We start from the raw sequence: 46,208 nt of genomic DNA, 5'->3' as shown, positions 1-46,208 counted from the left end.
CCTCGACCGGCTGGCTGCGCAAGTACCGCGTCCGCATCAAGGGCAACCCGGCCGAGCCGGATCTGGAGCCGCTGCGCAAGGGCATCACCGTCGATGGCGAGAAGTTCCAGCCGATGAGCGTCAGCCTCGACCGGATTCAGGGCGCCAATGCCTGGCTCACCGTCGCCCTGCGCGAGGGCCGCAACCGCGAGATCCGCCGCGCGGTTGGCGCCATCGGCCTGACGGTGAACCGGCTGATCCGGATCAGCTACGGCCCGTTCCGTCTGGGCGAGCTGCAGCCCGGCGAGGTCGAGGAGGTGAAGGGCCGCGTCCTGCGCGACCAGCTCGGCATGGACCCGAAATCCGAGGAGGCCTCGGGCCGCAAGCCCGCGCCGAAGCCCATTCCCAAAGCCGAGCCGGTGCGCCCCGGCGCCCCCGGCAAGGCGCCGCGCGCCGGCTGGGCCGCGGCCAAGCCCGAGGCGAGGACCGGCCGCACCGGCGCCCCCGCCGCGGCGAAGCCCGCCACAAAGACCACGGTAAAGACCTTCTCGCGCCGCCCGCCCCGGCCGCAGACCGCCGAGACGCTGGCAGCCGAGGCGATCGACGCGCCGAAGCCCTGGCGCAAGCCCGCCGAGCCGAAATCCAGGACCGGCGCCCGCGGCATGGCCCCGAAGCCCGGCCCCGCCAAACCCGGCGCGAAGCCGGGCCCGCGCCCCAAGCCGCGCGGTTGATCCACCGCCCGCGCGGCGTAAGCCGATGCGGCAAGGAAGAACGGGCAAGTCTTCTGCGAAGACTTGCCGCCCACGATCTTTCTGCGAAAGATCGCCCCGGTGTTTTCGCAGAAAACACGCCTCTGCGGATTTTCGCAGAAAATCCGGCCCCCCGACCCGACACCGGGCCAAACCCCCTGCCGATTGCATTTCCCCCTCCGCAGAGTGCCACCCGCAACCCGGCGCTTAGGCCCGATTTCCGCGGCGCGGCACTGGCAGGGGCCGGCCGGCTTTCCTATATCCTTGGCTGACCCGTCACGGAGGAAGCCGCACATGTCTTCAAAAGGGCTCCAGACCCTGGCCTTCCTCATGCTCCTAGGGCTGACGATCTATGTCGCCACGCTGGGGGGCGCCTGATGGCACAGCGGTTCGGCGGCAGGCACAGTCCCGAGAACTCCCGACCCTCCCCCGCCGTGGCCCCGCCGCGCCGGCCCAACGCCTGGGACGGCAAGCGCCGCAGCCGGGTGGGCAGCCGCTCGGCGGCCCTGTTCTTCCTGCCCCTGATCTTCATCGTCAAGGCCTTCCGCGGCGATCCGTCCGAGCTGGTGCTCGGTCTCGGGGCCGCCGCCGCGCTGGCGCTCGCCGCTTGGCTGACCCGCGAGGGCATCCATGCCGAGGAGGCCTATGACGCCCGTCGCGTGGCCAAGCGCCCGGCGATCCCGCGCAAGATCTTCGGCTCGGTGCTCACCGGCGCCGGGCTTTTCGCCGGCAGCCTGATGGGCGACGCCGGGCTGGTCTACGGCGCCGTCATCGGCCTGATCGGGGCCGGGCTGCACAGCCTCGCTTTCGGGCTCGACCCCCTGACCGACAAGGCCGCCGAAGGGGTGGATTCCTTCCAGACCGACCGGGTCGCCCGCGCGGTGGACGAGGGCGAGAAGCATCTCCTCGCCATGCGCGAGGCCATCCTGCGGCTCGGCGACCGCGGGCTGGAAACGCGGGTGGAGCGTTTCGCCGCCACCGCCCGCACCCTGTTCCGCGGCGTCGAAAGCGACCCCGGCGACCTGACGGCGGCGCGCAAGTATCTCGGCGTCTACCTGATGGGCGCCCGCGACGCGACGGTGAAATTCGCCGACCTCTACGCCCGCAATCACGACGCCGGAGCGCGGGCCGATTACGAGGCGCTGCTCACCGATCTGGAGACCAATTTCGCCAGCCGCACCCAGCTTCTGCTGAGCAACGACCGCAGCGATCTGGACGTGGAAATCGGCGTGCTGCGCGAAAGGCTGCTGCGCGAGCACTAGCAAGAGCCGGAGAGGTCACGGAAATCCGCCGATGGGCGGAACGGGCCGCGGGTTCCGGCGTTGGCGCAGGCGCGGATGATTGAGAAGTCATTTCGCCTTGCGTATAGAAAGTCATGTAGGGCTTGCTGCCCGGCCCCGGGCGGCGGCAAAGGTTCAGAGCGAGGCATTTGATGACCGAGTCCGTCCGCAGCAAGGCCAACGAGGCCCTTGCCGAAGTTCAAGAAGTCACCGCCGCCACCCTGCCCGCCCCCGGCCAGCAGGTCACCCCCCTCGCCGAGGCGCCCGCTCCCCTTGCCGAGACCATCCGCCAACGCATGGCGGAGCTCGACATGACCAACACCCAGTCGATCATCTCCTTCGGCTCCGGCGCGCAGGCCGAGCTGCAGACCATCAGCCAGCAGATGCTGGGCGACGTGAAGAACAAGGACGTCGGTCCCGCCGGCGACTCGCTGCGCTCCATCGTCGCCACCATCCGCGGCTTCTCGGTCTCCGAACTCGACGTGCGCCGCAAGCCGAGCTGGTGGGAACGCCTTCTGGGCCGCGCCGCGCCCTTCGCCAAGTTCGTCGCGAAATACGAAGATGTGCAGGCCCAGATCGACCGGATCACCGAGAGCCTGCTGAACCACGAGCACAAGCTCTTGAAAGACATCAAGTCGCTCGACAACCTCTATGCCAAGACGCTGAACTTCTACGACGAGCTGGCGCTCTACATCGCCGCCGGCGAGGAGAAGCTGCGCCAGATCGACACCACCGACATCCCGGCCAAGGAGGCGAAACTCGCCGCCACCCCTGAGGCCGATCAGGTGATGGAGGCGCAGGAGCTGCGCGACATCCGCGCCGCCCGCGACGATCTGGAACGCCGGGTGCATGACCTGAAGCTGACGCGTCAGGTCACCATGCAGTCGCTGCCCTCGATCCGTCTGGTGCAGGAGAACGACAAGTCGCTGGTGATGAAGATCAACTCGACGCTGGTGAACACCGTGCCGCTGTGGGAGACCCAGCTGGCGCAGGCGGTCACCATCCAGCGCTCGCGCGAGGCGGCCGGCGCGGTGAAGGCCGCCAACGACCTGACCAACGAGCTCCTCACCGCCAATGCCGAGAACCTGCAGCAGGCCAACAAGGTGATCCGCACCGAGATGGAGCGCGGCGTCTTCGACATCGAGGCGGTGAAGAAGGCAAATGCCACACTCATCGCAACAATAAACGAGAGCCTTGCCATTGCCGATGAAGGCAAGGCAAAACGCGCAGCCGCCGAGGTCGATCTTCAGCGCATGGAGGCCGAGCTGCGCGACACGCTCGCCTCCGCCCGCGCGCGCAAGACCGGCTCCGGCGACACCACCGGCACCTCCCTCCGACCCTGAGGATACCCGCCATGCGCGCAGGTCTGCACCACCGTTCCGCCCTCTCGCCGGGCCTGCCCGTGCTGGCCCTGCTGGCGCTGACCGGCTGCGACCCCACGGTGACCGGCCCCACGGCGCCGCGCGTCGGGCCGCAGCCGCGGCCGGCGGATCTGGCGCAGCCGGCCCCCGAGTCGGAGCAGAGCAAGCGGATGCGCGCCTACTACGCCAAGGTGCAGGCCGACCTCTTGGCGCAGGGCCTCTTGCGCACCGACGGCGGCGGGCAGGACACGCCCTATACCGACCGGATGCTGGCCGACAATTTCCTCCGCATCGCGCTCTACGACGAATACCAGCGCGGCGCCGCGGGCTTTTCGCAGCGCGAGACCGAAAGCCACCTGCGCCGCTGGACGGCTCCGGTGCGCGTCGGGCTGCGCTTCGGCGACTCGGTGCCGCAGGAGCGCCGGGCCACCGACCGCGCCCGCATCGGCTCCTATCTGGCAAAGCTCGCCGGCGTGACCGGCCACCCGATCAGCCTGTCCGAGGCCTCGCCCAACTTCTTCCTGCACATCGTCAACGAGGACGAGCGCCGCGCCTTGGCGCCCGCGATCAACGCCTCGCTGCCCGGCCTCTCGCCGGTCGAGGTGGCGGGCATCACCGAGATGCCGCCGACCACCTATTGCCTCGTCTACGCCCTGTCGCAGGACCAGACCGGCACCTATACCCGCGCCTTCGCAGTAATCCGGGCCGAGCATCCCGACCTGCTGCGCCTCTCCTGCCTGCACGAGGAGATCGCCCAGGGCCTCGGCCTCGCCAATGACAGCCCGCGCGCGCGCCCGTCGATCTTCAACGACGACGAGGAATTCGCCTTGCTGACCACGCAGGACGAGCTGATGCTGAAGATCCTCTACGACCCGCGCCTGAAGCCCGGCATGACCGCGGCCGAGGCGCGCCCCATCGTCCAGACCATCGCCTACGAGCTGCTGGGCGGCGAAAGCTGACATCCAAAAGGACGACACATGGCCATCTTCGATTTCCTCAAAGGCGAATTCATCGACGTCATCCACTGGGTCGACGACACCCGCGACACGATGGTCTGGCGGTTCGAGCGGCACGGCCATGCGATCAAGATGGGCGCCAAGCTGACGGTGCGCGAAGGTCAGGCGGCGGTCTTCATCCACGAGGGACAACTGGCCGATGTCTTCGGCCCCGGGCTCTACCAGCTCGAGACCAACAACCTGCCGATCATGACGACGTTGCAGCACTGGGACCACGGCTTCCAGTCGCCGTTCAAGTCCGAGATCTATTTCGTCAACACCACCCGCTTCAACAACCTGAAATGGGGCACCAAGAACCCGATCATCTGCCGCGACCCCGAATTCGGGCCGATCCGGCTGCGGGCCTTCGGCACCTATTCGATGCGCGTCACCGATCCGGGCCATTTCATGACCGACATCGTCGGCACCGATGGCGAGTTCACCTCCGACGAGATCAGCTTCCAGATCCGCAACGTCATCCTGCAGGAGCTGTCGCGCGTGCTGGCGGCTTCCGGCATCCCGGTGCTCGACATGGCGGCCAACACCGCCGACCTGTCCAAGCTGGTGACGACCGCCATCGCGCCGACCATCGCCACCTACGGCCTCACCCTGCCGGAATTCTACATCGAGAACATCTCGCTGCCGGAAGAGGTGGAGAAGGTGCTCGACAAGCGCACCTCGGCGGGCATCGCCGGCGACCTGACCAAGTACATGCAGTTCAACGCCGCCGAGGCGATGGGCTCGCCGCAATCCGCCGCCGGCTCCGCCATGGCGACCGGCATGGGCGCGGCGATGGGGCTCGGCATGGCGCAGGGCATGGGCCAGCCCGGCCCCTGGGGCGCAGCGCCCGCCGCCGCCGCTCCCCCGCCGCCCCCGCCCCCGCCGGCCGAGCCGCAATGGCACATCGCCGCCAATGGCGCGACCGAGGGCCCCTTCGCCCAATCGGCCCTGCTCGCGCGCGGCCTGACTGCCGCCACCCTCGTCTGGACCCCCGGTCAGGACGGCTGGAAACCGGCGGGCGAGATCCCCGCGCTCTCCGCCCTGCTCGCCACGGTCCCGCCGCCCCCGCCGCCCGGAGCCTGACGTGACGGATGTGACCCACTGGCCCTGCGAAAGCTGCGGGGCCGACCTCCGCTTCGCCCCCGGCCAGACCGACCTGCGCTGCGACCATTGCGGCCACCTGCAACACATCCCCGAGCTGCCGAAAGCCCGCACCCTGGCGCTCGGCGAGCTTGACCTGCGCGACGCGCTCGCCAACCAGCTGCCCGCCAGCGAAAGCCAGGATGTCCGCACCACCCGCTGCCCCTCCTGCGGCGCGCTGGTCGAATTCCAGGGCGCGACCCACGCCACCCAGTGCCCGTTCTGCGCCACCCCCGTGGTCGCCGGCACCGGCGAGACGCGGCAGATCAAGCCGCAGGCGCTGATCCCCTTCGCCCTGACCGAACGCGAGGCCCGCGCCTCGATGACCAGATGGCTCGGCAGCCTCTGGTTCGCGCCGAACGGCCTCGTGCAATATGCCCGCAAGGGCCGGGCGCTCGACGGGCTCTACGTCCCCTACTGGACCTTCGACGCCGCCACCCGCAGCCGCTACCAGGGCCAGCGCGGCACCTATTACTACACCACCCGCACCGTCACCGTGCAGGTCGATGGCAAGCCGCAGCGCCGGACCGAACAGGTGCGCCACACCCGCTGGACCCCGGTCTCGGGCGGGGTGGCCCGGGCCTTCGACGACGTGCTGGTGCTGGCCTCCACCAGCCTGCCGCGCAGTTACACCGAGGCGCTGGAGCCCTGGGACCTGAACGCGCTCACCGCCTACAGCCCCGATTACCTCGCCGGCTTCACCGCCGAGGGCTACACGGTCGGCCTCGCCGAGGGCCAGACCCGCGCGCACGAGATCATGGCGGGCGTCATCCACCAGGACGTGCGCGCCGACATCGGCGGCGACGAGCAGCGGGTGACGCGGGTCGAGACCGAGCACTCGGCCGAGACCTTCAAGCACATCCTGCTGCCGATCTGGATGGCGGCCTACAAGTACAACGGCAAGACCTACCGCTTCGTGGTCAACGGCCAGTCCGGCAAGGTCCAGGGCGAGCGCCCATGGTCTGCCTGGAAGATCGCCTTCGCCGTGCTGCTCGCGCTGATCGTCGCCGGGATCGTCGCGGCGATCAGCCAGATGCGCTAGATGAACATCGCCGCAAGGCTGTGCAGCAGGTCGCGCAGCGGCCCGAACATCGAGGCGATCTGCCAGGTGGCGAAGAACACCAGCGGGTAGAACAGCGTCGCATGCGACTTGGCCAGCGTGGTCACGTCGAGCCGCAGGAAACCGCGGGTCAGCAGCGGCACCAGCAGCATGGCCATGCCGACGCCGATCGCGGCGCCGACCAGCACGTCCGACGTGTAGTGCAGCCCGAAATAGATCCGCGGCAGGCAGATGATGAGCGCGGCGTGCAGCAGCGCCGCGATACCCACCGCGCGATGCGCGAGGAAGAACCCGGTGGCGATGGCGAAATACAGCACCGCGTGATCGCTCGGCATCGAGCTCCAGCCGTCCAGCGTCTCGTTGCTGAGGCCCGGCAGCAGCCGGAACCCGAGCTCTGGATCATGGATCGGCCGCGGTCGGTAGGGCATCAGCGTCGCCAGCCCGCGTCCGGCAAAGACCGCCAGCACCGAGACCACCAGCACCGACAGCAGCCGCGCCTGGAACAGCCGCGACTCGCGGTTGGCCGAGAACCACAGCCCCCAGAACAGCATCATCACCACCAGCCCCTTGAACAGGCTGTTGCGCTCGAGGATGTGGACGAAGGCGTCAAAGCCGGGAGAGCTGCCGAGGAAGCTGTTGATGAAAAGAGAGATCCTCAGATCCGCGGTCTGCAATGCCTCCAGCACGAGCTCACCTTCATTCTAAAAAGTGTCATAAAATATTCACAATTAAGGGGCGGCAGAATCGGCATGGATGCAAGAGGCGCCGGCCGGCCCCGCACGGATAGGCCTCATGATGGGCGGGATGTCGCCCATGACGGCCATCCTGCACACTTCCGGGTTGAAAGATCTTGGCGCAGCGACCGTCAGGCCACCGCAGCGCGGTAGAGATGCCAGCTGGCATGACCCAGCAGCGGCATCACCAGCACCAGCCCCAAGAGCGCCGGCAAGGCCCCCAGCAGCAGCGCCGAAGCCACGATCAGCCCCCAGAGCGCCATGGTCTCCGGGTTGCGCCGCAGCACCCGGACCGAGGTCACCACCGCCTGCACCAGCCCCACGTCGCGATCGAGCAGCAGCGGGAAGGACACCGCGCTGATCGCCAGCACCGCCGTGGCGAAGACGAAGCCCACCGCCATGCCGAGCCCGATCATCGCCCAGCCCTCCGGCGTGCCGGTCACCGCCTGCGCGAAGCTCCCCAGCGTCCAGAGCGTCCCGGACCCCAGCGTCGCCTTGAAGATCAGGTTCGCCGCCATGACCCAGGCCATGAAGATCACCAGATGGAACAGCGCCAGCGCCAGAATGGCCCCGAAGCGCGGCGAGCGGACCACATCGGCCAGCGCCGACCAGTCGGTCTCCAGCCCCGCCTCGCGCCGCCGGCTCATCTCGTAAAGCCCGACCGCCGCCACCGGCCCGACCAGCGCGAAGCCCGACAGGATCGGGAACAGCAGATGCAGGCTGCCCTGCACCGCCGCCGTCGCCAGCAGAAGGCCGATCATCGGATAGACCAGACAGACGAAGATCACGTCCGAGCGGAAATACCCCATGTCCTCCAGCCTCTTGCGCAGCGCGTCGCGCAGGTCCTCGCTGTCGATCCGCTGCACGCGCGGCATGTCGACCGCATGATCGCGCCCGGTCGAGACCGTGGCCTGCGACAGATAGCCGACCGCCGAACCGACGGCATCGGCGGACCACGACAGGGGATTTCCGATTGTCTTGGGCATGGTTCAACTCCTCGCAAGCGCGCGGAGCCGGATCTCTCCGCCCGCGGCAGAGTGAATGGCAGGCCGGGTGACGCCCCGGTCCTGCGATCAGCCTAGCACGAAAGTATGATTCCGTTTTTCATAAATTCGTGGCCGGTGGTCAGCCTGCGGCCTCCGCCCGATACCGCTCGATCCAAGCGGCGCTCAGCCCATCCGCCAGCCGCGCCACCCCGGGGCGTATCGCCTCCGCCGCCGGGGGCGTCACGTCCAGCGCCGCGCAGATCAGGCGCAGCGCCGCCGCCGGATCGGCGGACAGCGCCTCATAACCGATGCGCAGCGGGGCGATGCCCTCGGCTTCGAACCACTCCTGCCATGCCGCCTCGGCCTGCACCAGCGCCGTCACCTCGCGCTGCAACCGGGCGAAATCGTAATGCGGCGGCTGCGGAGGGGCGAGCCGTTCGACTTCCGTGCCATCCGGCGCGACATGCCAGAGCCCGGTCTGCTCGGCCCGCACCCGCGACACCGCCTGCGCCACCTTGTCGGCCCGGCTCAGGTGGATGAACAGCAGCGGGCTAAAGGCCGTCTCCAGCCGCGCCCTGTCAGAGGCCGCTTCCGGATGCAGCCTGCCCAGCGCCCCGCAAAGATCGACCAGATTTTCCTGCATCAGCCGTAGCCCGAACAGCGGCGTCCCGGCCTTCCCCTCCCGGATTGCCGCGGCGAGATAGGCCGCGTCGATGCCCCGCGCGGCCTGCGTCGGGGCCTCCGGCAGCCCCCATTCCTGCGCCCACCACGTCAGGATCTGCCGCCGGAAGAACGAGTCCGGCGCGCCCATCCGCCCGGTCGCGGTCAGCAAGCCGCAGAGCAGAGTGCTGCCGCTGCGCGGCGTGCCGCAAAGTATATAGCCGCCCGGCATCTTCGCCTTCCCCACAAATCGTTAGCCAATCCTTACCATGATACGCAAACCCCAGCCCTTTCAAACCCTTACCCCGATTTTCACGCGTGAAAATCCGCCCTTCCCCGAAGCTGCCCCGTTGACACCGCCTGCCCCGCCCCCGATAGAACCTGCATCCAAGCGGAGGCCCTGATGACCGACCTGACCCGAGTCCTCGATCACGCCCATATCCCCGAGCTTCCGAATCCCTATTACGGCAAGGTCCGCGACTGCTACGACCTGCCCGCGGATGCGGAAAACCCGGCCCGGCGCATCCTGATCTCCTCCGACCGGATCTCCGCCTTCGACCGCATCCTCGCAGCGATCCCGTGGAAGGGGCAGGTCCTGACCCAGGTCGCCCGCTTCTGGTTCGACCGGACCGCCGACATCTGCCCCAACCACGTCCTCTCCTACCCCGACCCCAACGTGGTGATCGGCCGCCGCCTGACGATCCTGCCGGTGGAAATCGTGGTGCGCGGCTATCTTGCGGGCACAACCGGCACCTCGATCCTCACCCTCTACAAGAAGGGTGTGCGGGACATGTATGGCCACACCCTCCCCGACGGGCTGGCCGACAACGCCCCCCTCCCCGCCCCGATCATCACCCCCACCTCGAAAGCCTTCGACGGAGGCCATGACGAGCCGCTGACGGCGGAAGAGATCCTGGCCCAGGGCCTGCTCACCCCCGCCCAGTGGGAGGAGGTGTCGCAGAAATCCCTCGCCCTCTTCGCCCGGGGCCAGCAGATGGCCGCGGAGCGCGGGCTGATCCTCGTCGACACGAAATACGAGTTCGGCATCGACGAGGCAGGCACGATCCTGATCGCCGACGAGATCCACACCCCGGATTCCAGCCGCTACTGGCTCGCCTCGGGCTACGGGCAGGCCTTCCGCGACGGCGCCCGCCCGCCCTCCTTCGACAAGGACGTGATCCGCTCCTGGGTCGCCGCCCGCTGCGACCCCTACACCGACGACATCCCCGAGATCCCCGCCGAGATCATCGCCACCACCGCGAAAGCCTATATCGACGCCTATGAGGCGATCACCGGCGAGACCTTCGTGCCCGACGCCGGCGGGGCCACCCCGCTCGACCGGGTGCGCGGCAACCTCGCGCCCTATTTCCGCTGACCTTCCGCGCGCCAACCCTGACAGGAGCCCCCATGATCCTCTGCTGCGGCGAAGCCCTGATCGACATGCTGCCCCGCGAGACCAGCGCGGGCGAGCCCGCCTTCGCCCCCCACGCGGGCGGCGCGGTGTTCAACACCGCGATCGCCTTGGGCCGCCTCGGCGCGCCGACGGGGTTCTTCTCGGGCCTCTCGAACGACCTCTTCGGCGCCCAGCTGACCGAGACGCTGGCGGCCTCGAAGGTCGACACCTCGCTCTGCGCCCGCTCGAATCGGCCCACAACCCTGGCCTTCGTCCGGCTGGTGGAGGGGCAGGCGACCTATGCCTTCTATGACGAGAACACCGCCGGGCGGCTGCTTTCCCGCGACGAGCTGCCGGCGCTGCCCGAGACGGTGGAGACGCTGTTCTTCGGCGGCATCTCCCTGGTGAACGATCCCGCCGCCAGCACCTATGCCGCGATGATGGCGCGCGAGGCGGCGTCGCGGGTGACGATGATCGACCCCAACATCCGCCCCGGCTTCATCACTGACGCCACGGCCTACCGCGCCCGCATCGCCGAGATGATCGCCATGGCCGATATCGTGAAGCTGTCGGACGAGGACCTGAACTGGCTGGAAGGTCCGGGCGACCTGACGGGGCTGGCGCGTTGCATTCTCGCGCGCGGGCCGAAGCTGGTGCTGATCACCGAGGGCTCCAGGGGGGCGCGGGCGATCACCCTGACGCAGGACCGCTTCATCGCCGCCACCGCCGTGACCGTGGCCGATACGGTCGGCGCGGGCGACACGTTCAACGCGGGCGTGCTGGCCGCGCTGCATCGGGCGGGGGTCTTGAGCAAGGCGGCGCTGGCGGAGCTGTCCGACGAGACGCTGGACGCGGCGCTGAGCCTCGGCACCCGGGCGGCGGCGATCACCGTCTCGCGCGCCGGGGCCAACCCGCCCTGGGCCGACGAGCTCTGATGCGCGCCCTGATCCAGCGCGTGCGCCACGCCTCGGTAGTGGTGGAGGGTGAGACGATCGGCGAGATCGGCCCGGGCCTGTTGATCCTGATCTGCGCCATGCAGGGCGACACCGAGACGGAGGCCGACACGCTTGCCGCCAAGATCGCCAAGCTGCGCATCTTCAAGGACGAGGCGGGCAAGATGAACCGCTCGGTCAAGGACATTGGCGGGGCCGCCTTGATCGTCAGCCAGTTCACGCTGGCCGCCGACACCAGCCGCGGCAACCGCCCCGGCTTTTCCACCGCCGCCGCGCCCGACGAGGGCCGCAGGCTCTACGAGTATTTCACCGACCGGGTGAAGGCCGAGGGCATCGTCACCGCCAACGGCAGCTTCGGCGCCGACATGGCGGTGAGCCTGCTCAACGACGGGCCGGTGACGATCTGGATGGAAAGCTAGCGCTCCCCCCGCCCGCGCAGCCGCCGCTCCAGCCGGCGCAGCGCGAGCGACAGCGTGACGGTCATCGTGAGATAGATCAGAGCCACTATATTGTAGGTCTCGAAATAGCGGAAGTTGCCCGCCGCCGTCACCTTGCCGAGCTGGGTCACGTCGGTGACGCCGAGCACCGAGACGAGGCTCGAATCCTTCACCATCGCCACGAAGTCGTTGCCCAGAGGCGGCAGGATGGTGCGGAAGGCCTGCGGGAAGACGACGAGGCGGAAGCGCAGCCAGCCCGACATGCCGAGCGCCTCGGCAGCCTCGACCTGCCCCTCGTCCACCGCCAGAAGGCCGGCGCGGAACACCTCGGCCAGAAAGGCGGCGTAAGCCAGCGCCAGCGCCAGCACAGCCCGCCACAAAAGCGAGACGTCACGGGTGCGCAGCGGCTCCAGCCCCGCCCAGCCGGTGAGCCAATTCCACGCGGCGACCCCGGCAGGGGCCAGCACGAAGGCGACGTAGAGCAGCAGCACGATGATCGGCACGCCGCGCACCACCTCGACGTAGAAGCGCGCCAGCTGCCGCAGCACCACCCAGCGCGACAGCGCCGCCATGGCAAGGCCGAGCCCCAAGAGGCAGGCCAGCCCGAAGGCGGTCAGCGTGACGAAGACGGTGATGCCGATGCCCTTGGCCAGCGTCGCCAGCACCTGCGCATAGACCGGGGCGCTGGCCACCTCCCAGAACAGCCAGCCCGCGATCCCGGCAAGCGCCAGCAGCCACCACGGGAAATCCTCCTGCCCGGGACGACGCCTCACGCAGGCCTACTCGCCCATCTTGAAGTCGAGGAACCACTTTTCATCAAGCGCCGCGGTGGCGCCATCGGCCTTCATCGCGGCGATGGCCGCATTGACCGGGGCCACCAGATCGGAGCCCTTCGGGAAGATGAAGCCGAAATCCTCGGCCCCGAGCTTTTCGCCGACGATCTTCAGCCCGCCCTCCGAGGCCGCGACATAGCCGTTGCCCGCGGTGCCGTCGGTCAGCACCAGATCGACGTCGCCCGCCCGCAGCGCCTGCACCCCCGCGCCGAAGGTCTCGAACATCTTCATCCGCGGATTGGCCTCGTCGCCGTCGAGCACCTCGTAGATGCCCACGTAGAAGGGCGTCGTGCCGGGCTGGGCGGCGATCAGCAGGTCGGGATCGGCAGCGAAGCTCTTCGCGTCGGTGAAGCGATCCTCGTCGCCGCGCACCAGCATGACCATTTCGGAGCGCATGTAGGGGTCGGAGAAATCCACCTGCTCCTTGCGGTCGTCGCGGATGGTGATGCCGGTCATGCCGATATCGTATTCTCCGGCCGCGACCGCCGGGATCATCGCGTCCCAGCTGGAGTTCTGGTAGCTGACGGTCATGTTCAGCCGCTTGGCGATCTCGGCCATTGCGTCATATTCCCAGCCCACGGCCTTGCCCGAGGCATCGACGAATTGCAGCGGCGGATAGGCGTTCTCGGTCACCACCACCACTTCGCGGCCCTGCAGATCGGGCAGAGCCTGCGCCAGAGCGAGGCCGGGCAGCAGTGTGACGAGGGCGGCGGCGCGCAGAAGGGGGGCGATCATGGGCAAGCTCCGTTGCGGGGGACGCGGCGAGGTTACGCCGCAGGGCTTGGCGCTGTCCAGCGGTCAGCCGTGGCCGCCGCAGACCGGGCAGCCGGGGCGCGGCTTGGTCGCGATGCGCCGGGTCTCGCCCCAGAGCGCGTCATAGATCACCACCGCCCCGCGCAGGCTGGCCCCGGCCCCGGTCAGATGTTTCACTGCCTCCACGGCCATCATCGAGCCGACCACCCCCGGCAGCGGCGCCGCCACCCCCGCCTCGGCGCAGGAGGGCACGAGGCCCGGCGCGGGCCGCACCGGGAAGACGCATTCGAAACAGGGCCCGCCCCGCGCGGGATCGTAGAGGCTCACCTGCCCCTCCCATTGCGCGATGGCCCCGGCGATCAGCGGCTTGCCCGCCGCCACCGCGGCCCGGTTCACCAGATAGCGCGTGTCGAAATTGTCGGTGCCGTCGAGGATCAGGTCGTACTCGGCGAGGAGCCCCGCCGCCGTCTCCTCGGTCAGGTCGCGGTGATAGGGGCGCACCTCGATGAAGGGGTTCAGCGCCCGCATCTGCACCTCGGCGGAGGCCACCTTGGGCAGGCCGATCCGCGCATCGGTGTGGATCACCTGCCGCTGCAGGTTGGAATTCTCCACCCGGTCGCCGTCGATCACGCCGATGGTCCCCACGCCCGAGGCCGCAAGATAGAGCAGCGCCGGCGAGCCGAGCCCGCCTGCCCCCACCACCAGCACCTTCGCATCCTTCAGCCGCCGCTGCCCCGGCCCGCCGATCTCGCGCAGCATGATGTGACGGGCGTAACGCTCCAGCTCCGCCGGACGGAAGGCGCCGGGCTTGTCAGGCGTGGTCCGCGCCGCCACCCGCCGCTTCAGCCGGGTCAGCCCGGCGCGGTAGAGCGCCGCGACCAGCGCGACGACGCCCACCGCCAGCCAGACCTCCGCCCGCTCTCCGGTCGCCATGCGCAGGGGATGGCCTTCGGGCAGCAGCAGATGCCCCGCCACGACGCCGAGCCAGAGCGCGAGGATCATGCCCCAGCGCAGCCGCAAGGGCGTCTTCAGCGCCCAGCCGACCGCCCAGAGCGCCCCGGCCAGGACGAAGACCATCAGCACCGCTCAGCCCTTCCCGGTGGAGCCGAAGCCCCCCGCGCCGCGCGCGGTCTGGCCCAGATCCTCCACCGTCAGGAAGTCGGCCTGCACCACCGGCGCCACGACCATCTGCGCGATCCGGTCGCCATGGGCGACGCGATAGGGCTCGGTGCCGAGGTTGATCAGCAGCACCCCCAGCGGGCCGCGATAATCGCTGTCGATGGTGCCCGGCGTGTTCGGCACCGTCAGCCCGTGCTTCAGCGCCAGCCCCGAGCGCGGGCGGATCTGCGCCTCGAACCCCTCGGGGATCTCCAGCCGCAGCCCGGTCGGGACCACCATCCGCTGCATCGGCGCAAGCTCCAGCCCTGCCCCGCGCTGCGTCTCGGGCAGGTTGGCGCGCAGGTCGGCCCCGGCCGCGCCCGCCGTTTCGTAGCGCGGCAGACCCAGAGCCCGGTCGGCCCAATCTTCCCAGAGCACCCGCAGCACCGGCCTCATGCCCGCCCCTCCCGTTTCTTCCTGGAAAAAATACGCCCGCCGGAGGCGCAGGCCCGCCTCATGCGATCACCGTGGCGATCCGCGCCGCGAGCTTCTCTGCCACGGCCTGCTTGCTCATCCGCGGCCAATCCTCGGCGCCCTCTGCGGTGATCAGCGTCACCGCATTCTCGCGCCCGCCCATGATGCCGGTGGCGGGCGAGACGTCATTCGCCACGATCCAGTCACAGCCCTTGCGCAGCCGCTTGGCGGTGGCATGGGCCAGCACATCGTCGGTCTCGGCGGCAAAGCCCACCACCAGCGCCGGCCGCCCGGCGCCCATGGCCGAGACGGTGGCCAGAATGTCCGGGTTCTCGGCGAAGTCGAGCTGCAGCCCGCCCCCGCCCTTCTTCATCTTCGAGCTTCCGGCATTCGCCACCCGCCAGTCGGCCACCGCCGCGGCGAAGATGGCGGCATCGGCGGGCAGCGCCGCCTCGACCGCCGAAAGCATCTCGCGCGCGGTCTCGACCGGCACGACGGTCACCCCCGAAGGCGGCGGCACGGAAGCCGGGCCGGTGACGAAGGTCACCCGCGCGCCCAGATCGCGGAGCGCCGCAGCCAGCGCCGTGCCCTGCGCCCCGGAAGAGCGGTTGGCGATGTAGCGCACCGGGTCGATCGGCTCATGCGTGGGGCCCGAGGTGACGAGCACATGCCTGCCGGTCAGCGGCCCGGCGGTGAAATAGGCTTCCACCGCCGCGACGATCTCCAGGGGCTCGGCCATCCGGCCCGGGCCGTATTCGCCGCAGGCCATGTCGCCCTCGTTCGGCCCGACCTCGCGCAGCCCGTCGCCACGCAGCACCGCGAGATTGCGCTGCGTCGCCGGGTGCCGCCACATCCGCACGTTCATTGCCGGGGCAGCCAGAACCTCGGTGTCGGTCGCGAGCAGAAGGGTGGAGGCGAGATCGTCGGCCCGCCCCTGCGCCATCTTCGCCAGAAGATCCGCGGTCGCCGGGGCGATCACGATCAGATCGGCGGAGCGGCTGAGCTGGATATGCCCCATCTCGGCCTCGTCGGTCAGATCGAAGAGCTCGGTGAAGACCTTCTGCCCCGCCAGCGCCGAGACCGAGAGCGGCGTCACGAATTCGGCCGCCGCCCGGGTCAGCACCGGGGTCACCGCGGCGCCGCGCTCGCGCAGCCGCCGGATCAGGTCGAGCGACTTGTAGGCCGCGATGCCGCCGCCGATGATGAGAAGAATGCGTTTTCCCGCAAGCATCGCCGCCCTCCGAAGCCAGAGGCTCAGGTGTAGGAGCCCGCGGCGCAAGGTTCAATCCCTAGACCGGGCCCTCCACCGGGCCCTTAGCGGCCCAGCAGCGCCGCGCAGGGATCGTCGCGCTGCGCCGGGCTGGTGACCACCCAGAGGTCGAAGGGGGCGGAGGCGCCGGGATCCTCCTCCAGCTGGCCGACCGACAGCACCGAAAGCTCCGGCGCGGCGAGGGCCAGCGCGGCGGGCACGCCCCGGTCGCGGCGGGCATGGCCGCTGCCGGTGATCACCGCCACCGGGCCGCCGGTCGCCGCATGGGCCTCGATCACCGCCCGCGCCAGAGCCGCGTCGCGCAGGCGCTGCGCCTCGACCATGCCGGGCAGCAGCTCGGCTGGCAGGGCATCGCAATGCGCCACGCGCTGCTCCTCCTCCCGCGCCGCCTGCTCGGTGTCGGGCAGCGCCGCCGCCAGCCCGTAGCGCGCCGCGCCGTCGCCGAAGGCCGCGCCGGCACCGTCACTCACCGAAAGGCGCAGCCGGTCGCGCGGCACGTCGCCGCCGAAGACCTGCGCCGCCGGCGCGGCGAGGAGGATCGGGTGATACATCGAGAAGGCGGGCCAGCCGGATTCGTCCCAGTCCAGCGCCCGCGACAGCGCCTCGGCGTCGCCGCGCAGCGCAGGCGTCACCGCTTCGGCTTTTTCCGGGGTCAGCATCTCGAAGACCAGCGCGGAGGGTCGCAGCGCCGCAACGGCCAGCGCCTGGTGCTGGTGGTGCAGCGGATTGTCATGCACCTCGCCCAGGATCACCACATCGGCCGGCGGCAACCGCCGCAGGTCCGAGGCCGAGATCCGCTCGGCCGCGGCTGGCGAGGCGAAAGCCAGCGCGCCGAGGAAGGAGAGCCATTTCATAGCAGGAAGTGATGCACCTCGCGCGACTGCGCTTCAAGGCTTCGGCGCATCTTGCCGAAGGCCGCCGCCTCCAGCTGCCGCACGCGTTCCTTCGACAGCCCCAGCTCCTCGCCCAGCGCCTCGAGGGTGCGGGGCGCGTCGCGCAGCTTGCGCTCGGTCACGATGAAGCGTTCGCGGGGGTTCAGCTGGCCCATCGCCGTCACCAGCCAGTCGCGCAGCCGGGCCGCGTCATGCGTCCCCTCGACCACCTCGGCGGCCTGCGCCGAGTCATCCTCCAGCGCGTCGATCCATTCGCGCCCCTCGTCGTCAGAGGATTGCGTGGCGTTCAGCGAATAGTCCGACCCCGAAAGCCGGCCCTCCATCATCTCGACATCCGCCAGCGGCACGCCCACATCATGCGCGATCATCTCGCGCAACTGGTGGCCGTCGAGCGTCTCGCCGCGCTGGCTCGCCTCGCGCTCCAGCCTCGCCTGGACCCGGCGCATGTTGAAGAACAGCGCCTTCTGGCTGGAGGTGGAGCCGGTGCGCACCATCGACCAGTTGCGCATCACGTAATCCTGGATCGAGGCCTTGATCCACCAGACGGCATAGGTGGAAAAGCGCACCCCGCGGTCCGGGTCGAACTTGTCGGCGGCCTTCATCAGCCCCAGCGAGGCTTCCTGGATCAGGTCGTTCATCGGCGCGCCGTAGCGGCGGAATTTCGAGGCCATCGAGATCGCCAACCGCATATAGGCGGTGATCAGCCGATGCAGCGCCGCCTCGTCGCGCTGGTCGCGCCAGGCATAGGCTAGCCGCAGCTCGGTCTCTGCATCCAGAAGCTCCGCCTTCATTGCTTGGCGGGACATCTTTTGATCGGTATATCCGTCCAGTGCCATCACGACCCCCTGTCGACCCTATACGCGTCACGAACCATATTACGGGATAAACCTATGTCTGGATCACACGATTTGACCGGGGCGGCATTGCCGCCGCTCACAGTCGTGTTAGGTGGCGCAAGATCGGGCAAATCGCGCCTTGCCGAAGATCTGGTCACAGCCACGCAGCGCCCCCGCTTCTACCTTGCCACAGCAGAGGCATGGGACGACGAAATGCGTAAACGAATCGCCCAACACCGGCAGGATCGCGGTCCGGAATGGACGACGGTCGAAGCTCCGCTGGATCTCTGTTCGGCCCTGTCACGCATTCCCTCCGACGGTTGCGTCCTGCTGGATTGCGCGACGCTCTGGCTCACCAATCATCTGCTTGCCGAGCACGACCTGGAGGCCGAAGCTGCGGGTCTTCTGACAGCCCTGGCGCGCTGTCCGGCGCCTGTTGTCGTGGTGTCAAACGAGGTGGGCTGGTCCATAGTTCCCGAAAATGTTCTGGCAAGGCGGTTTCGCGACGAACAGGGCCGTCTGAACCAGAAACTCGCGGCCCAGGCCGATCTGGTGCTGGGGGTGATGGCGGGCCTGCCGATCGTGCTGAAGGGCGGGATGCCGGCGGGGGCGGCATGACCCGGCTGCATCTCGTACGCCACGCCCCGACCCATGCCCGCACCATGCTGGGCTGGACCGACCGCGCGGCCGATCTGGGCGACAGCGCGGCGCTGGCGCGGCTCTCGGCCACCCTGCCCCGCCCGGCGCTGCTGGTCTCCTCCGATCTCGGCCGCGCCGCGACCACCGCCGACCGGCTGGCCGAGGGCCGCAGCCGGCTGCCGCATGATCCGCGGCTGCGCGAGATCCATTTCGGAGCCTGGGAGGACCGCAGCTTCGCCGCGATCGAGGCCGGCACGCCGAACCGGATCCGCGACTTCTGGCAGAACGCCGGCCCCAGCCGCGCGCCGGGGGGCGAAAGCTGGGACGATCTGACGGCAAGGGTCACGGCCGCGCTGGACGGGCTGCTCATGGACCATCCCGGCGGCGAGATCGTCGTGGTGGCGCATTTCGGCCCGATCCTCGTCGCGCTGCAGCGGGCGCTGGGGCTGACGGTGCAGCAGGCCTTCGGCCACCGGATCGAGCCCCTGTCGCTGACCCGGATGAGCCATGACGCCGGCCAGTGGACGGTCGAGGCGATCAATCAGATCCTGTGATGTGACAGCGCAGGAATACGCGCTTTGCGCCGGCAGCAGCCGGGGCTAACCTGCGGGCAAAGCAGGAGCATCCCATGACCTACGACCTCGCCATCGGCGACCGCAGCTATTCCAGCTGGAGCCTGCGCGGCTGGCTGCTGTTCGACGCCTTCGGCATCCCGGTGCAGACCCATAGCGCCCGGCTCTACACCGAGGCGCTGCCGAAGCTGCTGGAAGGCTTCTTCCCGGCCCGCACCGTCCCGGCGCTGCGGCTGCCGGACGGCACGGCAATGGCCGAGAGCCTCGCCATCGCCGAGGAACTGGCCTCGCGCCACCCCGAGGCCGGGCTCTGGCCCGCCGATCCGGGGCTTCGCGCCATCGCCCGGGCGCTGGCGGCCGAGATGCACGCGGGCTTCGGCGCGCTGCGCAGCCATTGCCCGATGAACCTGCGGGTCAGCTACGAGGACTGCGCCCCGACCGAGGCGGTGCTCGCCGATCTGGCCCGGCTGGAGGTGCTCTGGGCCTGGGCGCGCGAGCGCAGCGGCGGCGACTGGCTCTGCGGCGCCTATTCCGCGGCGGATGCCTTCTTCGCCCCGGTCGCGGCGCGGATCGCCGGCTACAACCTGCCGGTCGGGCCGGAGGCCGCGGCCTATGTGGCGGCGCATCTGGCGCATCCCTCGTTCCGGCGCTGGCGGGCGATGGGCCTGGCCGAGGGCGCGCCGCAGGACTTCTACCGCCGCGACTACCCGACCTGGCCCTGGCCCGGGCCGCAACCGCTGGCGGCGACGGTCTCGGAGGGCCCGTCGGAGAACGCGACCTGCCCCTATTCCGGCAAGCCGGTCACCGATTTCCTGAGAATCGACGGGCGGCGCTTCGGCTTCTGCAACCCGTTCTGCCGCGACAAGACCCTGGCCGATCCGGAAGCCTGGCCGAAGTTCGTCGCCATTTACCACTCCTAAACCAATGCCCCCTACCGGTTAACCGTGGGAAACGGGGGAATGCATGGTCGCGCGCGCCTTTACCGTCGCCTTCGAGGGGGTGGAGGCCCGGATGGTGGAGGTGCAATGCTCGGTCACCGCCGGGCTGCCCGCCTTCAGCCTGGTCGGCCTGCCGGACAAGGCGGTGTCGGAGGCGCGCGAACGGGTGCGCGCCGCCCTCGCCGCCATGGCGATCGCCCTGCCGTCGAAACGGATCACCGTGAACCTCTCGCCCGCCGACCTGCCGAAGGAGGGGTCGCATTTCGACCTGCCGATCGCCCTGGCGCTGCTGGCGGCGCTGGAGATCATCCCGAAGGACGAGGTCGAGCAGACGGTGGCGCTGGGAGAGCTGTCGCTCGACGGCCGGCTGATCGCGGTGATCGGCGCGCTGCCCGCCGCCATGGCCGCCGCCGCCGAACACCGGGCGCTGCTCTGCCCCAAGGCCTGCGGCGCCGAAGCGGCCTGGGTCGGCGCGACCGAAGTACTGGCCGCGGCCTCGCTGGCCGAGGTGGTGCGGCATTACACCGGCCAGGCGCCGCTGACCCCGGCCGAAGCGGGCGAGGTGATCCTGCCGCCGCAGGGCCGCGACATGGCCGAGGTGAAGGGCCAGGAACGCGCCAAACGCGCGCTGGAGATCGCCGCGGCGGGGCGGCACCACGCGCTTCTGGTGGGCTCGCCCGGCTCCGGCAAATCGATGCTCGCCGCCCGGCTGCCCGGCATCCTGCCGCCGCTCTCGGCAGCGGAGGCGCTGGAGACCTCGATGATCCACTCGCTCGCGGGGCTCTTGACCGAGGGCGGCATCAGCCGGGCGCGGCCGTTCCGCGAGCCGCATCACACCGCCTCGATGGCCGCCATCGTCGGCGGCGGCCGCAGCGCCAAGCCGGGCGAGATCAGCCTGGCGCATAACGGCGTGCTGTTCATGGACGAATTCCCCGAATTCCCCCGCTCGGTGCTGGAAACCCTACGCCAGCCGCTGGAAACCGGCGAGATCATGGTCTCGCGCGCCAACGCCCATATTCGCTACCCTTGCCGCTTCCTGCTGATCGCCGCGGCCAATCCCTGCAAATGCGGCCACTTGGCCGAGCCGGAGCGCGCCTGCGCCCGGGCGCCGGCCTGCGGCGAGGAATATCTCGGGCGGATCTCCGGCCCGCTGATGGACCGCTTCGACCTGCGGGTCGAGGCGCCGCCGGTGGCCTATGCCGATCTCGATCTGCCGGGCGGCGGCGAGAGCTCGGCCACGGTGATGGCTCGGGTCGCCGCGGCCCGGGCGCTGCAGGCGGCGCGCTACGCCACGCGGCCGGGGGTGCGGGTGAATGCCGAGGCCGAGGGCGCGCTGCTGGAAGCGGTGGCGACGCCCGACGCCGAGGGCAGGACGCTGCTGGCGCGGGTGGCGGAACGCTTCGGCCTCTCGGCGCGCGGCTATCACCGGGTGCTGCGGGTGGCGCGCACCATCGCCGATCTCGACGGATCGCCGGGGGTGCGCCAGCCGCATGTGGCGGAAGCGGTGAGCTTCCGCATCGCTTTCACCAGGGGCTGAGCGGGCTCAGCCCGCCCGCTTCGCCTCGATCGCCTCCCAGATCCGCGCGGCGCCATTGGTGCCGTCGAAGCGCTCCAGTTCCTGCAGCCCCGTCGGCGAGGTCACGTTGATCTCGGTGAGATAATCACCGATCACGTCGATGCCGACGAAGATCTGCCCCTTCTCGCGCAGCACCGGGCCGATGGCGGCGCAGATCTCCAGATCGCGCGCGCTGAGCCCGACCTTCTCCGGCCGGCCGCCGACATGCATGTTCGACCGGGTCTCGCCCGCCTGCGGCACCCGGTTGATCGCGCCGATCGGCTCGCCATCGACGAGGATCACCCGCTTGTCGCCCTTGGCCACATCCGGCAGGAATTTCTGCACGATCAAAGGCTCGCGGCTCATCGAAGTGAAAAGCTCGTGCAGCGAGCCGAGGTTGCGGTCGTTCGGATCGAGCCGGAACACCCCCGCCCCGCCATTGCCGTAGAGCGGCTTGAGGATGATGTCGCCATGCCGGGCCTTGAAGGCGCGGATCGTCGCCAGATCGCGGGCGATGGCGGTGGGCGGGATCAGCTGCGGGAAGCGCAGCACCAGAAGCTTCTCGGGCGAGTTCCGCACCCAGAAGGGGTCGTTCACCACCAGCGTCTTCGGATGGATCATCTCCAGCAGATGCGTGGTGGTGATGTAGCCCATGTCGAAGGGCGGATCCTGCCGCAACCAGACCACGTCATACTCGCCCAGATCGACCTCGGTCTCGGGCCCGTAGCTCACGTGGTTGCCCTGCTCGCGCCGCAGCTCGATCGGCCAGCCCCGCGCCGTCACCCGGCCTTCGTCGAAGGCCAGCTTGTCGGGCGTGTAGAAGAACAGCTCGTGCCCCCGCGCCTGCGCCTCGAGCGCGATGCGGAACGTGCTGTCCGCGTCGATATTGACCGACCCGATCGGGTCCATCTGCAATGCAACTTTCAAGCCCATGGCTGTCTCCCGCCGGTAAGGCCCCTTGATGACGGAAGCCGCCCGCGGTTGCAATGCAGAGGGCTCAGGCGGCGAAGGCGTTCTCGATGATCTCCACCGCGCCCCGCGCATCGACCAGCGCCACGTCGAAACGCGCCTCCGTCAGCTGCCCCGCCGGTTCCCCGGCAAGGAATTCCGAGGCCGAGGCATAGATCCGCTCCATCTGTCGACGGCTGAGCCGTTCGGCGGCCTCGGCATGGCTCGCGCTCTTCTTCACCTCGATGAAGATCACCTCGGCCCCGTCGCGGGCGATCAGGTCGATCTCGCCGGCCGCGCCGCGCCAGCGGGTCGCGGCGATCGGACGGCCTGATCGCGCATAGACCCTCGCCACCGCATCCTCGGCATGCAGCCCCGAGAAATACGCCACCTCGCCCCGCACCTGCCGTCCCATCACCCCTCCTCCGCCAGCCTCAACGCCAGCTGATACACATCCCGCCGCGGCAGCCCCAGCTTCTGCGCCACTTCGGCCGCCGCGTCCTTCACCGACATCACCTGCAACGCCGCTTCCAGCGCCGCCTCCAGACTGGCCGCATCGGCGACCACCGCCTGCGCCCGGTCGACCAGCACGACGATCTCGCCCTTCACCGACCGATCCGCGAAAGCCGCCACGAGATCCTGCAGCGGCCCGCGCGTCACCTCCTCGAATCGCTTGGTCAGCTCCCGACACACCGCAGCCTCCCGGTTGCCGAAAGCTTCCGCCATTTCCCCTAAGCTTCGGCTAACGCGCTTCGGCGATTCGTAGAAAACCAGCGTCGCCGGGATGCCGGCCAGTTCGGCGAAGAACCGCCGCCGCGCGCCGGCGGCGGCCGGGGGAAATCCGGCGAAGAGGAAGCGGTCGCTCGGCAGCCCGGCCACGGTCAGCGCGGCCAGCACCGCCGAGGGCCCCGGCGCGGCCAGCACCGGGAAGCCGGCGGCGATGGCCGCGCGCGACAGCTGGAAGCCGGGGTCGGCCACCAGCGGCGTGCCGGCCTCCGAGGCATAGGCCACCGACTTGCCCTCCTCCAGCGCGCGCAGCAGCCGGGGCCGCATCTGCTCGCCATTGTGGTCGTGGTAGGCCAGCAGCGGCCTCCCGGCCAGCGGCACGCCGTGGATCTCCATCAGGCGCCGCAGGGTGCGGGTGTCCTCGGCGGCCAGCACGTCGGCGGCGGCGAGGATGTCCAGCGCGCGCAGCGTGATGTCGCGCGCCGCCCCGATCGGGGTGGCGATGAAATGCAGTCCCGGCGGCAGGCTGCGCCGGTCGGGGCGGTGCAGCGGCTCCGGCGGCTCGGCTGCATCCTCGGGGAGCGGCTCGGCTTCGCCGGTGCTCATCTGGGATCTCCTTCGATAGTTGCGATCGGCGAAAGTTGCCATCGGCGGCGGGAACGCATAACCTGCCGCACATTGCTGCCCCCACGGGAAGAGGAAGTCCGCATGTTGTCCCTTTTGGGCCTTGCCCGCAAGTCATTGAGCCGCGTCGCTATTGCCATCACTGCCCTCACGGTCGCCGCCTGCGAGCCGGTCAGCACGACCGGCGCCGGCGGCCCCGCCATCGATACCAACGCCGCCGTGCCGGTGGCGCTGCTGGTGCCCTCGGGCTCCGGCCAGGCCAGCGACGAACTGCTGGCGCGCAGCCTGCAGAACGCCGCCCGGCTAGCGATCGCCGATCTCGGCAACGTCAAGGTGGACCTGCGGGTCTACAACACCTCGGGCCAGCCGGCGCAGGCCGCGGCCATGGCCTCGAAGGCGGTCGACGAGGGCGCCAAGATCATCCTCGGCCCGGTCTACGCGCAGGAGGCCAATGCCGCCGGCGCCGCCGTCGCCTCGCGCGGGGTGAACGTGCTGAGCTTCTCCAACAACGGCGACATCGCCGGCGGCAACGTCTTCGTGCTGGGGCCGACCTTCCAGAACACCGCCGACCGGCTGTCGCGCTACGCCGTCCGCCAAGGCACGACCCGGATCATGGTGGTGCATGACAGCACCACCGCCGGCGAGACCGGCAAGACCGCGATCCAGCGCGGCGTGCAGCGCGCCGGCGGCAGCGTGGTGGCGACCTCGGGCTATGAATTCTCGCAGAACGGCATCGTCGCCGCGGTTCCCGGCATCGCCGAGACCGCGCGCTCCAGCAACGCCCAGGCGATGTTCCTGACCGCCGACACAGCGGGCGCGCTGCCGATGATCACCCAGCTGCTGCGCGACAACAACGTCAGCCCGGAGGTCACCCGCTTCATCGGCCTGACCCGCTGGGACATTCCCGCGGCGACGCTGGCGCTGCCGGGCGTGCAGGGCGGTTGGTTCGCGCTGCCCGATCCGGGGCTCTACAGCCAGTATCAGGCGCGCTACCAGACCGCCTATGGCGAGGCGCCGCATCCGATCTCGGGCCTCGCCTATGACGGGATCGCCGCGATCGGCGCTCTGGTGAAGCAGGGCCAGTCCGACGCGCTGACCGGGCGGCGGCTGACCCAGGGGTCGGGCTTCGTCGGGGTCAACGGGATCTTCCGCCTTCTGGGCGACGGCACGAACGAGCGCGGACTGGCCGTAGCGCAAATCCGCAACAACCAGGTGGCAGTGATTGACCCGGCTCCCCGCAGCTTTGGCGGCGCAGGCTTCTGAGCCCGCGCGCCTTTCCGATCCCTCCGCGCCGGAGCTGTTGCTGCCGCGCCGGATGATCCTCGATCCGGCCGCGCTGACCCTTGTCATCGCGGCCGATCTTGCCCGTACCCCCGATCTCGACCCGCGCGCCGCGCGGGCGCTGGCGGTGCAGCATCTGGCGGCGGCCAAGGCGGCCGGCAACGCCGCGCTGGCCGAGGCCTTTCGCCGCCCGCCCCACCGCCGCCCGCGAACTGATCCGGGCGCAGGCGGTCCTGACCGACGGTCTGGTGACCACTGCGTTGCGTATTGCCTGCGAGCACCTGCATCCGCTGGCCAACCCGACCGAGTCCGAGCGCATCGCCGTGCTGGCGGTCGGCGGCTATGGCCGGGCCGAGATGGCCCCGCATTCCGATGTCGACCTCCTGTTCCTGACGCCTTGGAAGATCACCCCCTGGGCGGAATCGGTGATCGAGAGCATGCTCTACATGCTCTGGGACCTGAAGCTGAAGGTCGGCCATGCCAGCCGCACGGTGAAGGACTGCCTGCGGCTCGGCCGCGACGACATCACCATCCGCACCGCCCTGCTGGAGCACCGCTTCCTCGCCGGTCACGAGCCGCTGGCGACCGAGCTCGGCGACCGGTTGTGGCAGGAGCTGTTCCGCAACTCCGGCCCCGAGTTCATCGAGGCCAAGCTGGCCGAGCGCGCCGCCCGGCACAAGCGGCAGGGCGGCCAGCGCTACGTGCTGGAGCCCAACGTGAAGGAGGGCAAGGGCGGGCTGCGCGACCTGCAGACGCTCTACTGGATCGGCAAGTACCTGCACCGGGTTCCGAGCGTCGAGGGGCTGGTCGAGGCCGGGCTCCTGAGCCTCGACGAGTTCCGCACCTTCGAGAGGGCCGAGGATTTCCTCTGGGCCGTGCGCTGTCATCTGCATTACATCACCGCCCGCGCCACCGACCAGCTGACCTTCGACATGCAGGTCGATGTCGCGGCCCGCATGGGCTACCGCGACGCGGGCGGGCGGCGGGCGGTCGAGATCTTCATGCAGGACTACTTCCGCCAGGCCACCAAGGTCGGCGAGCTGACCCGGGTCTTCCTCACCGAGCTGGAGGCACGGCACGCGAAAAGCGAGCCGGCGCTGATCGGCTTCTTCCGCCGCCGCAAGAAGCTGAAGCCGGGCTACCGGCTGCGGCAGGGTCGGATCGACATTGCCGACCCGGCGGTCTTCCTCGCCGACAAGCTGAACCTGTTGCGCATCTTCGAGGAGGCGCTGCGCACCGGGCTGCTGATCCATCCCAACGCCATGCGCCTGATCGCCGCCAATCTCGATCTGATCGACGACGAGATGCAGAACGACCGGGAGGCGAACCGCATCTTCCTCGACCTGATGCTGAAGCACGGCAACCCGGAACGGAGCCTGCGCCGGATGAACGAGCTCGACGTGCTGGGGGCCTTCATCCCGGAATTCGAGCGCATCGTCGCGATGATGCAGTTCAACGTCTACCACCATTACACGGTCGACGAGCACACCATCCAGTGCATCTCCACCCTCGCCCAGATCGAGCGCAACGAGCTGGTGGAGGAGCTGCCGATCGCCTCGCGCATCCTCTCCGAGGGGGTGAACCGCCGGGTGCTCTATGTGGCGCTGCTGCTGCACGACATCGGCAAGGGCCGGCCGGAGGACCACTCGATCCTCGGGGCGCAGATGGCGCGGAAGATCGCGCCGCGGCTGGGGCTGAACGCCGAGGAGGCCGAGACGGTCGAATGGCTGGTGCGCTATCACCTCGTCATGTCCGACATGGCGCAGAAGCGCGACATCGGCGACCCGCGCACGGTGCGCGATTTCGCCAAGGCGGTGCGCTCGAAACGGCGGCTCGACCTGCTGACGGTGCTGACGGTCTGCGACATCCGCGGCGTCGGCCCAGGCACCTGGAACAACTGGAAGGCGCAGCTTCTGCGCCAGCTCTACCGCGACACGGCGACGGCGCTGGAAGGCGGGCTCGAGACACTGAACCGCGAGAACCGCGCCGACGAAGCCAAGCGGGCGCTGCGCGAGGCGCTGGCGGAATGGGATCCGAAGGACCTGCGCGCCGAGCTGGCCCGGCACTACCCGCCCTACTGGCAGGCGCTGTCCACCGCGACCCATACCGTCTTCGCCTCGATGCTGCTCGACCTGCCCGACAACGAGATCCGCATCGACCTGCATCCCGACCCGCATCGCGACGCCACCCGCGCCTGTTTCGCGCTGGAGGACCATCCGGGCATCTTCTCGCGGCTGGCGGGCGCGCTGGCCTTGGTCGGTGCGAACGTGGTGGACGCGCGGACCTATACCTCGAAGGACGGCTACGCCACGGCGGTTTTCTGGGTGCAGGACGCCGAAGGCTCGCCCTACGAGATTGCCCGCCTGCCCCGGCTGCGCAACATGATCGACAAGACGCTGAAGGGCGAGGTCGTGGCGCGCGAGGCGCTGAAGGACCGCGACAAGATCCGGAAGCGCGACAGCCAGTTCCGCTTCCCGACGCATATCGCCTTCGACAACGACGGCTCCGAGATCTACACCATCATCGAGGTCGACACCCGCGACCGCCCGGGGCTGCTCTATGACCTGACGCGGACGCTGGCGGCGAACAACATCTACATTGCCTCGGCCGTGATCGCGACCTATGGGGCGCAGGTGGTCGACACCTTCTATGTGAAAGACATGTTCGGTTTGAAACTGCACACCAAATCCCGGCAGGAGACCCTGGACCGCAAGCTGCGCCAGGCGATTGCCGAAGGCGCGGAACGGGCGCGCGCGTGAAGCCTGTGGGACTGGTGCGCGGCTTCGTCACCGTGGGCGGCTGGACGCTCCTGAGCCGTGGCGTGGGCTTTGCGCGCGACATCATGATGGCGGCCTATCTCGGCGCCGGGCCGGTGGCCGAGGCCTTCCTCATCGCCTTCTCGCTGCCGAACATGTTCCGCCGCTTCTTCGCCGAGGGCGCCTTCAACATGGCCTTCGTGCCGATGTTCGCCAAGAAGCTGGAGGCGGGCGAGGATGCGCAGCGTTTTGCCCGCGACGCCTTCAACGGGCTGGCGGGCATCCTGATCCTGTTCACGCTGATCGGCACCCTGGCCATGCCGCTCCTGGTCTGGGCGATGGCCTCGGGTTTCGCCGGCGACGAGCGTTTCGACATGGCGGTGACCTTCGGTCGGATCTCCTTCTCCTACATCCTGTTCATCTCGCTGGTGGCGCTGCTGTCGGGGGTGCTGAACGCTTTCGGCCGCTTCACCGAGGCGAGCTTCGTGCCGGTCTTGATGAACCTGATGTTCATCGCCGCGATGCTGATGGCCGATGCGGCGGGCTGGGACATGGGGCTGACGCTGGCCTGGACGGTGCCGGTGACGGGCGTCGCCCAGCTTGCCTTCACCTGGTATTCGGCCAAGCGCATCGGCTTCGCCGTGACGCCCGGCCTGCCGCGGCTGACGCCGGAGCTGAAGCGGCTGGCGGTCATCGCGGCGCCCGCTGTGATGTCGGGCGGGGTGGTGCAGATCAACCTGCTGGTCGGCCGGCAGGTGGCGAGCTTCACCGAGGGCGCGGTCGCCTGGCTCTCCTATGCCGACCGGCTCTACCAGCTTCCCCTCGGTGTCGTCGGCATCGCCATCGGCACGGTGCTTTTGCCCGATCTCTCGCGCCGCCTGCGCGCGGGGGACGAGGACGGCGGGCGGTCCTCGTTCAACCGGGGCGCCGAATTCGCGCTGATGCTGACGGTGCCGGCCGCCGTGGCGCTGGTGGTGATCTCGATGCCGCTGATCTCGGTCCTGTTCGAGCGCGGCGCCTTCGGCCCGGACGATACCGCCAATACTGCGCTGGCGCTGGCGGCCTATGGGCTCGGCCTGCCCGCCTTCGTGCTGCACAAGGTTTTGCAGCCCCTGTTCTACGCCCGCGAGGACAGCCGGAGCCCGTTCCGATACGCGCTGATCTCGATGGTGGTGAACGTGGGCTTCGCCGTGGCGCTGATGCCGGTGATCGGGTTTCTCGCGGCGGCGCTGGCTACCACGGTCTCGGCTTGGGTCATGGTCTGGCAACTCTGGAGCGGGTCGCGCGCCATGGGCTCGGCCTCGCGGCTGGACGAGCGGTTCCGCAAGCGGATGCCGCGGATCCTGCTCGCCTCGCTGGTGATGGGCGCGGTGCTGATCGCCGGCAACATCCTTCTGGGCGGGCTGCTGGGCAGCCCCGGCTGGCGCTACATCGGGTTGGGCCTGCTGGTCGCGCTCGGCATCGTCGCCTATTTCGCCACCGGAAACCTGATCGGCGCCTTCCGCCTGTCCGACCTGCGCAGCCTGCGCCGCCGCTGATCAGCGCCGGCGCAGCTTGGCCTTCACCCGGGCCCAGCCGCCGGGGCTGACCACGAAGGACAGCACGAAGCCGGTGGCGAAGCCCGCGAGATCGGCGACCCATTCGTAGCCGCCGCCGAACAGCAGACCGAACAGCAGCTGGATGCCGAGCAGGAGCCCGATCAGCGAGAAGGCGCGATACTGGTTCGCGCCCTTGGCGGCGAGGTTCACCCAGAGCAGGAAGGTGAAGGCCCCGATCAACCCGTAGACCGCCGGATAGGCCCCGATCAGCGGGGTCGAGAGCCCCGGCACCAGCATGTAGGCCAAAGCCCCGACGACCGCGGAGCCGAGGAAGACAAGGACCATCGCCCAGGTCCGGAACACCTCGCCCACCATCTTGCCGAGCGCCAGCAGGATCACCACCGCCATCAGCGCATGGGTGAAGCTGGCATGGACCAGCGGGTAGCTGACCAGCCGCAAGAGCTCGCGCCACGGGTAATAGCCGGTCGCGATCATCTCGCGCATCGCCGCCGGGCGGAAGCCGAGCCGGCCCACCGCCTCCAGCCGCCAGCCGATGGCGGCGGGGTCGGAGAGGAGCCCGGTCGCCCCAACGCTGGACAGAAGCTCCATCGCGGCGATCGGCAGGGCCAGCAGCCAGACCGCCACCGGCAACGGGTTCAGCGGGGCCGCGTTCAGGTCTTTGTGCATTCTTGCCTCATGCCCAGTTGATTGACGGGCCTTCCCCCCAGCGATAAGCCGAAACCGAACCCTTTTCCAGACGGAGCATCCCCATGGCCGAGCCGGTCCAAACGCCTCAGGCTTTCCCGACCCGCATCTTCTCCGGCATCCAGCCTTCGGGCGGGTTGACGCTTGGCAACTATCTTGGCGCGCTGAAGCGCTTCGCCGAGAAGCAGAACGACGGGATCGAGACGGTCTACTGCCTCGTGGACATGCATGCGATCACCGTCTGGCAGGACCCGGAAAAGCTGCGCCAGCAGACGCGCGAGGCGGCGGCGGGCTTCATCGCCTCGGGCGTCGATCCGAAGCGCTCGGTGCTGTTCAACCAGAGCCAGGTCTCGGCCCATGCCGAACTCGCCTGGATCCTGAACTGCGTGGCGCGGATGGGCTGGATGGGCCGCATGACCCAGTGGAAGGACAAGGCGGGCAAGAACTCCGAGAACGCCTCTCTGGGGCTCTTTGCCTATCCGGCGCTGATGGCGGCGGATATCCTTGCCTACAAGGCGACGCATGTGCCGGTGGGCGAGGATCAGAAACAGCATCTGGAGCTGACGCGCGACATCGCGGCGAAGTTCAACAACGATTACGGCGTGAACTTCTTCCCGATCACCGAGCCGATGATCGAGGGCGCGGCGACACGGGTGATGAGCCTGCGCGACGGCACCAAGAAGATGTCGAAATCCGATCCCTCGGACCAGTCGCGCATCAACCTGACCGATGACGCCGACACCATCGCCAAGAAGATCAAGAAGGCCAAGACCGACCCCGAGCCCCTGCCCGAGACGGTCGAAGGTCTGAAGGACCGGCCCGAGGCGCGCAACCTCGTGAACATCTATGCCGCCCTCGCCGGGATCACCCCCGAGGCGGTGATGGCCGAACATGCGGGCGCGCCCTTCGGCAGCTTCAAGCCGGCGCTGGCCGATCTGGCGGTGGCGCATCTGTCGCCGATCACCACCGAGATGACCCGGCTGATGCAGGACCCCGCCGAGATCGACCGCATCCTCGGCGACGGGGCCGACCGGGCCGAGGCGGTCGCCCGGCCCATTCTGGAGGATGTCTACGGGATCGTGGGCATGATCCGATCGCGACGCCGCTGATCCGCCGCGCGGCGCGCGCCGGTCTGACGCTGCTTCTGGCGGCGTCGCTGGCGATGACGCTGCTCACGGGCATGCAGATCGCCCGTGACCCCGCGCTGCGGCCCTTCGTGGATCGCGGCGCGGCGGGGATCGAGGCGGCGACCGAGCGGCTGATGGCGACGCATGCCACGCCCGAGGCGCTGACCGAGAAGCTGCGCCTGGCGCTGCATGACGATCCGCGAAACTGGGTGGTGATCGACGCGCTGCTGGAGGTGGCCGAGGAGCGCGCCCTGCCGCTGCCGGTGCAACTGACCGACCGGATCGCGGCGCTGAGGGCCGAGGACACCAGCCTGCTGGCCATGGCCGACTCCTGCGCCCGCTGTGCCATCGATCCGGCGCAATGCGCGCTGTCGGCCGAGCTGCTCTGTCAGGCGCCGATGGTGCTGACCAGCGCCGGCGACGTGATGGGGATCGGCCGCGCCGGCTGGAATTACATGACCGGGGTCGAGGTGGACCAGCTGGATCTGGCGCTCTCCGCCGTCGGGCTGACGGCGACGGCGGCGGTGGTCGCCAGCGGCGGGACGACGATGACGCTGAAGCTCGGCGCGGGCATGACGCGGATCGCGCGCAGGATGCGGCTTCTCTCGCCCCGGCTGGTCGGGCTGATGGACGACACGCTGCGCCGGGGCGTCGACTGGGCCGCGCTGCCCGCGGCGCGCTCCACCGACGACCTCTCGCGGCTGGTGCGGCAGGCGGAGGTGCGCCCGCTGGCCGAGGTGATGCAGGGCGTGCAGCGCATGGGAACCGCCCTGCCGCCGGGACAGACGCTGCACCTGCTGCGCTATGTCGACGACGCCACCGACGCCCGCCGGCTGGCCAATGCCGCCGAGGCGCTGGGGCCGCGCACCGTGGGTTGGATGGAGGTGCTGGGCAAGGCCCGCTTCCTGCGCGCCACCATCCGCGGGTCCGAGGTCATGTGGCAGCTGGCGGCGTCGCTGGCCGGGCTGCTCTTGTCGCTCGCTTCCGTGCTGGCGGGCATGGTGCAGAGCGTCTCGCTCCGGCTGTTGCGCCGGCTGGCCTAGAAAATTGGCCTAGATCAGCCGCACCGGCGCGCCGACCCGAACCAGCCCGAAGAGCTCGGCGATATGGGCGTTGGCCAAGGCGATGCTCTCGTCGGCTCGGGCCTGCGGATCTTCGGCCACGCCATGGATCCGCAGCCCCTCCACCGCCAGATACAGCGCATGGCTGCCCAGCGGATTGCCCGGCCCCGGCGGCACCAGCGCCGGCAGGCGCGGGTCGCGCGACCGCATCCGGCTGGAGGGCCGCCAGGTCGGCCCCTCGATCTTGCGGATCACCCGGGTCTCGCCGGAGCGCAGCCCCTGCCCCGCCAGCAGCGGATAAAGCCGGTAGACCTCGCCCTGCGGCGACCAGAAATGCACCACCTGCGCCGCGCGGTCGGCGAGAATCGCCCCGTGGTCCAGCGCTGCGAAATGCGCCTGCCAAGCCGCCGGGGCCGGCATCGCCCCGGGGGTCGCAGCCATGGTTGCCGGAGGGGCGAGGGCCAGGCCCGCGAGGGCCGCCGCCGCCATCGAGAGGATACCGCGCCGTTTCATGAATAACCTGCTCTGATCTCTGCCATTTCCGCCATCCTGAATGCCGTGGCGGCTGCATCGAGAGTGGCCGCGCCGGAAGATCGCTGACAAGTCACGATACTGTGCGCGGGGGATTTCCGCCTGCGTCACAGAGCCCATGTCACGCGGCGGATTCAATGCTCTGCGACATAAGGTGCGCGACCCATCGCCGCTCCGGGCCAGATCGTCCCCCCGACCTTCGCCTGCCCGGATCGCCCCCGGACCCACCAGCACGGGTCCGGGGGAGCCTCGGACGCGCCTCCCCGGCTGGACCCCGCCGCTGGCTGGTGGTTAAGTGCCGCCACAAGCAAGGGAGAGCCAGCATGGCATTCGGCAAGAACATCCGCACCTTCTTCGAGGGCAAATGGCATGAGGGCGACGTGGCGGTGATGCGCGCCGCCGATCACGGGATCTGGCAGGGCTCGTCGGTGTTCGACGGCGCGCGCCAGTTCGACGGCGTCGCCCCGGACCTCGAGCTGCACTGCGCCCGGGTGAACCGCAGCGCCGAGGCGCTGATGATCACGCCGACCGTGGGAACCGAAGAGATGGTCGGCCTCGCGCTGGAGGGGCTGAAGGCCTACGGGCCGGGACAGGCGGTCTATATCCGGCCGATGTACTGGGCGCTGGACGGCTCGGATCTGGGCGTTGCGCCGAAGGAAGGCTCCACCGGCTTCGCGCTCTGCCTCGAGGAGGTGCCGATGCCCTCGGCCGAGGCCACGACCACCCTCACCCGCACCCGCTTCCGCCGCCCGGTGCTGGAGGACAATGTCTGCAACGCCAAAGCCGGTTGCCTCTACCCGAACAACGCGCGGATGCTGGTCGAGGCGAAATCCAAGGGCTTCGGCAACGCGCTGGCGGCCGACGCCATGGGCAATGTGGCCGAGACCGCGACCGCCAACGTCTTCATGGCGAAGGACGGCGTGGTCTTCACCCCGATCGCCAACGGCACCTTCCTGTCGGGCATCACCCGTGCGCGCCACATCGCCAACCTGCGGGCTGACGGGGTCGACGTGGTGGAGGCGGTGCTGACCTTCGACGACTTCCACGCGGCGGACGAGGTGTTCCTGTCTGGCAACTTCTCCAAGGTGATGCCGGTCACCGCCTTCGACGACACCAGCTATCAGGTCGGCCCGATCACGCGGCAGGCGCGCTCGCTCTACATGGACTGGGCGCATTCGGCGCGCTGAGCGCTTGCCATCATCCCGCCGGATCGGCCATGATCCGGCGGTCACAGGGGGAAGATGATGCGCAAGTTTCTGGTCGTGCTGGATGACAGCCGGGAGTGCCTGAACGCCATGCGCTTTGCCGCGCTGCGGGCGGCGCATACCGGCGCGGGGGTGCAGATCCTGTCGATCATCCCGCCGGAGGAATACCAGCACTGGATGGGAGTGTCGGACCTGATGCGGACCGAGGCGCGCGAGCGCATCGAGGCACATTTCGAGGTCTTCGCCAAATGGATGCGAGACCGGCAGGGGATCGACCCCGAGCTGGTGATCCGCGAGGGCGATCCGGTGCAGGAGATCCTGGCGCAGGTGCGCGACGATCCGGCGATCGGCGTGCTGGTGCTGGGGGCGGGGACCGACAAGGCCGGTCCCGGGCCGCTGGTGACGCAGATGAGCCGCAACTCCGGCAACCTGCCGATCCCGATCACCATCGTGCCGGGCGAGATGTCGAAGGAGCGGCTGGAGGCGATCACCTGAGCCGGCCGCTCGCGTCGCCCGGGGCGGCGGGTGAGTGAGTATTTGGGCCAGGAAGAAGCGGCAGGGGGCGGGGTTTCCGGCCCGGCGGCACTTTAGAACGGTTCCAAATATTGACATGTGGCCCTGCCGGGCGCATATCGGTGACTGACCCCGGAGGCCCTGCCATGTTCATCCAGACCGAATCCACGCCGAACCCCGCCACGCTGAAGTTCCTGCCCGGCCAGACCGTGCTGGAGATGGGCACGGCGGATTACGCCTCGGCCGAAGCAGCGGGCAGTTCGCCGCTGGCCCGCCGCATCTTCGCCACCGGCGGGGTAAGCGGCGTGTTCTTCGGCACCGATTTCGTCACCGTGACCAAGGCCGAGGACGTGGCCTGGGATCACATCAAGCCGTCGATCCTCGGCGCGATCATGGAGCATTACCAGTCGGGCGCCCCGGTGATCGAGGGCGAGCAGGCGGCTTCGGGCCATGCGGTGACCGAAGGGCCGGACAGCGACGTGATCCGCCAGATCAAGGAGCTGCTCGACACCCGCGTGCGGCCCGCTGTGGCGCAGGACGGCGGCGACATCACCTTCCACGGCTTCGACCGCGGCGTGGTCTACCTGCACATGCAGGGCGCCTGCGCCGGTTGCCCCTCCTCGACACTGACGCTGAAGATGGGGATCGAGAACCTGCTCCGGCATTATATCCCGGAAGTGCTGGAAGTGCGTCCGGTTGCGGCCTGATCCGCTGATCCTGGCCTTCGATACATCGGCCGCACATTGCGCGGCCGCTTTGCTGTCGGGCAAGCGGCTGGTCGCTTCGCGGCTGGAGCCGATGGAGAAGGGCCAGGCCGAACGGTTGATGCCCCTGCTGGAGGAGGTCCTGGCCGAGGCCGGGGCGGGCTGGCGCGATCTGGCGGCGCTGGCGGTGGGCACGGGACCGGGGAACTTCACCGGGGTGCGGATCGCGGTGGCGGCGGCGCGCGGGCTTGCGCTGGGGCTCGGCGTTCCGGCGATCGGGGTCACGCGCTTCGACGCGCTGGCGCTGGGGCTGCCGGAGCCGGTCGCGGTGATGGAGGATGCAAGGCGCGGCGAGGTCTATCTGCGCGACGGCGACGCCCCGGCGCGGATGGCCGTGCTGGAGGGGCTGGAGGTCGGCGCGCCGCATCGCGTGGGGAGTGCCGCGGGTGACGGGGCGCTGGCGCCGCTCTATCCGCTGGCCGAGGCGATCGCCCGGGTAGCGCTGGGGCGGCTCGGCAGCGAACAGCCGCGGCCCGCGCCATTCTACCTGCGCGGCGCCGATGCCGCGCCGCCCTCCGACCCGCCGCCGGTGATCCTGCCGTGACGCCTGACGACCTCGCGGCGCTGCATGGCCGGGTGTTCACCGTGCCGCGGCCTTGGTCGGCGGCGGAGATCGCCGGGCTGCTGGACGGCGCCGGGGTGTTCCTGCTGACCGAGCCGCAGGGCTTTCTCATGGGCCGCGCCATCGCCGGCGAGGCGGAGCTGCTGACGCTGGCCGTGGCGCCCGAGGCGCGGCGGCAGGGGATCGGCGCGCGGCTGGTGGCGGGTTTTCTGACCGAAGCCCGGGCGCGGCAGGCCGAGAGCGCCTTTCTCGAGGTCGCGGCGGACAATCTTGCGGCACTGGCGCTCTATGACGCGGCGGGGTTCCGGCAGGCCGGACGGCGGCGCGGCTACTACGCGACGGCCACGGGGCCGGTCGATGCGCTGGTGCTCTCCCGCGCGCCAATCTGACGCTGCGGCAGCCGCGGGGCCGCGCCAGTTCTTTGATCCGAAGGTCAATTCCGCCGCAGCGTCTCACAAATATCTGTTGACCGTTTCCTCCGCTTCCGCCCTACAGTATCGCCAAGACTGAGGCGGCCGGAGGCCCCGGCGCCGGCAGTCGCCAGGAAAAAACGACAACCGGGAGAGCTTTATGACCCTGACGAGAACTCTTGCAGGCGGGGCGGCGACGCTGGCGCTGACCGCGGGCATGGCGCTCGCCGAGCCGGCGCTGATCTACGATCTGGGCGGCAAATTCGACAAGTCCTTCAACGAGGCCGCCTTCGGTGGCGCCAGCCGCTGGGTGACCGAGACCGGCGGCACCTACAAGGAGCTGGAGATGCAGTCGGAAGCGCAGCGCGAGCAGGCGCTGCGCCGGCTGGCCGAGACCGGCTCGAACCCGATCGTGATGACCGGCTTCGCCTTCGGCGACGTGCTGGGTCAGGTCGCGCCGGACTATCCGGACACCAAGTTCGTCATCATCGACATGGTGGTGGAGCAGCCCAACGTGAAATCGGTGGTCTTCGCCGAGGAGCAGGGCTCCTACCTCGTCGGCATGCTGGCGGCGATGGCCTCGAAGACCGACACGGTCGGCTTCATCGGCGGCATGGACATCCCGCTGATCCGCAAGTTCGGCTGCGGCTATGCGCAGGGCGTCAAGGCGGTGAAGGCCGAGGCCAATGTCATCCTGAACATGACCGGCACCACCCCGGCTGCGTGGAACGACCCGGTGAAGGGCGGCGAGCTGGCCAAGTCGCAGAAATCGCAGGGCGCGGACGTGATCTATGCCGCGGCGGGCGGCACCGGCATGGGCGTACTGCAGGCGGCCGCGGACGAGGGGATCCTCTCGATCGGTGTCGACAGCAACCAGAACCACCTGTTCCCGGGCAAGGTGCTGACCTCGATGGTCAAGCGCGTCGACAACACCGTGTTCGACGCCTTCACCGCGGGCGAGGCGGTCGAACCGGGCATCACGATGGCCGACCTGTCGAACGACGGCGTGGCCTATGCGCTGGACGACAACAACGCCGCCCTCATCACCCCGGAGATGAAGGCCGCGGTGGACGAGGCTGCCGCCAAGATCAAGTCGGGCGAGATCAAGGTGCATGACTACATGACCGACAACACCTGCCCGGCCGCGTCGTTCTGAATGGCGGCTGAACGGCAACAGGGGCGGCAGGCAGCTGCCGCCCCGGACTCCCTCGCAATCGAATTGCGGGGGATCTCCAAATCGTTCGGGCCCGTGCAGGCCAACAAGGACATCTCGATCCAGGTGCGGCGCGGGTCGATCCACGGCATCATCGGCGAGAATGGCGCGGGCAAGTCGACGCTGATGTCGATCCTCTACGGCTTCTACCGGGCCGATGCGGGCGAGATCTACATCGGCGGCAGGCTCACCCCCATCCCCGACAGCCAGAGCGCCATCCGCGCCGGCATCGGCATGGTGTTCCAGCACTTCAAGCTGGTGCAGAATTTCACCGTGCTGGAGAACGTGATCCTCGGCGCCGAGGAAGGCCGCCTGCTGCGCCCCTCGCTGGCCAAGGCGCGCAAGGCGCTTGCCGATCTCGCGCGCGAATACGAGCTGGAGGTCGATCCCGATGCACGGATCGAGGATCTCTCGGTCGGGCATCAGCAGCGGGTTGAGATCCTGAAGGCGCTGTATCGGCAGGCCGACATCCTCATTCTGGACGAGCCGACCGGGGTGCTGACCCCCGCCGAGGCCGACCACCTGTTCCGCATCCTCAAGGGGCTGCGCGAGCAGGGCAAGACGATCATCCTCATCACCCACAAGCTGCGCGAGATCATGGAGATCACCGACACGGTGAGCGTTATGCGGCGCGGGCAGATGACGGCGACGGTGCAGACCGCCGAGACCAGCCCCGAGGAGCTGGCCGAGCTGATGGTGGGGCGCAAGGTGCTGCTCAGGGTCGACAAGGCCCCGGCGATCCCGGGCCGGACCGTGCTGAAGGTGGAGAACCTGCGGGTCCGCGACGAGAACGGCGTCGAGCGGCTGAAGGGTATCGACCTGACAGTGCGCGCCGGCGAGATCCTCGGCATCGCGGGGGTGGCGGGCAACGGGCAGTCGGAACTGCTGGAGGTGCTGGGCGGCATCGCCCGCGGCGCCGGGTCGGTGCAGTTGAACGGGGTCGAGCTCGACCTGAGCGGCAAGCATTCCGACGGTCAGTCGCGACGGCTGCAGGGCATCGCCCATGTGCCGGAGGACCGCCAGCACCTCGGCATGATCATGGATTTCACCGCTTGGGAGAACGTGGCCTTCGGCTATCACAACGAGCCGGAGTACCAGAAGAACGCGCTCCTCATGGACAACGAGGCGCTGCGCGAAGATACCCGCCGCAAGATGGAGCGTTTCGATGTGCGACCGCCGGATTGCACGCTGGCGGCCAAGAACTTCTCCGGCGGCAACCAGCAGAAGCTGATCGTGGCGCGCGAGATCGAGCGCAATCCCGACCTGCTGCTGATCGGCCAGCCGACGCGGGGGGTGGACATCGGCGCGATCGAGTTCATCCACAAGCAGATCTTGGCGCTGCGCGACGCGGGCAAGGCGGTGCTTCTGGTGAGCGTGGAGCTTGACGAGATCATGAGCCTGTCAGACAGGATCGCGGTGATGTTCGACGGCCGGATCATGGGCTTCCGCGATCCCGCCACCACCGATGAACGCGACCTGGGGCTGCTGATGGCCGGGGTCGACGATGTGAAGGGCGCCGCCTGATGCAGAAGATGCCGCCCTGGGCCGACGCCCTGCTCGTGCCGCTGCTGTCGCTGCTCATTGCCTTCGCGATCTCCTCGGTGGTGATCTTCGCCATCGGCGAGAACCCGGTCGAGGCGATGAAGCTGATGGTGACCGGCGCGCTCGGCTCCAGCTATGGCTGGGGCTACACGCTCTATTACGCGACCAACTTCATGTTCACCGGGCTGGCGGTGGCGGTGGCCTTCCATGCCGGGCTGTTCAACATCGGCGGCGAGGGGCAGGCGAGCCTCGGCGGGCTGGGCGTGGCGCTGGTCTGCCTGATGGTGCCCTGGCCGCACTGGTCGCTGGCGCTGATCGGCGCGGTGGTCTGCGGCGCGCTGTTCGGCGCGCTCTGGGCCGCCCTGCCCGCCTGGCTGCAGGCGAAGCGCGGCAGCCATATCGTGATCACCACGATCATGTTCAACTTCATCGCCGCCTCGCTCTTGAACTACCTGCTGGTCAACATGCTGCGCCCGGTGGGGTCGATGGACCCGGCGACGGCGCGCTTTCCGGCCGAGACCAACCTGCCCGGTCTGGGCGAGATCCTCGGCGCGGTCGGCATTCCCTTCTCCACCAGTACGCCCGCCAATGTCAGCCTGTTCCTCGCGCTGGCCTGCTGCGTGCTGGTCTGGGTGCTGATCTGGCGCACCCGGCTCGGCTATCAGATCCGCGCCTTCGGCAAGTCGGAAAAGGCGGCCGTCTATGCCGGGATCAGGCCGGTCCGCATCACCATGTATGCCATGCTGATCTCCGGCGGGCTCGCCGGGATGATGGCCGTCAACAACGTCATGGGCGAGGCGAACCGTCTGGTGCTGAACTCGGTCGAGGGCGCGGGCTTCATCGGCATCGCGGTGGCGCTGATGGGGCGCAGCCATCCGTTCGGGGTGTTCCTCGCAGCAATCCTCTTCGGCTTCCTCTACCAGGGCGGGGCGGAACTGGCGCTCTGGACCAAGATCCCGCGCGAGTTGATCACCGTCATCCAGGCGCTGGTGATCCTGTTCACCGGGGCGCTGGACAACATGGTGCGGCAACCCGTGGAATGGCTGTTCGCGCGCGCAGGGCGGGGGGCGAAGTGATGGACCTGACCACGGTTCTGCAGATCCTCGATTCCACCATCCGCCTCGGCACGCCGCTGCTGCTGGCCTGTCTCGCCGGGCTGTTCTCGGAGCGTGCCGGGATCTTCGACATCGGGCTCGAGGGCAAGATGCTGGCCGCGGCCTTCCTTTCGGCGGCGGCGGCCTTCGTCACCGGGGATGTCTGGCTGGGAGTTGCGGCGGGCATCTTCGCCGCGCTGCTGATGTCGGCGATCCACGGCCTCGCCTCGATCACCTTCCGCGGCAATCAGCTGATCTCGGGGGTGGCGATCAACTTCCTCGCCTCGGGGCTGACGGTGCTGCTCGGGCAATACTGGTTCGCGCTCGGCGGCCGCACCCCGTCGCTGACCGGCGACGCCCGCTTCGCGCCCATCACCCTCTGGGGCGCCGAGGCGCTGCGCGAGGTCCCGGTGATCGGCCCGATCTATTACGAGCTGATCTCGGGCCACACGGCGCTGGTCTATGTCGCCGTGGCGATGGTGCCGCTTTCTGCCTGGCTGCTTTACCGCACCCGCTTCGGCCTGCGGCTGCGCGCCGTGGGCGAGAATCCGGCGGCGGTGGATACGGCGGGCGTCTCGGTCGTGGGCATCCGATTTGCCGCCGTGGCGATCTGCGGCGTGCTGACCGGGCTGGCGGGGGCCTATCTTGCCACCGGCCTCTCGGCGGGCTTCGTCAAGGAGATGACGGCCGGGCGCGGTTATATCGCGCTGGCAGCGCTGATCTTTGCCAAGTGGCGCCCGTGGTATGCGCTGGGGGCGACGATGCTCTTCGGCTTCCTCGAGGCGATCTCCAACCGCTATCAGAACATCGACCTCGGCGGCATCGTCATCCCGGTGCAGTTCATGCAGGCCCTGCCCTACATCCTGACCGTGGTCATTCTCGCCGGCTTCGTCGGCAAGGCCACGCCGCCGCGCGCCGGTGGCGAACCCTATGTGAAGGAACGCTGAATGCCCGCCCAGATGCTTGCCTCGCTGATCCGCTCCAAGGCGGGGCACGAGCCGGTCCGGCTGGGGCTGATCCTCGGCTCCGGCCTCGGCCATCTCGCCAGCGCCGTCGAGGGCGTGGCGATCCCCTACGAGGAACTGGCGGGCTTTCCGCAGGGCGGCGTCTCGGGGCACAACCCGACGCTGATGATCGGCCAGCTGGAGGGCGTGCGCGTCGCGGTCTTCGGCGGGCGGGCGCATTACTACGAGAAGGGCGATCCAGCGGCGATGCGGCTGCCGCTCGAGGTGCTGAAGGCGCTGGGGGCCGAGTCGCTGATCGCCACCAACGCAGCGGGCAGTCTGCGGCCCGACATCCCGCCGGGCGAGCTGATGCTGCTCGATGACCACATCAACTTTTCGGGATTGAACCCGCTGATCGGCGAGCCGACCGATGCGCGTTTCGTGCCGATGACGGCGGCGCATGACCCCGATCTGCGGGCAGGCCTGCGCGCCGCCGCCGAGGCCGTGGGCGTCGCCCTGCCTGAAGGCGTCTACGCCTGGTACTCCGGGCCCTCCTTCGAGACCCCCGCCGAGATCCGCGCGATCCGCATCCTCGGAGCTGACGCCGTTGGCATGTCCACCGTGCCGGAGGTCATCCTGGCGCGCTTCCTCGGGCTCAAGGTGGCGGCGATCTCGACCATCACCAACATGGCGGCGGGGATGAGCGACGAGGCGATCAGCCACGAACACACAAAGTCGATGGCCCCCTTGGGCGCGGCCAAGCTGGAGCGGGTGTTGCGGGAATTCCTGCGTCGGCTGCGATGATCGCTAAGTCCTGACATCTGTTTGACAAGGCTCGCCGCAGCGCGCAAGTCTGTCGCACCATTCATTTCCCGCACAGCCCGATCCGATGCAGCTTTATCTGCCCATAGCCGAGGTCTCCATTAACGCATTCCTGTTGCTGGGACTGGGCGGCATCGTCGGGTTCATGTCGGGCATGTTCGGGGTCGGCGGCGGGTTCATCATCACGCCGCTGCTGTTCTTCATCGGCATCCCCCCCGCTGTGGCCGTGGCCACCGGCGCCAATCAGGTGGTGGCCTCCAGCATCTCGGGCGTGCTGGCGCAGCTCAAGCGCAAGGCGGTCGATTTCCGCATGGGGCTGGTGCTGCTGGTGGGCGGGATGTTCGGCTCCGCCATCGGCATCTGGGTCTTCGCCCGGCTCTCGGTGCTGGGGCAGGTCGATCTCTTCGTGCAGCTGGCCTATGTCTTCTTCCTCGGCCTCGTCGGCGCGCTGATGCTGCAGGAAAGCCTGCGCTCGCTGCGCCGGTCGAAAAAGCCGGGCCAGCCGGTGAAGCGGTCGCATGTCCACACCTGGGTGCACCGGCTGCCGTTCAAGGTGAAATTCCGCGCCTCGGGTCTCTACATCTCGGTGATCCCGCCGATGATGGTCGGCGGACTGGTCGGCTTTCTGGCGGCGATCATGGGGGTCGGCGGCGGTTTCATCATGGTGCCGGCGATGATCTACCTCTTGGGCATGCCAACCAAGGTCGTCATCGGCACCTCGCTGTTCCAGATCATCTTCGTCACCGCCTTCACCACGGTGATGCATGCCGTCACCAGCCAGACCGTCGACATGGTGCTGGCGCTCTTGCTGATCGTCGGCGGGGTGATCGGCGCGCAGATCGGCGCCCGGCTGGGGGTGCGGCTGAAGGCCGAGCAGCTGCGCATCCTGCTGGCGCTGCTGGTCTTGGCGGTCAGCGGCAAGATCGCACTCGACCTGTTGCTGACCCCCACGGAGTTCTACTCGATCACCCCGGGGACGCTGCCGTGATCCGCCTGCTCGCCCTGCTGCTGTTGGTGCTCGCGCCCCTCGCCGCGCGGGCGCAGGACGAGAGCATCGTGCTGGGCCTCAGCCAGACCAGCGTGGCGATCACCGCCGATTTCACCGGCTCCGAGATCCTGATCTACGGCGCGGTGAAGCGCGAGGCGCCGCAGCCCGAGGGCGGGCCGCTGCAGGTCATCGTCACGGTGGAGGGCCCGCCGACCCCGGTCGTGGTCCGGCGCAAGGAGCGGCGGCTGGGGATCTGGATCAACCGCGACAAGGTGCGGATCAACCACGCCCCCAGCTTTTACGCCGTCGCCACCACCGGCCCGCTCGAGGCCATCCTTTCCGAGACCGACAACCTGCGCTACCAGATCAGCGTGCCGCGGGCGATCCGCGCCGTGGGCATCAGCGCCCAGGCCGAGGAATCACCCAGCTTCGTCGAGGCGCTGCAGCGCATCCGCGAGCAGGAGGGGCGCTACCATCTCGACGAGGGCACCGTCGCCTTCACCGAGGACACGCTGTTCCGCACCGACGTGCGGCTGCCGTCGAACCTCGTCGAGGGCAACTACCGGGTGCGGGTCTTCCTGACCCGCGACGGTCGGGTGGTCGACTCGCTGGAAGGCGGCATCGGCGTGCAGAAGGCGGGGATCGAGCGCTTCATCTACGCCTTGGCGCAGGAACAGCCGCTGATCTACGGCCTGTTGTCGCTGGTGATGGCGGTGGTCGCGGGATGGGGCGCATCGGCCGCCTTCCGGATGATCCGCTAGACCGCCGCCTGCCGCTCGACCTTCGGATAGGCCAGCAGCATCGTGACGCCCCTTGTGGCGTTCAGCACCATCAGCGACGCCCACAGCCCGTGGTTGCCCATCAGCGGCACGAGCAGCAGGAGCGCGGCGCCGTAGATCGGCACCGAGATCAGCATCGCCCGCATCATCTCGCGCGTCTGCGTGGCGCCGATGAAGACGCCGTCGAGGATCCAGCTCGCCACTCCGATCAGCGGCGCCACCACCAGCCAGGGCAGCAACTGCCGCGCCTCGGCCCGGACCTCGGGCGAGGTGGTGATCAGGTCGATGATCTGCGGCCCGGCCAGCGCGAAGACCAGCGCCAGGAACAGGGCGCCCCCGGCCCCCCATTGTCCCAGCATCACCGAGGACCGCCGCACCCCGGCGACCGAACGCGCCCCCACCGCCTGCCCTACCAGCGCCTCGGCGGCGAAGGCGAAACCGTCGAGCGCATAGGCCGAGATCTCGAGGAACTGCAGCAGCACCTGGTTGGCGGCCAGCGTCACGTCGCCGAAGCCCGCGCCGAGGAAGACGAAGGTGGTGAAGCTCGCCTGCAGCAGCACCGAGCGCACCATGATGTCGCGGTTGACCAGCATCATCCGCGCCAGCGCCGCCCGGTCGCCGACCCGCGCCCAGGCCCGGCGCAGCACCGGCCCGAAGGCGTCGCGGCAGAGCCAGAGGCCGAGCGCGAGGCCGCTCCATTCGGCGATCAGCGTGGCGGCAGCCACGCCGGGCACGCCCCAGCCGAGGCCGATGACGAACCACAGGTCGAGGCCGATGTTCAGCCCGTTCATCCAGAGCTGCAACAGCAGGATGCCCCGCGTCCGCTCCAGCGCCACCAGCCAGCCGGTGACGGCGAAAAGCCCGATGGTCGCCGGCGCGCCCCAGAGCCGGATCGCGAGATATTGCCGGGTCAGCGCCTCGACCTCGGCCGAGGCGGGGGCGACCTTGAAGGTGGCCCAGACCAGCGGCGCCTGCGCGAGGATGAAGCAGAGCCCGGCGCCGAAGCCGATGATCAGCGCGCGCAGCAGGATCGCCGAGCGTTCGGCCTCGTCCCCTGCTCCGTGGGCCTGCGCGGCGAGGCCCGAGGTGCCCATGCGCAGGAAGGAGAAGATCCAGTAGACCGTCGCCAGCACCACCGCGCCGAGTCCCACCGCCCCGATCGGCGCGGCGAGCCCCAGCTGACCGACGACGGCGGTGTCCACCGCGCCGAGCAGCGGCACCGTGGCGTTGGACAGCACGATCGGCAGCGCCATGCGCAGCACGCGGGCGTGGGTGATCTCGGTCCGGCCGGGCGGCGTCATCGGGGGCTGCGCATCAGGAGAGGTCCGGCATCGGCAGGGTCAGGGCTCGGAGGGTTCGGGCATCAGGAAATGCCCGGTCGCCTGGGCGAAGAGCCGGCTGCGGTTGTCCTGCCAGGCCTCGACATGCACCGATGCATAACGCCGCCCCGAGCGGTTCACCCGCGCCCTTGCGTAGGCGTCGCGGGGCAGGCCGGAGCGCAGGTAGTCCACGGTGAAATCGATGGTCTTGGGCAGCTTCGGCAGATGCGCCTCGATGGTGGCGGGGTCGAGCCGGCCCTGCTCCATCTCCTGCCAGAGCACGGACCAGCTGAGCTCGATGATCGCCGCCACCTCCAGGAAGGCCGCGGTCACCCCGCCATGGATCGCGGGCAGCATCGGGTTGCCGATCAGCTTGTCGTCATAGGGCAGGATTGCGGTCAGCTCGTCGCCGCGCCGGTCGAACTGGATGCCGAGATAGGTGATGTAGGGCACGCCGCCGACCAGCGCCCGCAGGGCGGCGTCGCGGCGCTGCTTGATGACCTGGACCGGCTCGGGCGGCGGACGGCTCATGCGCTGCGCTCCATGGTGAAGGCGCCGGTGGCGGTGGCCACCGGGCGCGCGGCGTCTTCGTCGGTGGCGGTGACCCGCACGAAGGCGACCGAGCGGGTGACGTGATAGCACTCGGCCCGCGCCACGATCCGCTGGCCGGGTGTCGCCGGGCGCATGTAGTCGATCCTGAGATCCAGCGTCGCCGTCGCCGCCCCCGCCTCGGGCAGCGACATCACCGCCGCCCCGCTCGCCGTGTCCATCAGCGCCGAGACCGCGCCGCCATGGATCACCCCGGTCGCCGGATCACCGACGAAGCGCTTGTCATAGGCCATCGAGATCACCGCGCTGCCCTCGCCGATTTCGTCCAGATGCATGCCGAGCGCCCGGGAATGCGGGATGCTCTCGATGAACTGGCGGGCGAAGTCGGTCTTGTCTGGCATCTGGCGGACCCTCGGCAACAGGCCGCATCATCGCGCCTCCGCGGCGCGGCGCAACCCCAAAGCGACGCGATTGCGCGGCCCCGGCGATGGGCCTACCCTGCGGCCGAGGAGGATCGCCATGCCCGACAGCCGCCTGACCTTCAAGGAGATGTGCGCCAGGTTCGAAGTCACGCCCCGGACCCTGCGCTATTACGAGTATATCGAACTGTTGCAGCCCG

47 protein-coding genes and 2 pseudogenes are annotated in these 46,208 nt (G+C 69.3%); 31 read left to right on the top strand and 18 right to left on the bottom strand.

The genetic code is table 11. The features are described 5' to 3' along the window. From C5F48_RS26025 to C5F48_RS08425, 6 genes and pseudogenes are all read left to right on the top strand, one after another. Positions 1 to 710, top strand: a pseudogene (locus C5F48_RS26025) (pseudouridine synthase); the annotation flags it as partial. Between the two features lie 395 nt (positions 711 to 1,105). Then, positions 1,106 to 1,990 (top strand): 5-bromo-4-chloroindolyl phosphate hydrolysis family protein, encoded by an 885-nt coding sequence (locus C5F48_RS08445; protein ID WP_107663468.1) that lies wholly within the window; start codon positions 1,106 to 1,108, stop codon positions 1,988 to 1,990. A gap of 170 nt (positions 1,991 to 2,160) precedes the next feature. Continuing rightward, the gene (locus C5F48_RS08440; RefSeq protein WP_107663467.1) at positions 2,161 to 3,351 is read left to right on the top strand and encodes a toxic anion resistance protein; all 1,191 of its coding nucleotides are present in this window, start codon (positions 2,161 to 2,163) and stop codon (positions 3,349 to 3,351) included. Between the two features lie 11 nt (positions 3,352 to 3,362). Continuing rightward, positions 3,363 to 4,328: a DUF2927 domain-containing protein gene (locus C5F48_RS08435; protein ID WP_107663466.1), complete on the top strand. Its 966-nt coding sequence runs from the start codon at positions 3,363 to 3,365 to the stop codon at positions 4,326 to 4,328. 18 nt (positions 4,329 to 4,346) lie between these two features. Further along, positions 4,347 to 5,447, top strand: a complete 1,101-nt coding sequence (locus C5F48_RS08430) for an SPFH domain-containing protein (protein WP_107663465.1) — start codon at positions 4,347 to 4,349, stop codon at positions 5,445 to 5,447. Position 5,448: 1 nt separating this feature from the next. Next, entirely contained in the window at positions 5,449 to 6,546 is a 1,098-nt protein-coding gene (locus C5F48_RS08425; RefSeq protein ID WP_107663464.1) for a TFIIB-type zinc ribbon-containing protein, read from the top strand. Here the strand turns inward: C5F48_RS08425 and C5F48_RS08420 are convergent. The 3 genes from C5F48_RS08420 to C5F48_RS08410 form a co-directional block, all read right to left on the bottom strand. Beyond that, the gene (locus C5F48_RS08420; RefSeq protein ID WP_107663463.1) at positions 6,543 to 7,250 is read right to left on the bottom strand and encodes a phosphatase PAP2 family protein; all 708 of its coding nucleotides are present in this window, start codon (positions 7,248 to 7,250) and stop codon (positions 6,543 to 6,545) included. The genes C5F48_RS08425 and C5F48_RS08420 overlap by 4 nt on opposite strands. 179 nt (positions 7,251 to 7,429) lie before the next feature. After that, positions 7,430 to 8,284 (bottom strand): DUF2189 domain-containing protein, encoded by an 855-nt coding sequence (locus C5F48_RS08415; RefSeq protein WP_107663462.1) that lies wholly within the window; start codon positions 8,282 to 8,284, stop codon positions 7,430 to 7,432. Between the two features lie 139 nt (positions 8,285 to 8,423). Continuing rightward, entirely contained in the window at positions 8,424 to 9,176 is a 753-nt protein-coding gene (locus C5F48_RS08410) for a Stf0 family sulfotransferase (RefSeq protein WP_107663471.1), read from the bottom strand. A 171-nt stretch (positions 9,177 to 9,347) separates the two neighbouring features. Between C5F48_RS08410 and C5F48_RS08405 the strand changes: the two genes are divergently transcribed. The 3 genes from C5F48_RS08405 to dtd are packed head-to-tail and all read left to right on the top strand — an operon-like array spanning position 9,348 to position 11,709. Then, entirely contained in the window at positions 9,348 to 10,319 is a 972-nt protein-coding gene (locus C5F48_RS08405) for a phosphoribosylaminoimidazolesuccinocarboxamide synthase (RefSeq protein WP_107663461.1), read from the top strand. 32 nt (positions 10,320 to 10,351) lie between these two features. Continuing rightward, positions 10,352 to 11,272 (top strand): carbohydrate kinase family protein, encoded by a 921-nt coding sequence (locus C5F48_RS08400; RefSeq protein WP_107663460.1) that lies wholly within the window; start codon positions 10,352 to 10,354, stop codon positions 11,270 to 11,272. Next, complete coding sequence (gene dtd / locus C5F48_RS08395; RefSeq protein ID WP_107663459.1) at positions 11,272 to 11,709, top strand: D-aminoacyl-tRNA deacylase; 438 nt, start codon at positions 11,272 to 11,274, stop codon at positions 11,707 to 11,709. Before C5F48_RS08400 ends, dtd begins: the two co-directional genes overlap by 1 nt. On the opposite strand, the gene C5F48_RS08390 is transcribed toward dtd, so the two are convergent. The 7 genes from C5F48_RS08390 to C5F48_RS08360 all read right to left on the bottom strand — a co-directional run bounded on the left by C5F48_RS08390 (position 11,706) and on the right by C5F48_RS08360 (position 17,884). Further along, a complete protein-coding gene (locus C5F48_RS08390) occupies positions 11,706 to 12,500 on the bottom strand; it encodes an amino acid ABC transporter permease (protein WP_107663458.1) in 795 nt (264 codons plus the stop codon). The genes dtd and C5F48_RS08390 overlap by 4 nt on opposite strands. A gap of 6 nt (positions 12,501 to 12,506) precedes the next feature. Further along, positions 12,507 to 13,295 (bottom strand): transporter substrate-binding domain-containing protein, encoded by a 789-nt coding sequence (locus C5F48_RS08385; protein ID WP_107663457.1) that lies wholly within the window; start codon positions 13,293 to 13,295, stop codon positions 12,507 to 12,509. A 63-nt stretch (positions 13,296 to 13,358) separates the two neighbouring features. Next, the gene (locus C5F48_RS08380; RefSeq protein ID WP_373454337.1) at positions 13,359 to 14,390 is read right to left on the bottom strand and encodes a HesA/MoeB/ThiF family protein; all 1,032 of its coding nucleotides are present in this window, start codon (positions 14,388 to 14,390) and stop codon (positions 13,359 to 13,361) included. 9 nt (positions 14,391 to 14,399) lie between these two features. Beyond that, complete coding sequence (gene dut, locus C5F48_RS08375; RefSeq protein WP_107663455.1) at positions 14,400 to 14,867, bottom strand: dUTP diphosphatase; 468 nt, start codon at positions 14,865 to 14,867, stop codon at positions 14,400 to 14,402. A 58-nt stretch (positions 14,868 to 14,925) separates the two neighbouring features. Further along, positions 14,926 to 16,116: a bifunctional phosphopantothenoylcysteine decarboxylase/phosphopantothenate--cysteine ligase CoaBC gene (coaBC, locus tag C5F48_RS08370; RefSeq protein WP_107663454.1), complete on the bottom strand. Its 1,191-nt coding sequence runs from the start codon at positions 16,114 to 16,116 to the stop codon at positions 14,926 to 14,928. Positions 16,117 to 16,199: 83 nt separating this feature from the next. Then, complete coding sequence (locus C5F48_RS08365) at positions 16,200 to 17,009, bottom strand: ChaN family lipoprotein (protein WP_107663453.1); 810 nt, start codon at positions 17,007 to 17,009, stop codon at positions 16,200 to 16,202. After that, entirely contained in the window at positions 17,006 to 17,884 is an 879-nt protein-coding gene (locus C5F48_RS08360; protein ID WP_107663452.1) for an RNA polymerase factor sigma-32, read from the bottom strand. The genes C5F48_RS08365 and C5F48_RS08360 overlap by 4 nt, the downstream gene beginning before the upstream one ends. A gap of 54 nt (positions 17,885 to 17,938) precedes the next feature. On the opposite strand from C5F48_RS08360, the gene cobU reads away from it, so the two are divergent. The 4 genes from cobU to C5F48_RS08340 all read left to right on the top strand — a co-directional run bounded on the left by cobU (position 17,939) and on the right by C5F48_RS08340 (position 21,570). Continuing rightward, the gene (gene cobU / locus C5F48_RS08355) at positions 17,939 to 18,502 is read left to right on the top strand and encodes a bifunctional adenosylcobinamide kinase/adenosylcobinamide-phosphate guanylyltransferase (protein WP_107663451.1); all 564 of its coding nucleotides are present in this window, start codon (positions 17,939 to 17,941) and stop codon (positions 18,500 to 18,502) included. After that, positions 18,499 to 19,077 (top strand): histidine phosphatase family protein, encoded by a 579-nt coding sequence (locus tag C5F48_RS08350; RefSeq protein WP_107663450.1) that lies wholly within the window; start codon positions 18,499 to 18,501, stop codon positions 19,075 to 19,077. Before cobU ends, C5F48_RS08350 begins: the two co-directional genes overlap by 4 nt. Positions 19,078 to 19,151: 74 nt before the next feature. Beyond that, a complete protein-coding gene (locus tag C5F48_RS08345) occupies positions 19,152 to 20,015 on the top strand; it encodes a glutathione S-transferase N-terminal domain-containing protein (protein ID WP_107663449.1) in 864 nt (287 codons plus the stop codon). Between the two features lie 43 nt (positions 20,016 to 20,058). Then, positions 20,059 to 21,570 (top strand): YifB family Mg chelatase-like AAA ATPase, encoded by a 1,512-nt coding sequence (locus C5F48_RS08340; RefSeq protein WP_107663448.1) that lies wholly within the window; start codon positions 20,059 to 20,061, stop codon positions 21,568 to 21,570. A 6-nt stretch (positions 21,571 to 21,576) separates the two neighbouring features. On the opposite strand, the gene gshB is transcribed toward C5F48_RS08340, so the two are convergent. The 3 genes from gshB to rsmI form a co-directional block, all read right to left on the bottom strand. Further along, on the bottom strand, positions 21,577 to 22,521 hold the full coding sequence (gshB, locus tag C5F48_RS08335; RefSeq protein ID WP_107663447.1) for a glutathione synthase: 945 nt from the start codon (positions 22,519 to 22,521) through the stop codon (positions 21,577 to 21,579). A 64-nt stretch (positions 22,522 to 22,585) separates the two neighbouring features. Then, the gene (locus C5F48_RS08330) at positions 22,586 to 22,939 is read right to left on the bottom strand and encodes a YraN family protein (RefSeq protein WP_107663470.1); all 354 of its coding nucleotides are present in this window, start codon (positions 22,937 to 22,939) and stop codon (positions 22,586 to 22,588) included. A gap of 11 nt (positions 22,940 to 22,950) precedes the next feature. Continuing rightward, positions 22,951 to 23,868: a 16S rRNA (cytidine(1402)-2'-O)-methyltransferase gene (gene rsmI, locus C5F48_RS08325; RefSeq protein WP_107663446.1), complete on the bottom strand. Its 918-nt coding sequence runs from the start codon at positions 23,866 to 23,868 to the stop codon at positions 22,951 to 22,953. A 102-nt stretch (positions 23,869 to 23,970) separates the two neighbouring features. On the opposite strand from rsmI, the gene C5F48_RS08320 reads away from it, so the two are divergent. The 3 genes and pseudogenes from C5F48_RS08320 to murJ all read left to right on the top strand — a co-directional run bounded on the left by C5F48_RS08320 (position 23,971) and on the right by murJ (position 29,461). Next, complete coding sequence (locus C5F48_RS08320; protein WP_107663445.1) at positions 23,971 to 25,149, top strand: penicillin-binding protein activator; 1,179 nt, start codon at positions 23,971 to 23,973, stop codon at positions 25,147 to 25,149. A 52-nt stretch (positions 25,150 to 25,201) separates the two neighbouring features. Further along, positions 25,202 to 27,926, top strand: a pseudogene (locus tag C5F48_RS08315) ([protein-PII] uridylyltransferase). Beyond that, positions 27,923 to 29,461, top strand: a complete 1,539-nt coding sequence (gene murJ / locus C5F48_RS08310; RefSeq protein WP_107663443.1) for a murein biosynthesis integral membrane protein MurJ — start codon at positions 27,923 to 27,925, stop codon at positions 29,459 to 29,461. The pseudogene C5F48_RS08315 and the gene murJ overlap by 4 nt, the downstream one beginning before the upstream one ends. On the opposite strand, the gene C5F48_RS08305 is transcribed toward murJ, so the two are convergent. Continuing rightward, complete coding sequence (locus C5F48_RS08305) at positions 29,462 to 30,148, bottom strand: rhomboid family intramembrane serine protease (RefSeq protein WP_107663442.1); 687 nt, start codon at positions 30,146 to 30,148, stop codon at positions 29,462 to 29,464. Positions 30,149 to 30,231: 83 nt separating this feature from the next. On the opposite strand from C5F48_RS08305, the gene trpS reads away from it, so the two are divergent. Further along, positions 30,232 to 31,275 carry a tryptophan--tRNA ligase gene (trpS, locus tag C5F48_RS08300; protein WP_107663441.1) on the top strand — a complete coding sequence of 348 codons (1,044 nt, stop codon included), beginning with the start codon at positions 30,232 to 30,234 and terminating at the stop codon, positions 31,273 to 31,275. 53 nt (positions 31,276 to 31,328) lie between these two features. Then, on the top strand, positions 31,329 to 32,336 hold the full coding sequence (locus C5F48_RS08295) for a hypothetical protein (RefSeq protein ID WP_245941469.1): 1,008 nt from the start codon (positions 31,329 to 31,331) through the stop codon (positions 32,334 to 32,336). A gap of 9 nt (positions 32,337 to 32,345) precedes the next feature. Here C5F48_RS08295 and C5F48_RS08290 read toward each other — a convergent pair whose 3' ends face one another. Next, positions 32,346 to 32,867 (bottom strand): L,D-transpeptidase, encoded by a 522-nt coding sequence (locus C5F48_RS08290; protein ID WP_107663439.1) that lies wholly within the window; start codon positions 32,865 to 32,867, stop codon positions 32,346 to 32,348. Between the two features lie 341 nt (positions 32,868 to 33,208). On the opposite strand from C5F48_RS08290, the gene C5F48_RS08285 reads away from it, so the two are divergent. The 12 genes from C5F48_RS08285 to C5F48_RS08230 all read left to right on the top strand — a co-directional run bounded on the left by C5F48_RS08285 (position 33,209) and on the right by C5F48_RS08230 (position 43,703). After that, positions 33,209 to 34,072, top strand: a complete 864-nt coding sequence (locus C5F48_RS08285) for a branched-chain amino acid aminotransferase (RefSeq protein ID WP_107663438.1) — start codon at positions 33,209 to 33,211, stop codon at positions 34,070 to 34,072. A 57-nt stretch (positions 34,073 to 34,129) separates the two neighbouring features. Next, entirely contained in the window at positions 34,130 to 34,585 is a 456-nt protein-coding gene (locus tag C5F48_RS08280; RefSeq protein ID WP_107663469.1) for a universal stress protein, read from the top strand. Positions 34,586 to 34,749: 164 nt separating this feature from the next. Beyond that, the gene (locus tag C5F48_RS08275; RefSeq protein ID WP_107663437.1) at positions 34,750 to 35,310 is read left to right on the top strand and encodes a NifU family protein; all 561 of its coding nucleotides are present in this window, start codon (positions 34,750 to 34,752) and stop codon (positions 35,308 to 35,310) included. After that, positions 35,300 to 35,911, top strand: coding sequence for a tRNA (adenosine(37)-N6)-threonylcarbamoyltransferase complex dimerization subunit type 1 TsaB (gene tsaB, locus C5F48_RS08270; RefSeq protein ID WP_107663436.1), 612 nt, complete (start codon positions 35,300 to 35,302; stop codon positions 35,909 to 35,911). The genes C5F48_RS08275 and tsaB overlap by 11 nt, the downstream gene beginning before the upstream one ends. Next, a complete protein-coding gene (locus C5F48_RS08265) occupies positions 35,908 to 36,318 on the top strand; it encodes a GNAT family N-acetyltransferase (protein ID WP_107663435.1) in 411 nt (136 codons plus the stop codon). Before tsaB ends, C5F48_RS08265 begins: the two co-directional genes overlap by 4 nt. A 181-nt stretch (positions 36,319 to 36,499) precedes the next feature. Then, the gene (locus C5F48_RS08260) at positions 36,500 to 37,495 is read left to right on the top strand and encodes a BMP family lipoprotein (RefSeq protein ID WP_107663434.1); all 996 of its coding nucleotides are present in this window, start codon (positions 36,500 to 36,502) and stop codon (positions 37,493 to 37,495) included. Then, positions 37,496 to 39,076: an ABC transporter ATP-binding protein gene (locus C5F48_RS08255; RefSeq protein ID WP_107663433.1), complete on the top strand. Its 1,581-nt coding sequence runs from the start codon at positions 37,496 to 37,498 to the stop codon at positions 39,074 to 39,076. Further along, positions 39,076 to 40,170, top strand: coding sequence for an ABC transporter permease (locus C5F48_RS08250; protein WP_107663432.1), 1,095 nt, complete (start codon positions 39,076 to 39,078; stop codon positions 40,168 to 40,170). Before C5F48_RS08255 ends, C5F48_RS08250 begins: the two co-directional genes overlap by 1 nt. Then, positions 40,170 to 41,135 (top strand): ABC transporter permease, encoded by a 966-nt coding sequence (locus C5F48_RS08245; RefSeq protein WP_170139696.1) that lies wholly within the window; start codon positions 40,170 to 40,172, stop codon positions 41,133 to 41,135. Before C5F48_RS08250 ends, C5F48_RS08245 begins: the two co-directional genes overlap by 1 nt. Further along, a complete protein-coding gene (locus tag C5F48_RS08240; protein ID WP_107663430.1) occupies positions 41,136 to 41,936 on the top strand; it encodes a purine-nucleoside phosphorylase in 801 nt (266 codons plus the stop codon). A gap of 85 nt (positions 41,937 to 42,021) precedes the next feature. Continuing rightward, entirely contained in the window at positions 42,022 to 42,942 is a 921-nt protein-coding gene (locus C5F48_RS08235; RefSeq protein WP_107663429.1) for a sulfite exporter TauE/SafE family protein, read from the top strand. Further along, positions 42,939 to 43,703: a TIGR02186 family protein gene (locus C5F48_RS08230; protein ID WP_107663428.1), complete on the top strand. Its 765-nt coding sequence runs from the start codon at positions 42,939 to 42,941 to the stop codon at positions 43,701 to 43,703. Before C5F48_RS08235 ends, C5F48_RS08230 begins: the two co-directional genes overlap by 4 nt. On the opposite strand, the gene C5F48_RS08225 is transcribed toward C5F48_RS08230, so the two are convergent. Genes C5F48_RS08225 through C5F48_RS08215 form a run of 3 tightly spaced genes read right to left on the bottom strand, consistent with a single transcriptional unit; the run spans position 43,700 to position 45,990 of the window. Beyond that, entirely contained in the window at positions 43,700 to 45,022 is a 1,323-nt protein-coding gene (locus C5F48_RS08225) for an MATE family efflux transporter (RefSeq protein WP_107663427.1), read from the bottom strand. The genes C5F48_RS08230 and C5F48_RS08225 overlap by 4 nt on opposite strands. 39 nt (positions 45,023 to 45,061) lie before the next feature. Continuing rightward, positions 45,062 to 45,571, bottom strand: a complete 510-nt coding sequence (locus tag C5F48_RS08220; protein WP_107663426.1) for a PaaI family thioesterase — start codon at positions 45,569 to 45,571, stop codon at positions 45,062 to 45,064. Continuing rightward, entirely contained in the window at positions 45,568 to 45,990 is a 423-nt protein-coding gene (locus tag C5F48_RS08215; RefSeq protein WP_107663425.1) for a PaaI family thioesterase, read from the bottom strand. Before C5F48_RS08215 ends, C5F48_RS08220 begins: the two co-directional genes overlap by 4 nt. A gap of 118 nt (positions 45,991 to 46,108) precedes the next feature. Between C5F48_RS08215 and C5F48_RS26020 the strand changes: the two genes are divergently transcribed. Continuing rightward, the coding region (locus C5F48_RS26020; protein WP_373454336.1) for a MerR family DNA-binding transcriptional regulator at positions 46,109 to 46,208 on the top strand (100 nt) is incomplete at its 3' end.

This window comes from Cereibacter changlensis JA139, from assembly GCF_003034985.1.
GTDB classification, from domain to species: domain Bacteria; phylum Pseudomonadota; class Alphaproteobacteria; order Rhodobacterales; family Rhodobacteraceae; genus Cereibacter; species Cereibacter changlensis.
Note: the sequence above shows the minus strand (reverse complement) of the source record. Positions and strands in the feature narration are given on the sequence as shown.

Coding starts and splice junctions, on each gene's coding strand:
- C5F48_RS08445 (WP_107663468.1), top strand. CDS start 1,106: ATGGCACAGCGGTTCGGCGGCAGGCACAGTCCCGAGAACTCCCGACCC.
- C5F48_RS08440 (WP_107663467.1), top strand. CDS start 2,161: ATGACCGAGTCCGTCCGCAGCAAGGCCAACGAGGCCCTTGCCGAAGTT.
- C5F48_RS08435 (WP_107663466.1), top strand. CDS start 3,363: ATGCGCGCAGGTCTGCACCACCGTTCCGCCCTCTCGCCGGGCCTGCCC.
- C5F48_RS08430 (WP_107663465.1), top strand. CDS start 4,347: ATGGCCATCTTCGATTTCCTCAAAGGCGAATTCATCGACGTCATCCAC.
- C5F48_RS08415 (WP_107663462.1), bottom strand. CDS start 8,284: ATGCCCAAGACAATCGGAAATCCCCTGTCGTGGTCCGCCGATGCCGTC.
- C5F48_RS08410 (WP_107663471.1), bottom strand. CDS start 9,176: ATGCCGGGCGGCTATATACTTTGCGGCACGCCGCGCAGCGGCAGCACT.
- C5F48_RS08405 (WP_107663461.1), top strand. CDS start 9,348: ATGACCGACCTGACCCGAGTCCTCGATCACGCCCATATCCCCGAGCTT.
- C5F48_RS08400 (WP_107663460.1), top strand. CDS start 10,352: ATGATCCTCTGCTGCGGCGAAGCCCTGATCGACATGCTGCCCCGCGAG.
- dtd (WP_107663459.1), top strand. CDS start 11,272: ATGCGCGCCCTGATCCAGCGCGTGCGCCACGCCTCGGTAGTGGTGGAG.
- C5F48_RS08385 (WP_107663457.1), bottom strand. CDS start 13,295: ATGATCGCCCCCCTTCTGCGCGCCGCCGCCCTCGTCACACTGCTGCCC.
- C5F48_RS08380 (WP_373454337.1), bottom strand. CDS start 14,390: ATGGTCTTCGTCCTGGCCGGGGCGCTCTGGGCGGTCGGCTGGGCGCTG.
- dut (WP_107663455.1), bottom strand. CDS start 14,867: ATGAGGCCGGTGCTGCGGGTGCTCTGGGAAGATTGGGCCGACCGGGCT.
- coaBC (WP_107663454.1), bottom strand. CDS start 16,116: ATGCTTGCGGGAAAACGCATTCTTCTCATCATCGGCGGCGGCATCGCG.
- C5F48_RS08365 (WP_107663453.1), bottom strand. CDS start 17,009: ATGAAATGGCTCTCCTTCCTCGGCGCGCTGGCTTTCGCCTCGCCAGCC.
- C5F48_RS08360 (WP_107663452.1), bottom strand. CDS start 17,884: ATGGCACTGGACGGATATACCGATCAAAAGATGTCCCGCCAAGCAATG.
- cobU (WP_107663451.1), top strand. CDS start 17,939: ATGTCTGGATCACACGATTTGACCGGGGCGGCATTGCCGCCGCTCACA.
- C5F48_RS08350 (WP_107663450.1), top strand. CDS start 18,499: ATGACCCGGCTGCATCTCGTACGCCACGCCCCGACCCATGCCCGCACC.
- C5F48_RS08345 (WP_107663449.1), top strand. CDS start 19,152: ATGACCTACGACCTCGCCATCGGCGACCGCAGCTATTCCAGCTGGAGC.
- C5F48_RS08340 (WP_107663448.1), top strand. CDS start 20,059: ATGGTCGCGCGCGCCTTTACCGTCGCCTTCGAGGGGGTGGAGGCCCGG.
- gshB (WP_107663447.1), bottom strand. CDS start 22,521: ATGGGCTTGAAAGTTGCATTGCAGATGGACCCGATCGGGTCGGTCAAT.
- rsmI (WP_107663446.1), bottom strand. CDS start 23,868: ATGAGCACCGGCGAAGCCGAGCCGCTCCCCGAGGATGCAGCCGAGCCG.
- C5F48_RS08320 (WP_107663445.1), top strand. CDS start 23,971: ATGTTGTCCCTTTTGGGCCTTGCCCGCAAGTCATTGAGCCGCGTCGCT.
- C5F48_RS08305 (WP_107663442.1), bottom strand. CDS start 30,148: ATGCACAAAGACCTGAACGCGGCCCCGCTGAACCCGTTGCCGGTGGCG.
- trpS (WP_107663441.1), top strand. CDS start 30,232: ATGGCCGAGCCGGTCCAAACGCCTCAGGCTTTCCCGACCCGCATCTTC.
- C5F48_RS08295 (WP_245941469.1), top strand. CDS start 31,329: ATGACGCTGCTCACGGGCATGCAGATCGCCCGTGACCCCGCGCTGCGG.
- C5F48_RS08290 (WP_107663439.1), bottom strand. CDS start 32,867: ATGAAACGGCGCGGTATCCTCTCGATGGCGGCGGCGGCCCTCGCGGGC.
- C5F48_RS08285 (WP_107663438.1), top strand. CDS start 33,209: ATGGCATTCGGCAAGAACATCCGCACCTTCTTCGAGGGCAAATGGCAT.
- C5F48_RS08280 (WP_107663469.1), top strand. CDS start 34,130: ATGCGCAAGTTTCTGGTCGTGCTGGATGACAGCCGGGAGTGCCTGAAC.
- C5F48_RS08275 (WP_107663437.1), top strand. CDS start 34,750: ATGTTCATCCAGACCGAATCCACGCCGAACCCCGCCACGCTGAAGTTC.
- C5F48_RS08260 (WP_107663434.1), top strand. CDS start 36,500: ATGACCCTGACGAGAACTCTTGCAGGCGGGGCGGCGACGCTGGCGCTG.
- C5F48_RS08255 (WP_107663433.1), top strand. CDS start 37,496: ATGGCGGCTGAACGGCAACAGGGGCGGCAGGCAGCTGCCGCCCCGGAC.
- C5F48_RS08250 (WP_107663432.1), top strand. CDS start 39,076: ATGCAGAAGATGCCGCCCTGGGCCGACGCCCTGCTCGTGCCGCTGCTG.
- C5F48_RS08245 (WP_170139696.1), top strand. CDS start 40,170: ATGGACCTGACCACGGTTCTGCAGATCCTCGATTCCACCATCCGCCTC.
- C5F48_RS08240 (WP_107663430.1), top strand. CDS start 41,136: ATGCCCGCCCAGATGCTTGCCTCGCTGATCCGCTCCAAGGCGGGGCAC.
- C5F48_RS08235 (WP_107663429.1), top strand. CDS start 42,022: ATGCAGCTTTATCTGCCCATAGCCGAGGTCTCCATTAACGCATTCCTG.
- C5F48_RS08225 (WP_107663427.1), bottom strand. CDS start 45,022: ATGACGCCGCCCGGCCGGACCGAGATCACCCACGCCCGCGTGCTGCGC.
- C5F48_RS08220 (WP_107663426.1), bottom strand. CDS start 45,571: ATGAGCCGTCCGCCGCCCGAGCCGGTCCAGGTCATCAAGCAGCGCCGC.
- C5F48_RS08215 (WP_107663425.1), bottom strand. CDS start 45,990: ATGCCAGACAAGACCGACTTCGCCCGCCAGTTCATCGAGAGCATCCCG.